This is a genomic window from Pseudomonas fluorescens (genome assembly GCF_001307155.1).
Classification (GTDB): domain Bacteria; phylum Pseudomonadota; class Gammaproteobacteria; order Pseudomonadales; family Pseudomonadaceae; genus Aquipseudomonas; species Aquipseudomonas helvetica.
In genome coordinates this window covers 2266499-2324169 of record NZ_CP012830.1, presented here as the reverse complement: position 1 = coordinate 2324169, position 57671 = coordinate 2266499, and the positions used below count along the sequence as shown (strand labels likewise).

The window sequence follows — 57671 nt, the reverse complement described above, 5'->3', positions numbered from 1 at the left end:
ACAAGCCGTAGAAGCGTTCCGCAAATTGCCGGAAGCCGCTGCACTGGCTGCGGTGAACAAGCGCGTATCGAACCTGCTGAGCAAAATCGAAGGCAGCGTGCCGAGCACCGTCGAAGCCAAGTACTTCGACAACGCCGCCGAATTCTCCCTGTACTCGGCGATCCAGCAAGCGGATCAAGCGGTGCAGCCAATGGCTGCAGCCCGTCAGTACAGCGAATCGCTGGCACGTCTGGCCGCGTTACGCGAGCCGGTCGATGCGTTCTTCGAAGCCGTGATGGTCAACGCGGAAGACGCCAAGGTCCGCGCCAACCGTTATGCGTTGCTGGCACGTTTGCGCGGTTTGTTCCTCGGCGTTGCCGACATCTCGTTGCTGGGCTGAGGAGCTGCTGTTGAAACTGCTGATTATCGATCGGGACGGAGTGATCAATTACGACTCCGACGCTTACATCAAGTCGGTGGAAGAGTGGATTCCGCTCCCGGGCTCGATCGAAGCCATCGCGCAGTTGAGCAAGGCCGGCTGGACGGTAGCTGTCGCTACCAACCAGTCCGGCATTGCTCGCGGCTACTACGATGTCGCCACCCTCGACGCCATGCACGAGCGCTTGCGCACGTTGGTGGAAGAGCAGGGCGGCGAGCTCGGCCTCATCGTCTATTGCCCGCACGGGCCGGACGAAGGCTGCGATTGCCGTAAGCCAAAACCCGGCATGCTTAAAACCATTGCCGCACATTACGACGTGGCGCTGACTGACCTATGGTTCGTCGGCGACAGTCTCGGTGACCTGGAGGCGGCAAAAGCCGTCGACTGTCAGCCAGTTTTGGTAAAAACCGGGAAAGGCGAAAAGACTTTGGGCAAGACCCTACCGGTAGGTACTTTGATTTTTGACGATCTGGCGGCGATTGCCGCAGAACTTATCCACAACTAGGGCGATTCTGACATCCTGATCAAGGATTTTTCGGGAGCGCACTTTTAATAGGCAAATGCCGCTATGTCGATCTTGCAGGCAATCAGAACCTTTCTTTTTTACCTGCTGCTGGGCACCAGCTCGTTGCTCTGGTGCAGCCTGAGCTTTTTTATCGCGCCTTTTTTACCGTTCAAGGCGCGCTACCGTTTCATCAACGTCTACTGGTGCCGCTGCGCGCTGTGGCTGAGCAAGGCGTTCCTGGACATTGACTACGAAGTCAAAGGCGCCGAGAACATCCCCGACCAGCCGTGTGTGATTCTCTCGAACCACCAGAGCACCTGGGAAACATTCTTTCTGTCGGCCTACTTCGAGCCATTGAGCCAGGTGCTCAAGCGCGAACTGCTGTATGTGCCGTTCTTTGGTTGGGCGATGGCCATGCTACGACCAATCGCCATTGACCGCGACAACCCGAAAGCCGCGCTCAAGCATGTGGCGAAGAAGGGCGATGAACTGCTCAAGGACAATGTCTGGGTGCTGATCTTCCCGGAAGGCACCCGCGTTCCGTTCGGCACCGTCGGCAAGTTCTCCCGTGGAGGCACGGCGTTGGCGGTCAATGCGCAGTTGCCTGTGCTGCCAATCGCGCATAACGCCGGCAAGTTCTGGCCGAAAACCGGTTGGCTGAAAACACCCGGCACCATCACCGTTGTCATCGGTGCACCGATGTATGCCGAAGGCACTGGCCCAAGGGCGATTGCCGAGCTCAACGACCGCGCTGCGGCCTGGAACGAGCAGACCCAGCGGGACATGGGTTCGCTACCGCCACTGCCTGCTGCGGCGGATAAAGAGACTGTCTGACGTTCTGTGGATAACCTGTGTACCGTTTTGTTGAAAAGCGTCTTATTTGTTAGCTAAATTTATGATTTATATAGATATTTCTTAAGCTCATAAAACGCAGGAAAACGTGCATAAGTTTTCGCGACGCAAAAAAAACCGGCTATTTGCGCCGGTTTTTTTATGCCTGTTTCAACCCCCGGTTATCACGCGATCCGTAGCAGCTGCCGAGGCTGCGAGGCTGCGTTAGAGGCGGACCGCGTTCGGGCGAAGTCCTCGCAAATCCTGTGTATGCGGTTTGCCTGAAAGAACGCGTTGCCTGATTTTACGACTGCTTCGCAGCCGGACGCAGCCTCGCAGGCTCGACAGCTGCTACGGAGGGAAATGCTTCACTCCTCCAGCAACGGCAGTTGAACGCTGAACGTCGTACCTTGCCCAACCTGGCTTTCACAGAAAATCCGTCCCCCGTGGCGATCCACCACGGCTTTGACCATCGACAACCCCAGGCCCAGCCCCTCACTGCCTTGAGACGAAGCAAAACGCCGGTACTGACTGAACAGTTCCGGTAGTTCTTCGGCTGCAATACCTTTGCCCTGGTCGGCGATCTCGCAGGTCAACCAGCCCTGTGCACAACTGACCCGCACGCTGACTTGCGAACCTGCCGGGCTGTATTTGATGGCGTTTTCCAACAGGTTGAACAGCGCCCGGGTCAGCAACGACTGATCGGCCAGGACCATGCCTTCCGCTTCTTCATCCAGATCATGCAACAGCTCGATCTGCTTGAGTTGCGCGATACTCATCGCCTGATCAAACGCGTCAAGCACCAGCATCGCGAACATGCTCGGTTCGAACTGGTAAGCCTCGGACTCGGCTTTGGCCAACTGCACAAAGGACTCAGTCAGGCTCAAGGCCTTGCGTACCTGCAACTCGATCTGGCTGAACAACTGCGCGTCCCCCGTGCCTTGGTGATACTGGACGTCGAGCAAGGCCAGAATCACTGAATGGGGCGCGCGCAGGTCATGGGAAAGAAACCGCAGCAGCACCGCGCGCTGTTCCTCGGCATCGCGCTCGACGCTCAGGTCCGTCAGGCTAAGCAACCAGCCAATCGCCGTTCCGCCTTCTGCCGGCAGCAATGGCGCCAGGTCCATACGCAAACTTCGCCCTTGGGTATCGCGAAACTCGTTGGTCTCAAGCGTCGACAACACAGGACCTCCCTGCTCGAGTAGCCCCGGATAACCAATCTCCGAGAGCCGTCGCAGCAGGTCTTCGCCGACCAGATCGCTGGCAAACAGCCCCCGCGCATTGCGGTTGGCCAGCAGGATCCGTCCGTTCGGATCGCTGATCAGCGTCGCCACCGGCAGGTATTCCAGACCGTCGGCGATGAAGCGTCGGGTATCGCGCGTCCGGCTCATCGCCTGTTCCAGCGCGACGATCTGCCCCTGCAATACATCGCCGGCCGGTGACGGCGTGCGGCGGCGCTCTGGAAACACTTTCGGTTCGCTATCAAGCCGTGCCAGTTCCCAGCCGAAGTAAGCGAGCACTGCGCTCAAGCGTCGCCAGTTCCAGATCAAATACCCCAGCAGCATCCCCAGCAAACTGGCGCTGGGCGACCACCACCAACCGGCTCGGAGCAACAGCGCCGAGGCGACTAATGCCATCACCATGCAGCCCAGGGTCAACCACAAGGCACGCCGTGGACGGAACAGCAGCAAGGCCAGCAGCAACGCGACGATGGCCGTCGACAACCCGACCGCCCAGCCATCGGCGAGTACCACGATGCTGCGCTGTTGCAGCAGTCCGTTGAGGATGTTGGCTTGAATCTCGATGCCCGGCGTGGTGCCAATGCTCGCTGATTGCGGTGTTACATAGCGGTCGCCCAACCCCGGCGCCGTAGAGCCAATCAGGATCAGGCGATCACGCAGCAGCTCGGGTGGCACTTCACCCCGCAGCACGCTCACGTAAGGAACGCTGGGAAAACCTGCATTTGCGCTGATAAAGGGAATTCGAATGCCGTTGGTTCGTTGCCAGCCTTGAACCGTTAATGCCAACGGCGAGCCGGGCAGGGTATCCGAGCCTTCAGTGGTCGTCTCATAAAGCAGCCAGGCCAGTTGCGCCCTTGGATTACGCTCAGGGCCTTCGCGCAGGTACACGCTGCGTACGATGCCATCAGCGTCCGCCTCGGCGTTGATATGCCCGATACCTTTGGCACAGAGCCTCAACGGCGCCACGGGTTCGATTTCACCCAGCGGCAACCCATAACGGGCAACCCCTTCGCGCAGCAAAGGCACGAACACGTTGCCAGCCTGGCATGCGGCGTGTGCCAGGCGCAGGTCGTTGTCGGGAAGCTTGTCTGGCTCGCTAAAGATCACGTCAAACAGCACACCCTTGACCTTTGCAGCGCTGAGCCGATCCAGCAGGTCGGCGTGCAAGGTTCGCGACCAGGGCCACTGACCGAGTTGCTGCAAGCTGTAATCGTCGATGGTGACGATAAGGATTCGCGGGTCAACCGGAAGCGGACTCAGCCGACGCAGGTTGTCGTACAGCAGATTGCTCAGCGTCAGCCCATGGTTCAAGGACAGCAGCGCCGTCAATGGCAGCAGGATCAGGCTGACCCACAGCCATTCACGGACCATCCGATGAAACAGCCGCTGGGCCTGGGTCGGCTCGCGACCCTCCTTCCTTGGCCAGGGTTTCATCGACAATGGGCCGAGTCGTTATTGGACACGCGTGGTCCTGGGGTAATAGAAGATGTCATATACCCCGGTCTCTCCCTCAAGCCCCTGCTCGTCATACGCAGAGAGTCGAACATGGTAGAAAAACGCCTTCAATCCACTGAAGTTGATCTCTGGCGTGCTGGAAAACTGTTCCTGCTTGATGTTCAGGAAGTCTGTGTCGGTCGCCACTTGCGCCCGGTAGCGCGTGGCCCCGTTCAAGGGTTTCATGATCAACTGCCAGACCGGTGCAGGGCCGGTTTGACCGGTCTGCCCCAACAACTGCGGTGCCGGCAACAGCTCGCTCGGCGTCAGCTTGCCTTCCTTTTGAATGCGTAACCCCTGGCGAGCCATGACCTGCACTTGATCTACCGGTTTTTCGGCTTTTTTCGCGAGTGGTTTGCCTGTGCGTTTTTTCGCTGGCGCATTAAGGTTTTCACCACGATCGACCGCCACCTGGCCATTCAGCACTTCGATCAGCGATTGCCCATTGTCGTTGTTTCGCACTCGAAAGTGGGTGCCTCGGACCCCAAGCACGCCGACCGGCGTCACAATCTGAAAACGATCATAGTCGCTGGCGCGCTTGATCACATACGACTCGACCTGACCTTGCTCAAGAATCACCTGAGGGACAAGGAGTTCTTCGTTTAATCGCAACGTGACCTGCGAACTGGACGGCAGAACGATACGTGATCCATCACCCAGCGACAGGCTGACGAACGCCGAAGGGGAGGTCTTCACGCCTTCCTGCTCGTCAACCGTCATCCCTTCTTCGAGCGCCACCTGATTGCCCTTGCGGTCGAGCTTCCAGGCTTCGCCCGTCAGGTGTTCGACAGTGGCGGGCAGGGGTTGTCCACGGCATTGCTGGTTGTCATCGATATACGGCAAGCGCTTTGAATCGAAGAGCGCTGCAGATGCGCTCTGGGTCAATGGACTGACCAGGCCAATGACCAGTAACAGGCAGGTGCCCAGGTGGCGACAATGCAAAGAAGTCATTTGGCTCATTGGATTCGCTTTTCAGGCTTTTATTAGAATCTGGCCGATCATCTGATTCATCAGCCTTACGCACCTTACCCGACAGGGCTCTGCAGCAGATAGCCCACGTCTATGCATAACGCCCACATCCATTACAAAAGCAGTCGCGGATATCCATAAAGGCAAACAAATCGAAGAGGGGAGGAGGTGACACATCCGTGTGTCGGAACCGAGTCAGTATCAATCCGGTTTTACAATGTGAGACGGCACTCCTTTTTTTCCCCTGAACTGCAGACCGCAAGCGAACCGGCGATCGGCGGTCCCGCCAGGTTGGCGATGACACTCCCTGTGTCGGAGCACTTCCGAATGCTCCTGTGCCACTCAACGCTTGAGAATTTACCGACCCCGACGTTCGATGAGGCAATTCTCCACATTTGTTCAGAATTGCCCGAGTCCGCGTTAGAACACCCAGCGCTGCTGCTCTTCAGGAAGCCGCAGTGGCAACGGTTGCTCGCCGTCCGCAGGAGTGCTCACCGGTGCAAAGCCCCGTGAGTCACTGAACGCCACATTCACCACCGCTGGACTGAAATAGCGCTGTGTCACATGTTCATTCGATGCTTCGCTGCTTGAACTCACAGCTTGCGAAGCAACTCCAACATAAGCCAAAAATGCCAATGACAGGCAGCGTGTCAGCGCCTTGTCCCTGGTCACCTTCACGATCAGTGTACGAACATTCCGACTGTTCCTCATCGCTGCGTCCTCGAGTCTTCGAGCTGATATCTGCCGATTGCCGGCCAATTGATATCAGCCTACCCAGACGCAAGGAACCTGGAGCAATTCACCACAATTGTTCAGATTCAGACAATCAGCCTAAACTCCGCACACAGGATTTTTACCCATCGCACTCTACGAGATGAAGGAACGCCCCGCATGCGTGTCGCAATACTGGATGACGAACCCGCCGAGCTACGCCGGGTGGAACAGACACTGCGACAGATTCCCGGAGCCGGAGAGCAAGCGTGGACCTTGCACAGCTTCGAGCGTGGCGAAGACCTGCTACGCCAGCTTCGACGCGAGACTTTCGACCTGTTGATACTCGACTGGCAGTTGCCTGATCTCAGTGGTCTATCGCTCTTGCGCTGGACCCGTGAACATATGGAGGCACCTCCCGCCGCCATCATGCTCACCAGCCGTGATGCGGAGAGTGACATCGTCCAGGCCTTGAACGCCGGCGCCGATGATTACGTCAGCAAGCCGTTCCGTCCCAATGAGCTCCAGGCCCGTGTCAGTGCCGTACTGCGCCGACACGGCTTGCAGCGCAATGCTGCCAGCGAAGTGCTGAGTTTCAACGATCTGAACTTCGATGACGCCGAACTGACGGTGACCCGCGCTGGAAAACCCATCAGCCTGACCGAGCGGGAATACCGTCTGGCCCGCTGCCTGTTTGCCAACCTGGGCCGGCCGCTGTCGCGGGAATATCTCTACGAGCGTTTCTGGACCCATGAAGAGATGGTGTCTTCACGGCCACTGGATACGCACATCTACCGCCTGCGCAACAAGCTGGGGCTGACGGCGGATCGCGGTTGGCAGTTGCTGACGATCTACGGGTATGGGTATCGACTGGAAAACGTCGTAAGCGGCACGAGCGAATAAAAATCAAAAGATCGCAGTCTACGGCACGCCCACAAAAAACGTGATTCGCACGTGGAGCCGTCGCAGGTTGCGATCTCTAAACGCTTTCTTGCCAGCGTCCGGCCAGAAGATATACAGGTACAAATTCGACTGTTGGTGATTGGAAGAGTGGGTGAAGGAAGTTCACGCGCTGCGCACAGTCTCGGCAGCTAGATAGAAGCTGTAGTGCAGACAGTTCACCGTCCAATATTGATCACCGCCAATAGCTACAAAAAACCTGAAAAGGCAATGTTTGCTTTGACGGTAGCCCTACAGCCTACAAAACCATCCAAATGATCGCTACATCTCCGAGTTTGCTCCGAAGCACAAAGTCGTCTATTCCGAAATCAAGCGCCTGGAAGCCCTCAAACGTCATCCGCTGGCTACGCGCATCGTCGCCATCCCCACTTCTTCCGACTTCGCTCGCTACCGTGACAAGCGCCTGAAAATCCGCAAGGGCAACACGCTCAAGCGCGAGCTGGCGTTGTTTCAAGGCGTGATTGAGGTCGGCCGATATTGGAACACCTCGGCCACTTGGAGACGGGGGAGTCGCGCAAGCGCTCCCAAAAAGGAAGGAGAGTATTAAAGTTGCGCATAAGAACACCGGTTTTTTAGATGTGTTTGCTCGCACTAACATCATCCATCAAACCGGCGTTCTTACTTCTGTGTTTCCCGGGACTCTGTAAAGAACCCTTTTGCCTGGTAGAACCTGGCCCTACACCATGGCGGTTGTTTCGGCGGGTTCGCCGTCGATCACGACGTTGTGGGGGGCCTGTTCACGATCACGCAGGCCGTAGTCACGGATCACCGAGGTCACACGTACACGGTAGTCATCGAAAATCTTGTCGCGACCCGCTTTCTGCGCCGACAGGTGTGCGGTCACATTGCGCCACTGCACCACGGCTTCCTCATCACGCCAGGTAGTGACCGACATGACTTTCTTGGGGTTCAGCGTGCTTTGAAAGCACTCGACGGAAATAAAGCCGTCCATGGGTTCGAGCATCGGCGTCAGCTTGTTTACCAGGTCAACATAGGTCTGGCCTTGACCCGGCAGCGCCTGCAACTCAAACAAAACTACGATCATTTTTGACTCCTCATCCTTGCATCAATAGGTATAAAAACGTACGTCCTGATCCACCAAAACGTGAAAGCCCTGGTTTGAGTGAATAATGAGGAGGCCGTGGTGCGACGTCTAATGACATGCCGCCAGGGCTCCTCCCCACCTTCCTTGTTTCCTCGGGGGGTCATGTCGATTGAGGTGGCTTACAGGTCTGTTTATACGGTGAAAATAATGTGATCAGCTAGTCCAGTTACCAATAGCAAAACAGACCACTTCAGGCCGATGCGTGGTCATCCAGGTTGTTCAGCCAATCGCTGAGTACCGCGCGTGCCGCACGGGTCAGCCGATCGCCGCAGGCGGCAGCAGCGGCACGCAGTGCACAAGGGTCGATTCCGGCCTGCGCCAATTCGCTGGCATGTCCGACCAGCCATTGTTCAAGCTTGCGCACATCGGCTTCCAGGTGAAATTGCAGGCCAAGGACGTTGCGGCCCACCGCAAACGCCTGATGGGCGCCGACAGCGGTACTGGCCAAGTGCACGCCACCTTCGGGAATATCGAACTGGTCGCCGTGCCAGTGCAGCACGGGCGTATCCTCCAGTTTCGCTAGCAGCGAGTCCTGCCCCGCCGGGGTCAGTGTCAGTGGCGAAAAACCGATTTCCTTGACGCCCAGCGGATACACCTTGGCACCCAGAGCCCGAGCGATCAGTTGCGCGCCCAGGCAGATACCCAGCATGGGTTTGCCGGACTGCAAGCGCTGACGCACCAGCGCCAGTTCGTCTTGAAGAAATGGATAGAGCTGTTCGTCATAGGCACCAATCGGGCCTCCGAGCACGATCAGCAGATGAGCTTGCTGCACTTGGGCGCTGTCCAGTGCGTCGAGTGTGGGGTCGAGGTAACGCAGCTCATAACCTTGCTCGGCGATTACGGCATCGAGGGTGCCAACGTCCTCGAAGTGAATGTGGCGCAGTGCAATTGCGGTTTTCATGGAATAACTCACCTGTGAAAGAAGTAGAGGAGTGATGACTCAGATCGACGGGTTCAGATCTACCTTGATCGTCCCGGACTGGGGGAATGTGCAGCACGCCAGCGCATACCCTTCGTCCTTGTCCTGATCACTGAGGCAGAAGTCTGGCTCGAGGATGTATTCACCGTCTGACACCTTGATCCGGCAGTTGCCGCAGATACCGGCCCGACATAGGCTGCGCACCGCAATACCGCTGGATTCGAGCATGTCGAGCAGGCTTTTGCCTGCTGGCACTTCAATCGCCTGATCGCTATCCGCCAGGTGCAATCGCACTGAGGCTGACGCCTGGGCGTCTGTCTGCTCTGTCGCGACAGGTGCCGCCGGGGGCGTGAATGACTCGATCAGCAGCTTGCTGGCGGGAAACATCGCCAGGGTGTGCTCACGCAAGCCTTGGGCAAAGCGGTGGCTGCCGCAAATCACCACGGCCTCTGGCATGCCCAGAAAGCTTAGGTCTTTGGCGCCGGGGCGGCCCGCTGTGAAGTGCACGTTGCTCTTGACCGTCTCGCGGGTGACGAACACCCGCAAAGTGAACCAGGGCGTGGTCAGCTCCAGTTCCAGCAACTCGTGCAGGAAGGGGATCTCGGTAATGGTCGGCACACACAACAGCAGCGCGACCCTGGGCACCGATAACCCGCGACGTGAGCGCTCGAGCAACTCGCGCAGCAAGGCAATCGGCAGGGTGATACCAATGCCGCCGGCGAGCATGCCGACCTGCTGACAGCCGACGATCGACGCCAGGGAAATTTCCCCGGCCACAAATTGCATCGGTACTGTCGAACCCTCCTGCAAGGTGGCATGCAGATGGTCCGACACCCCGCCGCGGCCTTCGCGCTTGACCGCGATTTCGAACAGGTCCGCACCTTGCTTGCGGGTGATCGAATACAGCCGCTGGTGCTCAGTGCCCGCCGTGTCCGGGTAGTGCAGGGCCACATGTTTGCCCGGCTCCAGGCTGTTGAGAAACTCGGCATGGGCGCCTTGCGCACGCAGGGTGAACACCTTCACGCCCGCCGTTTCAGTGGTTACGCGCTCGCAGCGCGCCTGAAGGGTGATGCCGTTCATGCGTGGACCTTTTCGCGTAACGTTTCAAGGGCGTTCTCAGCACTGCCAAGGCCGTTTCCGGTCAGTCCGATGCGGTTGATCAGGGCTTCGACCGAGCCGGTGTAGATGCTGATCTCGTTGCTATCGCCCACGTCATGCAGGATGTCTCTGGCATGGGGAAACGCCAACATGGAAAACACCGTGGACCACGCACCCATTTCATTGTTGGCGAACATCTGCACGGTCTGGAGAATGACCGAGCGCAGGTACTCACGTTCTTTGTGGCTCAGGCCATGAACAATGTCGGAAGCGACGAAGCTGAAAACACTGGAATGGCTCCATTCATCCATGGCATGGGTGCGCGTGACTTCATGGCAGATGGACTGGATGCTGTTGTCTTCAGCCATGGTCTTGAGGTAGTCAGTGATCAAAGTCTCACTGGCGCACGCGACGCCGAAGCGCGTCAGGCGGCGCTCCCACTCGGCATTGCAGTTGGCCAGAAGGCCTTCGCGCCACGTCACTAGGTTGAAGTCGCTGAAGTCCAATGGCGTGAGTGCGCGCATGTCATAGATGTAGTTACAGGCCATGATCGACATGCGCGTGTGCAGCGCCTCGTCCAGCAGCGCCTGGGACATCACGTCCTGCAGCATTGCGCGGTTCTGGCTCGGCGGCGGCGTTTTGATGATGTCCTCGCACGCGGGCACTACCACATCGCATTCGATGTAGATGGTCTTGAGGTTATAGATCCCCCAGGCATAGGAGAGACACTTGGATTGCAGCTCTTCAGGGGCTTCGCGCCATGCCTGGTGATTACGGAAAGGCAGCAGGGAGACACTGAAGTCCTGCTTGGCCGGGTTGAAGACAAGGTTCCAGTAGTCCGGTTGGTCATTGTTGACGGCGGCGCGGGTTTTCCAGAGTCCGGATAACTTTATCAGCATGTTTTGAACCACGTCATCGGTTCCACACTTCAAACGGTCCATGTTTTAGCTCCCATGGGTCAGGCTATTTCTTAAGGTGTTAACGCAGCAGTCATTGCTTAAATCCCACTCACCACCGCAAGCCCCCCCGCCGTAAGGAAGCAGGTGATCTGCATGGTTTTTTTCATTTTCTTTCGTTCCGGGGCGGATGCCGGAAGTAACGGTGGCAGTGCGGGGTGAGACGATGCCGGCAGGTATCCTGCCCTTCAAGTTTGCGGCAAAAATGCCGCAGAGGTTTTGTCCCAAGTCATTTAAAGGCCACAAGCAGTGGCGTTGATTTTCTGGATCTTGCCAGGTACCACTCCTGCATCAGGGTCAGCACGACGGTCAGACTCATGAATGTCACGCTGGCCCAGAAGATGGCCGTGGGGTGCTCTTGGTCCAGCATCCAACCGAAGCCGATGGGCCCGATTGCGCCACCGACGTTGAAACCGGTGGAGACAATGCCGAAGGTTTTCCCTTCAGCCCCTTTGGGCGATGCCGCCCGCACCAGCATATCGCGCGACGGTGCGATCAACCCCGTCAGGAACCCTGCGGCGCCAAGAGCGATGATTAGTGCCGGCTCGCTCAAGCTGGCCGTGGCGACGATGGCCGTTATCGCGGCGGCCAGTGCAAAAGCAGTGGCGGCAACCATCCCATGACGCTGGGTACGATCAGCCAGCGCACCGCCGGCCAGTACGCCAAAGGCGCTGGCAAACAGGAACGCCGTCAGCGCCGAATTGGCCCAGGACAACGTTGCACCCTGTCCTTGCATCAGGGCCGCGACAGAGAATTTTTCAATCGCGCTGGTGCTCAAGTTCAACAACACGAACAGCAAGGTCAGGCTCAGGATCATCGGCGAGAGCAGTGACAGTCGTCGGGTGCTGGCGATATTGAGTGCAGGCTCGAGTGCGCAACGCACCTGGGCAACCCGTGCCAGCCCCGAACCGGGTATCAACAACAGCCCCAGCGCGAAAAAACCCGCCAGCGCAGCGCCAACGAATGCGAGCCCAGGGTCGCTCGCGGTAGCAATCCCCAGCAGAAACACTGGTGCAATGGCGGCGCCCAGAAACCCGGCAAAAGTATGGACAGAGAACGCCTTGCCGATGTGGGCAGGATTGATCTCTTGAGAGAGCAATGCATAGTTGGCCGGGTGATAGACAGCGTTGGCAACCCCGGCCAACACCATGACAACCAGTAAACAGCCGTAGCTCGGGAACAGTGCGATCAGCAAGAAACTGATGCTGCCCAGGGCAACCCCGGCGATCAGCAAACGCCTGGCCCCGTAATGATCGACGACAAAGCCCATGGGGGCCTGCACCAGTGCCGTGACTATATTGAAGATGCTCAGGGCCAGGCCCAGCTCCACATAACCCACGCCAAAAAAATCCGGCAGCACGGGAAACAGAGCCGCCAACACCATGATGTGCAAATGACTGACAAAGTGCGCCGTTGCTACCTGAGGAAGCAGCCCGATATGAACAATCGACATGGCTAAACCTGTTCTATGAGCATCAACGCTCTTGCAAAAAGTTTTCTGCTAAACCGGCTGAGTCTCTGCCTGCTGGCAGTAGAAAAATATAGGGCCGGGTTGGGTCGGCGCCGATCTTAAGCACGTCATGGTCTTGCGTGATAGTCCATTACTGTAGAGGCAACCAGACCACTTTAAAAAGCGCCAGGGCCCAGCGCGTCTTTCACCTCGACGTACAAACGCCCAGGCAGTGCTGCGCCAAAGTGGTCTGTAGAACCCGCACGAAATGGTATATCTCGTCAGTCCGTAGACCGATAGGGTAGTCGCCCGTTGATAAGCCCACAGGCAGGTGCAGCTTGTTATTCAACGTTTACCGACAGGAGTCAACATGCCGCATTTCGCTCATATGGACGGGCACGTACTGCCGGTTGTCAGTGCCATTAATTTGCCCCAGGCGGACCGGGATGTCTGGCGCGCAATCGACACCGAACGCCTGCGCCAGATGCACTCGATCGAACTGATCGCCGCCGAGAATTTCGTCAGCCGCGCGGTGCTCGAGGCGCAGGGATCGGTTTTGACCAACAAGCACGCCGAAGGCTATCCGGGGCGCCGCTACTACGCCGGTTGCCGCAATGTCGATGAGATTGAGAACATCGCCATCGAGCGCGCAAAGCGGTTGTTCAAGTGCGCGTACGCCAACGTGCAACCCCACTCGGGTAGCCAGGCGAACCAGGCGGTATTTCTGGCATTGCTGGCGCCGGGCGACAAGATCCTGGGGCTGGACCTCAAGGCTGGCGGGCACCTGTCCCATGGCGCCACGTTCAACATGTCTGGGCGCTGGTTTCAGGCCCTGAGTTATGGGGTGCATCCTGTCACCCATCGAGTGGACATGGATCAGGTCGAGCGGATAGCCCGGCAAGAGCGGCCCCGGCTGATAATTGTCGGCGCTTCGGCCTACTCGCGCACACTGGACTTCGCCCGGTTTCGGTCCATTGCAGACGAGGTGGATGCATTCCTCATGGCCGATATCGCCCATGTCTCCGGCCTGGTTGCCGGTGGAGCCTATCCCTCACCGGTGCCGTTCGCCCACGTCACCACTACCACCACGCACACCACGTTGCGGGGGCCACGCGGCGGGATGGTTCTGTGCAATGAGCAAGCTATTGCGCAAAAAATCAACGCGGCGGTGTTCCCCGGCCTGCAGTGCGCTCCGCTGATGCACATCATTGCGGCTAAAGCGGTCGCGTTGGGTGAGGCACTGCAGCCCTCTTTCAGCACATATGCTCACGCCGTCGTCGCCAATGCCCAAGCCCTGTGTGGCCGACTTGCCGAAGGTGGATTGTCGATTGTTTCGGGCGGCACCGACTGCCATTTGGGCGTCATTGATCTTCGGCCCTGGGGCCTAGCGGGCGATGTCGCCGAGCACGCCCTGGAACAGATTGGCATCACCGTGAACAAAAATACCGTACCCAACGATGAGGCCAGGCCGGCGGTGACCTCCGGTATTCGCCTGGGCAGTGCGGCGTGCACGTCGCGTGGCATGGGTGCCGATGAATTCCGGGAGATCGGCGATATGATCCTCGCGCTGCTCGGCGGAGTGCGTAGCGGAACCATCGACTGCCGTACGGAGAGGTCCATTCGTGAAGGCGTTGCCGACCTGACAAAGCGTTTCAGGCTTCCTTATTAACCGCCTCCGTTTTTTGCCTGAAAAGGAATTCCAATGCCAGACAGCAACCAAGCCAACCGATATGGTGCACCACAAACCCTGAGGCTTAAGCCGCTCAATACGATTATGGTCGAGCCGTTGCGACCCCGTCTTGAAGTAGACGTTGTCGCCGGCGCCAAAGGTATGAAGCGCGCGCGGATTGCCGTCCAGGCACAACGTCTGTTGATGAACTATGCCCTGGGCCACTAGCTACCAGACATTGCCCTACCGGGTTTTCAGTGCATTGGCCAGGCGCAGCATGGCTGCTTCGATTTCATAAGCGGTCAACGACGAGTAACCCAATAGCCAGCCTTGTTTCTTCTCCTCGCCGGCGTACAACCGGCTCAGGCCGGAAAGCTGTACGCCTGCGCTGGCCGCTTGGCGGATGGTTTTTTCCTCAGACCAGCCATCGTGCAGCAGGCAGGGAATTTGTAGTCCGCCGGGAGGGCGCAAGGCGGTAACGATGCCGTCCAAATGCTTGCCGATTGCGTCAAGCATGACGGAACGGCGCCCGGCATACAGCTTGCGCATGGCCCGGACATGGGCGTTGTAATGGCCGTCCTCCATGAAGCGCGCCAGGGTCAGTTGCAGGATTTGTGGCGTGTGGCCGTCCATCATGCTGCGCGCGTAGGTGAAGGCTTTGATCAACTCATGGGGCAGTACCATATAGCCCATTCGCAACCCAGGGTAGAGGGTCTTGCTGAAGGTGCCGATGTAGAGCGTACGCTGGTACTTGTCCAGGCCCTGTACACAGGCGGTCGGCTGCCCGTCGTAGTGAAACTCGCTGTCGTAGTCATCTTCGATGACCCACTTGCCCTTCTGCGCTGCCCAGTTGATCAACTCAAGACGACGCTCCAGCGGCAAGGTCGCGCCGGTGGGGTATTGATGAGACGGCGTGACATAGACGCAATTGGCGCCGCTGCGGTCGGCGTACAGCAGGTCGGTGCGTATGCCCAGTTCATCGACATCGATGGGTAGAACCTTGGTCTCGGCGGTTTCAAAGGCCTTCTTGGCGCCATAGTAACCCGGGTTTTCCAGCAGGATCGGTTTGCCGACATCCACTAACAACTGCGCACACAGAAAAAGGGCCTGGCGAGTGCTGCTCAACACCATGATCTGGTCAGGGGAGCATTTGGCCCCGCGCTCGAGGTTCAAGTAGGTGGCAATCGCTTTGCGCAGCGGCTCGGCTCCTTGCGGGTCGCCATGCAACAGCACATTGGCGCGATAGTCCTTCATGACCTGGCGTTGCAGGCGCTCCCAGACATCGGTGGGGAAGGTGCGGGTTTCCGGCAGGCCGGTCGCAAATGCCTTGATCACCTGCTGATCGTTTACGCCTCCACTGTCGAAGATCATCCGCCCGCGCTGGCTCAAGCCCGCCCCCGGTACCGCCTGGCTGCTTTTGACCTCTTGCGCCTTGATGCGGCGGCGTGCCGCGCCTCGCAATTCGGTGCCCACCGTTTCGCAGACATAACTGCCGGCCCCCCCGCGCCGCACGATAAAACCGTCCCGGTGCAGTTGCACATAGGCGTTCTCCACGGTGTCACGGGCAATCCCGAGTGACTTGGCCAACACCCGAGTCGCAGGCAGCTTCAAACCGGGGTCAAGAGCGCCATTGAGGATCAGCTCACGCAGTGCGCGCTGAATCCGTTGGTGCAGATCCAGCAATTGAAACTCAGCATCGTTGAGGCGCATTTTCAGCGTTTCCAGCTCGAACGCTTTCGCCATGTGGTCTGCCTTACTTTTATAAATTGGCCTGCAAAGGCAGGCCAGTCTATCCGTAGAATTCACTCCTCACCACTGCCTTTGTGCGTGGTGAGCACGCGTGTTGCGAGCGATTTTGCACAGGGATTACTCAGCTATGGCCAGGTCACACAACTTCAGCGCAGGCCCGACGGCGTTGCCGATGGAAGTACTTACCCAGGCGCACGAGGAGTTTTTTGACTTCGCAGGCACGGGCATGTCAGTGATGGAGATCAGCCATCGCTGCGAAGTATTCATGGAGGTTGCCTACCAGACCGAACGCGACCTGCGGGACATTCTGCAGGTACCCAGCGAGTACAAGGTGCTCTTCCTGCAAGGAGGCGCCTCGCTGCAGTTTGCCCAGGTGCCGATGAACCTGTTGGGCAATAAACGCACGGCCGATTATCTGCATACCGGCCTCTGGTCAGGCAAAGCCATTGAGGCCGCCCGGCGCTACTGTGACGTTCGCATCGTCGCCAGCGGCAAAGAGTCTGGCTTTGATCGCATCCCCGATGTTTCGGACTGGAACCTCAACCCGAACGCCGCCTACCTGCACTACACCGAGAACGAAACCGTACACGGCGTGCAATTTGTCGACGCGCCTGATGGCTTGGCGCCTTTGGTGTGCGATGCCTGTTCAAGTCTGCTTTCCAAGCCGATTGACGTGGCCAAACATGGCCTTGTGTATGCCGCAGCGCAAAAGAACATGGGAGTGGCCGGGCTGACAGTGGTCATCATTGACCCGGCGTTGCTGGATGGCGCGCAGGCGTTCACCCCTGACATCCTCAATTACGCGCGCATCACCGACGCTCAGTCGATGCTCAACACCCCGGCGACCTTTCCTTGGTACCTCACCGGCCTGACGCTCAAATGGATTAAGCGCCGCGGCGGCCTCGAAGCCCTTCACCGGCTTAACCAGACCAAGGCCGAGTTGCTGTATCGCACCATTGACGACAGTGATGGGTTTTACCGCAACAGCGTGCGAGCGCCGTTTCGTTCGATCAATAACGTGCCGTTCGTGCTCGCCGATGCGGCGCTGGAAAAGACTTTTGTGCAACTGGCCGAACAGGCCGGGCTCAACGGGCTAAAGGGCCACGCCTCGGTCGGCGGGATACGAGCCAGCCTCTACAACGCGGTCACGCTAGAGGCAGTCGAGGCATTGACCGACTTCATGAAGGGTTTTGTCCGCGTGCACGGCTGACGCAGGGATCGCTTCAGTCACAGCAGGCGGTCCGGTAAGTGGTCTGGTCCTCCACGAAAAAGTGCAGGGGCAAAACATGCCATTTCAGCGTTATAAATCCCCCCTCACCCGAGGCCAAACACCTCGTTTTGCAAGGAGCAAAGCAATCATGTCTTCTTCAGCATCCCCGACGGCCCTACGTCTAGGCGACCTTATACATCCGATTGTCGCCGGGCTGATTTCAGTCATCGTCAACTATGGCGGCACGTTCATCCTGGTCTTTCAGGCCGCCAAAGTCGCCGGGCTCAGCCCCGAGCTGACGGCATCGTGGGTATGGTCGGTGTCGATTGGCGTGGGTATTACCGGGCTGTTTCTCAGCTGGGTGAGCCGTGAGCCGATTATTACCGCCTGGTCGACACCCGCCGCAGCCTTTCTGGTCGTCGCGCTGTCCACCACGCCCTATGTCGAGGCAGTGGGTGCGTACATCATTTCGGCCGCCGCCTTCGTGCTGCTGGGTTTGTCCGGCTGCTTCGAAAAAGTCATCCGCCTGATTCCGCCGGGCGTGGCTGCGGGCCTGCTGGCCGGTATCCTGCTGCAGTTCGGTATCGGCGCGTTTGGTGGCATGAGTATTGATCCAGTGTTGGTCGGGTTGCTGACTGCCGCTTACGTTGTGTTCAAGCGCTTTACCGCACGCTACGCGGTGGTGGGCATTCTGGTGCTGGGGCTGGCGTTTCTTCTAACGCAGGGCCGTGTGGATCTTTCCGGGCTGGCGCTGCAATTCGCGGCACCGGTATTTACCCGGCCCGAATTCTCGATCAATGCGTTGCTCAGCGTGGCGCTGCCGCTGTTTCTGATCACACTCACCGGCCAGTACATGCCGGGCATGCTGGTGCTGCGCAACGATGGCTTCAGCACCAGCGCCAACCCTATCCTGACTGTCACAGGGCTGGGCTCCTTGCTGATGGCACCCTTCGGTTCTCACGCCTTCAATGTCGCCGCCATCACGGCGGCCATCTGCACCGGCAAGGAAGCCTCGGAGGATCCGTCCAAGCGTTGGATCGCCGGGGTTGCCGCGGGCGTGTTCTACATCCTCGTCGGGATTTTCGGGGTGACCCTCGCCGCAGTGTTCATGGCCCTCCCGGCCACCTTCATTACGACGCTGGCCGGGCTGGCCCTGCTCGGCACTATCGGCGCCAGCCTGGCCAGCGCCATGGCTGACGTCAAATCCCGCGAAGCCTCGCTGATCACCTTTCTGGCGTCCGCCGCGAACATCACCTTGCTGGGAATCGGTGGGGCGTTCTGGGGGTTGCTGATCGGTCTGGCGGCCTACGCCTTACTCAATGGCCGCTTGCCGCGTCGCGAGGCGGTGGTCATTCCGGCGGCCGACGATGTTGTGCCGACCAAAGGAGCCACCCACTGATGTTCGATCAACTGGAAGAAACCGCCACCCTGCACGAGCGCCATGGCCGTTACCCACAGGCCACCAGCGTCGAGGACTTTCGTCGCAACCTGGCAGCCGTGCAGCAGCGTATCGCCAACGCCTGTCAGCGGGTCGGACGTGATCCGGCGAGTGTGCGCCTGCTGCCGGTCAGCAAAACCTTTGACGAAGCTCATCTGCGTCTGGCCTACGCCGCCGGCTGCCGGCTACTGGGTGAGAACAAGGTGCAGGAAGCGCAGCGCAAATGGCAGGCCATGACCGATCTGGCCGACCTGCAATGGTCGGTCATCGGCCACCTGCAAACCAACAAGGCCAAGCAGGTGGCGCGTTTTGCCAGTGAATTTCAGGCGTTGGACAGCCTGCGAGTGGCCGAGGCTCTGGATCGTCGCCTGCAAATCGAGGGGCGTCAACTGGATGTGTTCGTCCAGGTCAATACCTCCGGCGAAGTCAGCAAATACGGCCTGGCGCCCGAAGCCGTCGCGGACTTCTTGTACGCCCTGCCGGCGTTCTCGGCGTTACGGGTGCGCGGGCTGATGACGCTGGCGCTGTTTTCGGCCGACGTGGCTCGTGTCCGCCCTTGCTTTGTACGGTTGCGCGAACTGCGCGAGCGCCTGCGCCAGCACGCCCCGGCGGGCGTCGGGCTAGAGGAACTGTCCATGGGCATGTCCGGCGATTTCGAAGTTGCCATTGAAGAGGGGGCTACCGTGGTGCGTGTCGGTCAGGCCATCTTCGGCGCACGAGCCATGCCTGACGCCTACTACTGGCCGACCGCGGATGTCCGTCCGGGAAGTGATGATTAGTCGCCGCTGACAACACCTAACATCTTGATTCACCTTTTACAGGAAGCCATGCGATGTCCTCTGCACCCTCGTACCTCATGCACAACTATGCCCGTCAGCCGGTCTCCTTCAGTCGAGGCCAAGGGGCATCTCTGTGGGACAAGCACGGGGTCGAATACCTGGATGCAATCGCCGGTGTGGCGGTGACCAGCCTTGGGCATGCCAACCCCGAGATTGCCGCCGCCATTGCCGAGCAAGCGGGCCAGTTGCTGCACACCTCCAACATGTTTCACATTGAATGGCAGGAGCAATTGAGTGAGCGCTTGTGCGCCTTATCGGGCATGCAGCGCGCCTTTTTTTGCAACTCGGGGGCTGAAGCCAACGAAGCGGCGCTCAAGTTGGCCCGACTGCACGCCAACGCCAGACACGTGGCACAGCCACAAGTGCTGGTGATGGAAAACAGCTTTCACGGTCGCACCCTGGCCACTCTCGCGGCTACTGGCAACCCGGCCGTACAGCGCGGATTTGAGCCCTTGATGCCAGGCTTTCTACGGGTGCCTTACGACAACATCGAGGAGATCCGCAAGGTGGCGGCGCAATCACCCGACATCGTCGCGGTACTGGTCGAGCCCGTGCAGGGTGAGGGCGGTGTGCATGCGGCGTCTGCCGGTTATCTACAGGCCCTGCGACAACTGTGCGACGAACACGATTGGCTGATGATGGTCGATGAAGTGCAAACCGGGATGGGCCGCACCGGCGCCTGGTTTGGCTACCAACACGCGGGGATAGTGCCGGATGTCATCACGCTGGCCAAGGCACTGGGCAATGGTTTTCCCATTGGCGCATGCCTGGCACGAGGCAAGGCCGCCGAACTGTTTTCCCCGGGCCATCATGCCTCCACTTTCGGCGGCAACCCCCTGGCCTGCCGAGTGGGATGCACCGTACTCGACATCATGGAGCGCGATCACATCCCGCAGCGTGCAGCCACATCTGGCCGCCGGCTGCTGGCCGCGCTGCAGGAGGCGCTGGGCAATCACAGCGAGGTCGTTTCCATTCGCGGCCTGGGCCTGATGGTCGGCATCGAACTGAACCGTCAGTGTGCCGAACTGGTCGGCCGGGCGCTGGACGAACAACGCCTACTGATAACTGTGACTCGCGGCACCACCCTCCGACTGCTGCCTCCGTTGATCTGCGAGGACTCGCAGATCGACGACATCGCAGCGCGTGTCTCTCGGCTCTTGTCATAAACCGGCTTACTTTCTCAACCAAGGACCCCCTTCATCATGTACGACTCAACGCTGACCCTTAAAGCATTCGACGCCGAGCTGTGTGAGGCGATTCATAACGAAGAACATCGTCAGGAAGACCACGTCGAACTGATCGCTTCCGAAAACTACGCCAGCCCTCTGGTCATGAAAATCCAGAGCACCGTGCTCACCAACAAATACGCCGAAGGCTACCCAGGCAAGCGCTACTACAGCGGCTGCGAGTATGTCGATGTTGCCGAGCGCCTGGCCGTCGAGCGGGTAAAGACCCTGTTCAACTGCGACTACGCCAACGTTCAGCCGCATGCGGGTGCCCAGGCGAACGCCGCGGTATTCCTGGCATTGATCAATCCTGGTGACACAGTGATGGGCATGAACCTGGCCCAAGGTGGCCACCTGACCCACGGCAACCCTTCAAACTTCTCGGGCCGTCATTACAAGATCGTTCCTTATGGCCTTGACCCAAAGACGGGCTTTCTCGACTACGACGAGATGGAACGCATCGCCCTGGAAACTAGACCGAAGATGCTGATCGGTGGTTTTTCTGCCTACTCCCGGTACAAAGACTGGGCGCGCATGCGGGCCATTGCCGACAAGGTCGGGGCTATTTTCTGGGTCGACATGGCCCATGTCGCAGGTCTGGTCGCTGCCGGCGAATACCCGGACCCATTGCCGCACGCCCATGTGGTTACAAGCACCACTCACAAGACCCTGCGGGGCCCACGGGGTGGCTTGATTTTGTCCAAGGGGCAAGACGAAGCGTTCTACAAAAAGCTCGACTCTGCGGTATTCCCGGGTGTCCAGGGCGGGCCACTGATGCACCAGATCGCCGCCAAGGCCATCGCCTTCAAGGAAGCACTGGCACCCGAGTTCAAAACCTATCAGACGCAAGTGGTGATCAACGCCCGGGCCATGGCGGCCGTGCTGCAACGGCGGGGTTACAAGATCGTCTCCGGTGGCACCGATAACCACATGATGCTAATCGACCTGTCCGACAGGCCTTACACCGGCAAGGAAGCTGATGCGGCCCTGAGCAACGCCTACATCACCGCCAACAAAAACTCGGTGCCCAACGACCCGCGCTCACCGTTCGTGACCTCAGGGTTGCGCATCGGTACCCCAGCCATCACCACCCGAGGTTTCGGCGTGTTCGAATGCGAACAACTGGCGGGCTGGTTGTGCGACGTACTGGACGCCCTGGAAAACGGCCACAGCGAGACGGTCGGGCACCACGTGCGCGAACAGGTGGTGGAGCTCTGCCGCCGTCATCCTGTCTATCGTTGATTCTTTTACCCCGAGCTATCGCCGCCAGGCTGATGTCATCGTTGGGTGAAAAACCAGGCGCGCGGCAAGGCGCCTGGACGACCGGCGCTCCCGCTACCAATCTGTTGAGTTACTAGCGGGATGCTGATGGCCGACATTGCAGTGCTTCGGCTACGTGGCTGCGACCGAAAGCGTCTACGTGTTCCCGCCAACTCCTTATTCACAGGCTGTCGATTACTCAAACAAATATATAAGGGCTTCACGACCATCATGAACTATCCAGACTTCCTGCCGTTTGCCAAACCCGCTATCGACGAAGCCACGATCGCAGCCGTCGGCGACATCTTGCGCTCCGGCTGGATTACCAGTGGGCCTAAGGTCCAGTTATTCGAAGCGCAGCTCTCGGACTATTTCGGCGGACGCCCGGTACGGACGTTCAATTCCGGAACCTGCACCATGGAGATCGCCTTGCGCATCGCGGGTATCGGTGCTGGTGACGAAGTCATCACCACTCCGATCTCGTGGGTTGCAACGGCCAATGTGATCATTGAAGTGGGTGCGACCCCTGTGTTTGTCGACGTTGATCCAGTCACTCGCAATATCGATCTAGATCAAGTCGAAGCGGCAATCACACCACGGACCAAGGCGATCATTCCGGTCTATCTATCGGGTCTGCCGCTGGATATGGATCGTTTGTATGCGCTGGCGAAAAAACACAACCTGCGGGTGGTGGAGGATGCTGCCCAAGCGCTGGGCTCGTCCTGGAAAGGCGAACGCATCGGGGCTTTTGGTGATTTTGTGTCCTTCAGCTTCCAAGCCAACAAGAACATCACCTCATCCGAAGGCGGTTGCTTGGTGCTGAATAATCTCGAAGAGGCACGTCTTGCCGAGAAGCACCGGTTGCAGGGTGTCACTCGCAGCGGCTTCGATGGTTTGGATGTGGATGTCCTGGGCGGCAAATACAATATGACCGACATTGCCGCGACCATCGGCCTGGGCCAGTTCGCGCATATCGAGGCGATCACTGCCCATCGTCGAGAGTTGGCTAAATACTATTTCGAGTGCCTTGGCAGTGATTTCGAAGCGAAATATGGTGCTCAACTACCGGTCGCCGATTTCGATAACAGCAACTGGCACATGTTTCAGCTAGTGCTGCCAGAGCGTCAGGACGGTAAGCCGGCCCGGGCCACGTTTATGGAGCAGATGCAAAAGCACGGTGTCGGCATCGGCTGTCACTACCCCTCGATCCACTTATTGAGCTTGTACCGCGCGCGCGGCTTCAAGGAAGGTATGTTCCCGATTGCAGAACGGATTGGCCGTTTGATCGTTTCGCTGCCGATGTTCAATGCCATGACAACAAGGGACGTCGAACGCTCGGTGGAAGCAGTGAAAGCAGTACTGCAACCTTGCTGAGCGGCAGCAAGCCAGTTTTTTGTGTAGACGATGCCAACGCCCACAGAAATGCCGGTGAGATCGGCAAAGGCCTCGTTAGGCGAGGAGGGCACGATGCCGTGCTGGCGGAGTTTGTGTTTGATCTGGAAATACGGCTCACCCATTTTCACAAACGGTTTGGCATCGTAGCTGCGTGCGATGACGCAGCCATCGTTGTTCGAGAGGACGACGAAGGAAGTCTTGGTCAGGTCGGAACACCCGCTCGCAGTTCGCATAAAAGCTGCAGAAAAACCCTCCCACAAAGGAAGGTATCAATATCGCGCATAAGAACGCCGGTTTGTTAGATGTGTTTGCTCGCACGAACATCATCAATCAAATCGGCGTTCTTGTTTCTGTGTTTCCCAGGATTGCGTGAAGTACCAAAAAAAAGGCCAGCACAATGCGCTGGCCTTCTGTCTGCTGCGGCCCACCGTAAAGTGGGCTGACTCATTTACTTGTGAAAATAGACAACTATTTTGTGAACCGACACCGGATCAGAAGTCCAGGTTAGAGACTGCCAAGGCGTTGCTTTCGATGAAGTCACGACGTGGCTCAACCGCATCACCCATCAGGGTGTTGAAGATCTGGTCCGCACCAATGGCGTCTTCGATAGTCACTTTGAGCATCCGGCGCGAGCCTGGGTCCATGGTGGTTTCCCACAGCTGATCCGGGTTCATTTCACCCAGTCCTTTGTATCGCTGGATGGTATGACGCTTGGTGCTTTCGGCCATCAACCATTCAAGGGCTTCCTTGAACTCGGTGACGGCTTTCTTGCGCTCGCCGCGCTGAATATAAGCGCCTTCGTCCAGAAGGGTGCTCAGTTGGGCGCCTAGGGAGACGACGGTCTTGTAGTCGTTGCTGCCGAAGAAGTCGCGGTTGAAAGTGACGTAGTTCGACAGGCCGTGGGAGATCAGTTCGACCTCTGGCAGCCAGACGTTACGTTCACGGTCTTCACGCAGGCTGGCTTTGTAGACCAAGCCGGATTTCTCGACGGTGCGCAGGCGAACTTCGTACTGGGCCAACCAGTTCTGCATCGCTGCGTGATCGGACAGTTGGTCCATGCTCACCGCTGGCAGGTAGATGAAGTGCTCGGTCAGTTCCTGCGGGTACAGGCGCGACAGACGCTTGAGGGTCTTCATTACCAGACGGAAGTCATTCACCAGACGCTCGAGGGCTTCGCCGGAGATACCCGGTGCTTCCTCGTTCAAGTGCAGGCTCGCATCTTCCAGGGCCGACTGCGTCATGTACTCTTCCATGGCGTCGTCGTCTTTGATGTATTGCTCTTGCTTGCCTTTCTTCACTTTGTACAACGGTGGCTGAGCGATATAGATGTAGCCACGCTCGATCAACTCCGGCAACTGACGGAAGAAGAAGGTCAGCAGCAGGGTACGGATGTGCGAACCGTCGACGTCAGCATCGGTCATGATGATGATGTTGTGATAACGCAGCTTGTCGATGTTGTACTCATCACGGCCGATGCCGCAGCCTAGCGCGGTGATCAAGGTGCCGACTTCTTGCGAAGAGATCATCTTGTCGAAACGCGCCTTCTCGACGTTCAGGATCTTGCCCTTGAGGGGCAGAATCGCCTGGGTCTTGCGGTTACGTCCCTGCTTGGCGGAGCCGCCAGCAGAGTCACCTTCCACGAGGTACAGTTCGGACAGGGCAGGGTCTTTTTCCTGGCAGTCCGCCAGTTTGCCCGGCAGGCCGGCGATATCCAGCGCGCCTTTACGACGGGTCATCTCGCGAGCTTTACGCGCTGCTTCACGAGCACGGGCCGCATCGATCATTTTGCCGACAACCAGCTTGGCTTCGTTCGGGTTTTCCAGCAGGAAGTCGGAGAAGTACTTGCCCATTTCCTGTTCGACCGCGGTCTTCACTTCGGAAGAAACCAGCTTGTCTTTGGTCTGGGAGCTGAACTTGGGATCCGGTACCTTGACCGAAATGATCGCGGTCAGGCCTTCACGGGCATCGTCACCGGTGGTGGCGACTTTGTGCTTCTTCGCCAAGCCTTCTGCTTCGATGTAGGTGTTCAGGTTACGCGTCAGTGCCGAACGGAAACCCACCAGGTGAGTGCCGCCATCGCGCTGGGGAATGTTGTTGGTGAAGCACAACAGGTTCTCGTTGAAGCTGTCGTTCCACTGCAAGGCGATTTCCACGCCGATGCCGTCTTCACGCTGGACGTTGAAGTGGAACACCTGGTTGACCGGAGTCTTGTTGGTATTCAGGTATTCAACGAATGCACGCAGGCCGCCTTCGTACTTGAACAGCTCTTCCTTGCCGCTGCGCTCGTCCTTGAGGACGATGCCGACACCGGAGTTGAGGAAGGACAGTTCACGAATCCGCTTGGCCAGAATGTCCCAGCTGAAGTGGATGTTCTTGAAGGTTTCAGCCGAAGGCTTGAAGTGGATCTGCGTACCGGTAGATCCGCTTTCGCCAACGATTTTCATCGGCTCTTGCGGAACACCGTGGACGTAAGTCTGTTCCCAGATTTTGCCGCTGCGGCGAACGGTCAGGATCAACTCTTCGGACAGGGCGTTTACAACCGACACACCTACACCGTGCAGACCGCCGGATACTTTGTAGGAGTTATCATCGAATTTACCGCCGGCGTGCAGCACGGTCATGATGACCTCGGCCGCCGAGACGCCTTCTTCTTTATGCACGTCTACCGGGATGCCACGACCGTTGTCGCGCACGGTGATGGATTCGTCCGGGTGGATGATGATACTGATGTCGTCGCAATGACCAGCCAAAGCTTCGTCGATCGAGTTATCGACCACCTCGAACACCATGTGGTGCAGACCGCTGCCATCGTCGGTGTCACCAATGTACATACCGGGACGTTTGCGTACGGCATCCAGGCCTTTCAGCACTTTAATGCTCGTTGAGTCGTACGTATTTTCTTCGCTCATGCCTTCACTCCCGATGGTCGTGGGTCTGGGTGATACGGCCCTGTTCCACGTGGAACAGGGCGACTGGCGTTTCCGTCTGCCAGCCTTCCCTCAATAATTCATGATCTACACAGGTGATAAAAACCTGGCAGCGTAAGTCTTCCAGCAAACGGCAAAGCGCGCGGCGATGCTGCTCATCCAGCTCGGACGGCAAGTCATCCACCAGATAAATACATTGGCCGCGCCGGGCCTGGCTGACCAAATGCCCTTGGGCAATCCGCAATGCACAAACCACCAACTTCTGCTGACCACGAGACAAGATGTCCGCAGCATTGTGTGCGCCCAATCGAAGGCGCAAATCAGCGCGTTGTGGTCCGGCCTGGGTATGCCCCATTTGCTGATCCCGGTGAACGGACGCGGCGAGCACTGCACTCAGCTCTCGCTCTTTGTCCCAACCCCGGTAATAGCTAAGCGTTAAGCCCTCGAGTTCGACGAGTTCGCTCAAGGTCTGTTCAAAGACTGGTTTCAAGGCTTTGATATAAGCGCGGCGGTATTCATCAATTTCAGCGCTGGCCTGGCACAATTCTCTGTCCCAAACCGCTTGCGAAACGGCGTCAAGTGTACCATGCCGCAGCCAAGAGTTTCTCTGGCGCAGGGCCTTCTGCAAGCGCTGCCAGGTGGACATGAAACGTGGTTCCACGTGGAACACGCCCCAATCGAGAAACTGTCGGCGAATTTTCGGTGCGCCTTCCAACAGGCGGAAGCTGTCGGGGTTGATCAATTGCAGCGGCAGGATTTCTGCCAGTTGCGCAGCACTGCGGGCGTTCTGCCCGTCGATGCGAATCTGGAACTCCCCTTGGCGGTCCCGGGATATCCCCAGCGCGCTGTGTCCACCTTCGGCCAATTCGACCTGGCCAAACACCGTGCACGCTAACTGCTCGTACTGGATGACTGGTAAAAGGCGGCTGCTACGAAACGAACGGGCGAGCCCCAGCAGATGGATGGCTTCCAGAACACTGGTTTTGCCGCTGCCGTTGGCGCCGTACAGGATATTGATGCGGGGGGAGGGGGAGAAGGTCACCGGGTGCAGATTGCGCACCGCGGTGACCGAGACACGACTGAGGGACATCTAGCGTCTGCTGAACATGTTTACAGGCGCATCGGCATGACAACGTAAGCCGAGTCGTCGTTGTCGGACTCTTGCACCAGCGCACTGCTGTTGGAGTCAGACAGGATCAAACGCACTTGCTCAGTAGTCATCACGCCCAGCACGTCGAGCAGATAGCTCACGTTGAAGCCGATTTCCAGCGAGCCCCCGTTGTACTCAACGCCAACTTCTTCTTCCGCCTCTTCCTGTTCCGGGTTGTTCGCCTGGATCTTCAGCTGACCGTTGGCCAGTTGCAGGCGAATGCCGCGGTACTTCTCGTTGGACAGAATCGCGGTACGGCTGAACGCTTCACGCAGTGCCTGACGATCGCCCAATACCAGCTTGTCGCCACCTTTGGGCAGAACGCGCTCGTAATCAGGGAATTTGCCGTCGACCAGTTTCGAGGTAAAGGTGAACTCGCCGGTGGTGGCGCGAATATGGTGCTGGCCCAGAACGATGCTGACATTGCCATCCGGCTCGGTCAGCAAGCGCGCCAGTTCCAGAATACCTTTACGTGGAACGATCACCTGGTGACGATCCGGCTGGCCGATGTCAGCCTGCATCGAGCACATGGCCAGACGGTGACCGTCGGTGGCCACGGCGCGGATGATGCCCGCCGAGACTTCCAGCAACATGCCGTTGAGGTAATAGCGAACGTCCTGCTGAGCCATGGCGAAGCTGGTACGTTCGATCAAACGACGCAGTTTGCTCTGCTCCAGACTGCAGGTCAGCGAGCCCGGGCCTTCTTCCACTGTCGGGAAATCGTTGGCTGGCAACGTCGACAGGGTAAAGCGGCTACGGCCGGCTTTCACGACGAGTTTCTGCTCATCGACCTTGATGTCGATCAGCGCGTCGTTCGGCAGGCTCTTGCAGATGTCCATCAGCTTACGCGCCGGGACAGTGATTTCGCCCGGCTCGGCCGGTTCTTCGAGTTGCACACGACCGACCAGCTCGACTTCCAGGTCGGTACCGGTCAGCGACAACTGCTGGCCTTCGACAACCAGCAGCACGTTGGAAAGCACCGGCAAGGTCTGTCGGCGCTCGACGACGCCTGCGACCAGTTGCAGGGGTTTCAACAGGGCTTCGCGTTGAATGGTGAAATGCATGGTCTAGTCCCTTGCCTTAATTAGCTGCGCTGGTGTTCATCAAGTGGTCAGTGTACGCAGCAGGTTCTTGTAGTCCTCGCGGATGTCCGCGTCGGATTCCTTAAGTTCGTTGATCTTGCGGCATGCGTGCAAAACCGTGGTGTGGTCGCGACCGCCAAATACGTCGCCGATTTCCGGCAAACTGTGGTTGGTCAGTTCCTTGGACAGCGCCATGGCCACTTGCCGTGGACGTGCGACCGAACGCGAACGGCGCTTGGACAGCAAATCCGAAATCTTGATCTTGTAGTACTCAGCGACCGTGCGCTGAATGTTATCCACAGAGACCAGTTTGTCCTGAAGCGCCAACAGGTCCTTCAAGGATTCGCGAATCAACTCGATGGTGATATCGCGGCCCATGAAGTGCGAGTGGGCGATTACGCGTTTGAGCGCGCCTTCGAGTTCACGGACGTTGGAACGAATACGCTGGGCGATAAAGAACGCAGCATCGTGCGGCAGGTCGACTTTGGCCTGGTCGGCTTTCTTCATCAGAATCGCGACGCGGGTTTCCAGCTCCGGCGGCTCGACGGCGACCGTCAGGCCCCAGCCGAAGCGCGACTTCAAGCGCTCTTCAAGGCCTTCGATTTCTTTCGGATAACGGTCACTGGTGAGGATGACCTGTTGGCCACCTTCAAGCAGGGCGTTGAACGTGTGGAAGAACTCTTCCTGGGAACGTTCCTTGCGGGCGAAAAACTGAATGTCATCGATAAGCAGCGCATCGACCGAACGGTAGAAGCGTTTGAACTCGTTGATAGCATTCAGCTGCAACGCCTTGACCATGTCGGCCACGAAGCGCTCGGAATGCAGGTACACGACCTTGGCATTCGGGTTCTTCTTTAATAGGTGGTTACCCACAGCGTGCATCAAGTGGGTTTTACCCAAGCCAACGCCGCCATACAGGAACAGCGGGTTGTAACCGTGCTTGGGATTGTCCGCGACCTGCCAGGCTGCCGCACGGGCCAGTTGGTTGGACTTACCTTCGACAAAGTTCTCGAAGGTAAAGGTGCGGTTCAGGTAACTGGTGTGCTTGAGCGCGCCTTCGACCTGCACGGTGCGTTGTTCTGCACGTACCGGGGCCTGTTGCGAGCTGGCGCCGGCCATTGGGTCGAAGCTGTCGCGAGACGGTTCTTCGCTGACCTCGGCGGTTTTTTGTGTTGCTCGCTTGGTTGACGTGGCAGGTGCAGGAGCACTGACGGGGGCAGGTGCAGCCGCGGCCTGGGCTTGAGACACTGCTGCGGCCAACGGTGCATTCGGCGCCGCACGAGGTGCTGAACTGCGTTTGCTGCCTATTAATAAGGAAAGCGCCGGCGCCATGCCATTGCCGTGCTCATCCAGCAGCTCGAGCACGCGGCTCAGGTACTTTTCGTTGACCCAGTCGAGAACAAAACGATTCGGCGCGTAGACACGCAACTCGTCGCCTTCGGCTTCGACCTGTAGTGGACGGATCCAAGTGTTGAATTGTTGGGCAGGCAGCTCATCGCGCAAAAGCTCCACGCACTGCTGCCAAAGTTCCACTGACACGGATATCCCCTAAGTTGAAAGCCGGTGAGGCAAAAACAAGCGGCCATTGTAGCGACCAGACGCCGACTTATCCACACGTGGGTTGCTCACGGGTGTCGAAGAATCAACGCTTTATACGTAAAAAAGACGACCAATGGTCTGTGCATAAGCCCTGTGGATAAACCTACCTAAGGTCATTGTACAAGTGGGGGGCAAACCCGGTGGATAACCTGCCTGTGGATAACCACCCATTCCACACACAGCTTATCCGACAGCGCAGCACAGGCTGACCACCGTTTTCCACTGTAGTTGTCATTCTCTGTACAGCACGGAATAGAAGGGCTAAAGGTAGTTATCCACAGAAGATGGCAGGCCTAGCTTTTATAAGCTTTACAGAAAAGCTTTAAATAATTCCCTTCTTTATTTTTATATCTAGCTGTCCACCTTTCAAGGACGAACCCTGCGGATATCCATTTAAAGGAAACGTTGGTTGGAAATTGACCTAGAGGCTTGCTTTCTCTAGAATCCCCGGTCTCTTAAAACGGGGGCCATTCCGGCCCGTTGTGGACGAACCAGGTAACACGACATGAAACGTACTTTCCAACCAAGCACTATCAAACGCGCTCGTACCCACGGTTTCCGTGCTCGCATGGCTACCAAGAACGGCCGTGCCGTCCTGTCGCGTCGTCGCGCCAAAGGTCGTGCGCGTCTGGCAGTTTGATAATCCGGTACTGGAGGTGAGTCAGGACTTCAGTCGGGAAAAGCGTTTGCTTACCCCCCGGCATTTCAAGGCAGTCTTTGACTCCCCTACCGGCAAGGTTCCGGGGAAAAATCTCCTGCTCCTTGCACGCACCAACGATCTCGATCACCCCCGCCTAGGGCTGGTTATCGGGAAAAAGAGTGTGAAGCTCTCCGTTGAGCGCAATCGCCTCAAGCGTTTGATGCGCGAATCATTTCGCCTCCACCAGGATTCTCTGGTTGGTTGGGATATCGTTATCGTCGCGCGCAAAGGTTTGGGTGATGTAGAAAACCCCGAATTGATTCAGCATTTCGGCAAACTCTGGAAACGTCTGGCACGCAGCACGCCGGTACCAGCAGTCAAAACCGAAACTGTAGGGGTAGACAGCACTGATGCGTAAACTGGCGCTCGTTCCGATCCAGTTTTATCGCTATGCCATTAGTCCTTTGATGGCCAGCCACTGTCGTTTCTACCCCAGTTGTTCCTGCTACGCGTATGAAGCCATAGAAAATCATGGCCTTCTGCGCGGTGGCTGGCTGACCTTTCGTCGTTTAGGTCGCTGTCATCCGTGGAATCCCGGTGGTTATGACCCGGTTCCATCTATCCCTACCTCCCGTTCTTCTTCGATGGCCGAGTAATCATGGATATTAAACGCACGATCCTGATCGTCGCCCTGGCAATCGTGTCCTACGTTATGGTTCTGAAATGGAACCAGGACTATGGTCAGGCTGCCTTGCCGACTCAGAATGTTGCTTCCAATCAGGCTGCCCCGGCTATTCCGGATACGCCACTTGGTAACAATGCTGCCGCCAGTGCCGATGTACCCAGCGCGAATACCGATATCAGTGCCCCTGCCGCAACGCCGGTAGTCACCAATAAAGATCTCATCCATGTCAAAACGGATGTGCTCGAACTGGCTATCGATCCTCAAGGTGGTGATATCGCCCAGCTGATGCTGCCGCTGTATCCACGTCGTCAGGACCATCCGGAAATTCCGTTCCAGCTGTTTGATAACGGCGGCGAACGTACTTACCTGGCTCAAAGCGGCCTGACCGGTACCAACGGTCCGGATGCTCGTGCTACCGGTCGTCCGGTTTACTCGACCGAACAGAAGACTTATCAACTGGCTGATGGCCAGAACCAGCTCAACGTTGACCTGAAATTCAGCGACGCTGGCGTCAATTACATCAAGCGCTTCAGCTTTACTCGCGGTCTGTACGATCTGAAAGTCACTTATCTGATCGACAACACCAGCGATAAAGCCTGGACGGGCAACCTGTTTGCCCAGCTCAAGCGCGATGCAAGTGCCGATCCTTCTTCGACTACCGCTACCGGTACTGCGACTTACCTGGGCGCTGCCCTGTGGACAAGTGCAGAGCCGTACAAAAAAGTGTCGATGAAAGATATCGACAAAGCGTCGTTGAAAGAAACCGTTAACGGTGGCTGGGTCGCCTGGCTGCAACACTACTTCGTGACTGCCTGGATTCCAGCCAAGAACGACAGCAACGTGGTGCAGACTCGCAAAGACAGCCAAGGCAACTACATCATCGGTTTCACTGGCCCGGTATTGTCCGTTGCGCCAGGTGCCAAGGCTGAAACCAGCGCTACGTTGTACGCAGGTCCGAAAAGCCAGGCGATACTGAAAGAGTTATCCCCAGGTCTGGAACTGACGGTCGACTACGGCATTCTGTGGTTCATCGCCCAGCCGATCTTCTGGCTGTTGCAACATATCCACGCGATCGTTGGTAACTGGGGCTGGTCGATCATCTTCCTGACCATGCTGATCAAGGGGATCTTCTTCCCGCTGTCGGCTGCCAGCTACAAATCCATGGCCCGCATGCGTGCAGTGGCACCGAAACTGGCTGCTCTGAAAGAGCAACATGGCGACGACCGGCAGAAAATGTCGCAAGCCATGATGGAGCTGTACAAGAAAGAGAAGATCAATCCACTGGGTGGTTGCTTGCCAATCCTCGTGCAGATGCCGGTTTTCCTTTCGCTGTACTGGGTACTCCTGGAAAGCGTGGAAATGCGCCAGGCACCGTTCATGCTGTGGATTACTGACCTGTCGATCAAGGATCCGTTCTTCATTCTGCCGATCATCATGGGCGCAACCATGTTCATCCAGCAGCAGCTGAACCCGACTCCTCCGGATCCGATGCAGGCCAAGGTGATGAAGCTGATGCCAATCATCTTCACCTTCTTCTTCCTGTGGTTCCCTGCGGGTCTGGTGCTGTACTGGGTTGTGAACAACTGCCTGTCCATCACCCAACAGTGGTACATCACACGTAAGATTGAAGCGGCTACCAAAAAAGCGGCTGCATAACTTACTCTGTGGATAACCACTCAAAACGCCCCCTAGTGGGGCGTTTTGCTATCCGTCATTTTTATCTGGATATCGAATCATGAGCACTCCTCGTGAAACCATTGCCGCCGTCGCCACTGCTCAAGGCCGTGGCGGTGTCGGTATCGTCCGTATTTCCGGTCCGCTGGCGAGTGTTGCGGCGAAAGCCATCAGCGGTCGCGAACTGAAACCACGGTTCGCCCATTACGGCCCGTTTCTCAGTGAAAACGAGGATGTGCTGGACGAAGGCATCGCCTTGTATTTCCCTGGACCGAATTCATTCACCGGCGAAGATGTGCTGGAACTCCAGGGCCATGGCGGCCCGATCGTTCTGGATATGTTGCTGCAGCGCTGCCTGCAATTGGGTTGCCGTCTGGCCCGGCCGGGTGAATTCAGCGAACGCGCGTTCCTCAACGACAAACTCGACCTGGCCCAGGCCGAAGCCATCGCCGATTTGATCGAAGCGAGTTCTGCACAGGCAGCTCGAAATGCACTGCGTTCGTTGCAAGGCGCATTTTCGCAGCGTGTGCATAACCTCACCGAGCAGTTGATTGCATTGCGGATCTACGTTGAGGCGGCAATCGACTTCCCTGAAGAAGAAATCGACTTCCTTGCCGATGGTCACGTGCTGAAGATGCTCGATGCGGTGCGCGATGAGTTATCCACCGTGTTGCGTGAAGCCGGGCAGGGTGCATTGCTGCGTGACGGCATGACTGTGGTGATTGCCGGTCGTCCTAACGCCGGTAAATCCAGCCTGCTCAATGCATTGGCTGGCCGTGAAGCCGCGATTGTTACCGAGATTGCCGGTACGACCCGGGATATCCTGCGCGAACATATCCACATCGATGGTATGCCTCTGCATGTGGTCGACACGGCTGGCTTGCGCGACACCGAAGACCAGGTCGAGAAAATCGGTGTGGAACGGGCATTGAAAGCCATCAGCGAGGCAGATCGGGTGTTGCTGGTGGTTGATGCCACTGCGCCTGAAGCGCTCGATCCTTTTGCCTTGTGGCCTGAATTCCTCGAGCAACGCCCGGATCCGGCCAAAGTGACCTTGATCCGCAACAAGGCAGACCTGACCGGAGAAGCGATAGCGCTGGAAGTCAGTGAAGATGGCCACGTGACCATCAGCTTGAGCGCCAGGTCTGCTGGCGAAGGCCTGGAACTGCTGCGTGACCATCTCAAGGCCTGCATGGGCTATGAGCAAACCTCGGAAAGCAGCTTCAGCGCCCGCCGGCGTCACCTGGAAGCCCTGCGCCATGCCAGTGCTTCACTCGAACATGGCCGCGCGCAGCTGACCTTGGCCGGTGCCGGAGAGCTGCTGGCTGAAGATTTGCGTCAGGCACAGCAGTCGTTGGGTGAAATTACCGGCGAATTCAGCTCCGACGACCTGTTGGGCAGGATCTTTTCCAGCTTCTGTATCGGTAAATAACCTCACCTCTCCCTCCGTGGGAGCCGAGCTTGCTCGCGAGGCGGCGTGTCTGACACGCCGTGTTGCTTAAATCGCAGGCAAGCCAGCTCCCACGAATCCGTGTATCCCCCAGATTTTTCGCATTGCCGAGCGGCATCGATCGCTTCGGTGGTTTTTCCGTGGGCGGAATTTGCTCCATTCAGCGCTTTTCTGTGGATTAAGCCCTGTGAATAACTGCCACTGAGCACGGTTGATAACAGGGCTTCAAAACTGAGGAAAACCACCTCTGTGGATAACCACCCCATTCATCCACAGGCTTACACCGGTTATCCAAGGGCCTCCTTGGCACATGACCACAGGCTTTCATTCCTCTGTACACATTGAAAATAAAGGTCTACATAGATCTATCCACAGAAAATGTGCTCTATAGAAATAAACATAAAAACAAAGATTTAATAAATTTCTTTCTTTTTAATTTCTATTGTCCGTGACTTACCCACAGCTGGTTAAATTTTGTGCAAAGGGTTCTTTAGGAAGGGCGAAGTCCCTATACTTGTCGACCAGGTCCGAAAACCTGAGCTCAAACTATTCCTGATTACCCAACTGAAGCAGGCACGAGGTGCGTGGTGGATTTCCCTTCCCGTTTTGAAGTGATCGTCATCGGCGGCGGTCATGCCGGTACCGAGGCAGCACTTGCATCAGCACGTATGGGGGCAAAAACCCTGTTGCTGACGCATAACGTGGAAACCCTCGGAGCAATGAGCTGCAACCCCGCGATTGGCGGGATCGGCAAAAGCCATCTGGTCAAGGAAATCGATGCCCTTGGCGGTGCGATGGCCATGGCTACCGATAAAGGTGGTATTCAATTTCGCGTCTTGAACAGCCGCAAAGGCCCAGCCGTGCGCGCTACTCGCGCCCAGGCCGATCGCGTTCTGTACAAGGCCGCTGTACGCGAGATTCTCGAGAACCAGCCGAACCTGTGGATATTTCAACAGGCCGCCGACGACCTGATCGTCGAACAGGATCAAGTGCGTGGTGTTGTCACCCAAATGGGCCTGCGGTTCTTCGCAGATTCCGTGGTGTTGACCACTGGCACCTTCCTCGGTGGACTTATCCACATCGGTTTGCAGAATTTTTCCGGCGGTCGCGCCGGTGATCCACCATCGATCGCACTGGCTCACCGTCTGCGTGAACTGCCATTGCGTGTGGGTCGTTTGAAAACCGGTACTCCGCCGCGTATCGACGGCCGCTCTGTGGATTTCTCGGTGATGACCGAGCAACCGGGCGATACGCCAATCCCGGTGATGTCGTTCATGGGCAACAAGGAACAGCATCCACAGCAGGTCAGTTGCTGGATTACCCATACGAATGCGCGTACCCACGAAATCATTGCCGCAAACCTCGACCGTTCGCCTATGTACTCCGCTGCCGGTGAGATCGAAGGCATCGGCCCGCGTTACTGCCCGTCGATCGAAGACAAGATTCACCGCTTTGCCGACAAGGAAAGCCATCAGGTCTTCATCGAGCCGGAAGGTTTGACCACCCACGAGCTGTACCCGAACGGGATATCCACATCCTTGCCGTTCGACGTGCAATTGCAGATCGTGCAATCGATTCGCGGCATGGAAAACGCCCATATCGTTCGCCCGGGCTACGCCATCGAGTACGACTACTTTGATCCGCGCGACCTGAAGTACAGCCTCGAAACCAAAGTTATTGGTGGTCTGTTCTTCGCCGGACAAATCAACGGCACCACCGGTTACGAAGAAGCCGGGGCCCAAGGTTTGCTGGCCGGGGCCAACGCAGCATTGCGTGCCCAGGGCAAAGACAGCTGGTGCCCGCGTCGCGACGAAGCGTACATCGGCGTATTGGTCGACGACCTGATTACCCTGGGGACCCAGGAACCGTATCGGATGTTCACGTCCCGTGCCGAATACCGTTTGATCCTGCGCGAAGACAACGCCGACCTGCGCTTGACCGAAAAAGGTCGCGAGCTGGGTCTGGTGGACGACGTGCGCTGGGCGGCTTTCTGCAAAAAACGCGAAAGCATCGAAGTGGAAGAGCAACGCCTGAAAAGCACCTGGGTTCGCCCCGGTACGGAGCAGGGCGATGCGATTGCCGAAAAGTTCGGCACGCCGCTGACCCACGAATACAACTTGCTGAACCTGCTGACCCGTCCGGAAATCGACTACGCTGGTCTGATCTCGGTGACCGGCGCCGGTGCAGAAGATCCACAGGTCGCCGAGCAGGTCGAAATCAAGACCAAATACGCCGGTTACATCGACCGTCAGCAGGATGAAATTGCTCGCCTGCGGGCCAGTGAAGACACCAAATTGCCTGTGGATATCGATTACACGAACATCTCCGGTCTCTCCAAAGAGATCCAGAGCAAGCTCGGTGCGACCCGTCCAGAGACCCTGGGCCAGGCTTCGCGGATACCGGGCGTGACTCCGGCAGCGATTTCGCTGTTGATGATTCATTTGAAAAAACGCGGCGCGGGCCGTCAGTTGGAGCAAAGCGCTTGAGTTCGTTGGTCACCTCGCAACATGCCGAAGAGTTATCCACAGGTGCTCGCCAGCTCGGTGTGAACCTGACAGAAACCCAGCACGCGCAGCTGCTGGGTTATCTGGCCCTGTTGATCAAATGGAACAAGGCTTACAACCTGACCGCCGTGCGTGATCCGGACGAAATGGTTTCGCGGCACCTGCTCGACAGCCTGAGCGTGATGTCCTTCATCGAAAACGGTCGCTGGCTGGATGTTGGCAGTGGCGGCGGCATGCCGGGTATTCCACTGGCGATCCTGTTTCCCGAGTCGCAAGTGACGTGCCTGGACAGCAACGGCAAGAAAACCCGCTTCCTGACTCAGGTCAAACTCGAACTCAAACTGAATAACCTGCAAGTTATCCACAGTCGCGTCGAAGCCTTCACGCCTGAACTGCCGTTCAACGGGATTATTTCCCGGGCATTCAGCAGCATGGAGAACTTCAGCAACTGGACTCGCCACTTGGGCGATAGCGACACGCGTTGGCTGGCAATGAAGGGCGTTCATCCCGCCGATGAGCTGGTAGCATTGCCGGCAGACTTCCACCTCGATAGCGAACACGCCCTGGCCGTACCCGGTTGCCAAGGCCAACGCCATCTGCTGATACTGCGCCGCAGGGCATGATTGGGAACACAAGCAAGAATGGCTAAGGTATTCGCGATAGCGAACCAAAAGGGTGGTGTGGGCAAGACCACCACCTGCATCAACCTCGCAGCATCCCTGGTCGCGACCAAGCGTCGGGTGTTGTTGATCGATCTTGATCCACAGGGCAACGCCACCATGGGTAGCGGTGTGGATAAACACGGCCTGGAAAACTCGGTCTACGACCTGTTGATCGGCGAATGCGATCTGGCTCAGGCCATGCACTTCTCCGAACACGGTGGTTACCAGTTGTTGCCGGCCAACCGCGATTTGACCGCGGCTGAAGTCGTTCTGCTGGAAATGCAGATGAAGGAAAGCCGTCTGCGCAGCGCTTTGGCGCCGATCCGTGAGAACTACGATTACATTTTGATCGACTGCCCACCGTCGCTGTCGATGCTCACGCTCAATGCTCTGGTTGCCTCCGACGGGGTAATTATCCCCATGCAGTGCGAGTATTTCGCGCTCGAAGGGTTGAGCGACCTTGTGGATAACATCAAGCGCATCGCTGAGCTGCTGAACCCGAACCTGAAAATCGAAGGCCTGCTGCGGACCATGTATGACCCGCGCCTGAGCCTGATGAACGATGTGTCGGCGCAGCTCAAGGAACACTTCGGCGAGCAACTGTACGACACCGTGATACCGCGCAACATCCGTCTGGCCGAAGCGCCAAGTTATGGCATGCCGGCGTTGGCCTATGACAAACAATCCCGTGGCGCACTGGCCTATCTGGCCCTGGCGGGCGAGATGGTTCGTCGTCAACGCAAAAATTCACGCATTGCCGCTGCTCAGGCAACTTAAGGAATCCCCATGGCCGTCAAGAAACGAGGTCTCGGACGTGGACTGGATGCACTGCTGAGTGGTCCGACTGTCAGTTCGCTTGAAGAGCAAGCGGTGCAGGCCGATCAGCGTGAGCTGCAGCACCTGCCGCTGGACCTGATCCAGCGTGGCAAGTACCAGCCGCGTCGCGACATGGACCCCCAGGCGCTGGAAGAACTGGCGCAGTCGATCAAGGCTCAAGGCGTGATGCAGCCGATCGTGGTTCGCCCGATCGGTGCCGGCCGCTTTGAAATCATCGCCGGCGAACGCCGCTGGCGCGCCAGCCAGCAGGCTGGCCAGGAAACCATCCCGGCGATGGTGCGCGATGTGCCGGATGAAACCGCAATCGCCATGGCGTTGATCGAGAACATCCAGCGCGAAGACCTCAATCCGATCGAGGAAGCGGTCGCCCTGCAGCGTCTGCAGCAGGAATTCCAGCTGACTCAGCAGCAAGTCGCTGAAGCTGTGGGCAAATCCCGCGTGACCGTGGCCAACTTGTTGCGCCTGATTGCATTGCCGGAAGTCATCAAGACCATGCTGTCCCACGGCGACCTGGAAATGGGTCATGCCCGGGCTTTGCTCGGGTTGCCGGAAAATCAACAGGTCGAGGGGGCGCGACATGTTGTCGCACGTGGTCTCACCGTGCGCCAGACCGAGGCCCTGGTTCGCCAGTGGTTGAGTGGTAAACCGGCGCCTGCCGAACCCTCGAAACCGGACCCGGATATCGCTCGTCTCGAACAACGCCTGGCAGAGCGCCTAGGCTCTGCGGTGCAGATCCGCCACGGGAAGAAGGGCAAAGGACAGTTGGTGATTGGCTACAACTCCCTTGACGAGCTTCAAGGCGTCCTCGCACATATCCGCTGAAACATTTCCTCATGTAGCGCGACGTTCGAAATCACTACCTGACAGTTGAATAGGGGCTGAACCGCCCCTATACTCTGCGCGCATTTTGTCGGCACAAATTATGCCAAGTTATTGAATTCTGGCAGCCGGCCTTTGAGGAGCAAAAGTGATGGAAACCCGCACGCCAAACCGCTTGCCGTTCCATCGCTTGGCGGTTTTTCCCGTGTTATTGGCGCAATTTGTCGTTTTGCTGCTTGCAGCGACGGCGCTCTGGCGATGGCATGGAGTCGTAGCCGGATACTCAGGACTCTGCGGAGGTCTGATAGCCTTGCTTCCCAATGTTTATTTCGCTCACAGGGCATTTCGGTTTTCCGGCGCCCGAGCAGCTCAAGCCATTGTCCGGTCTTTTTATGCCGGCGAGGCAGGCAAACTGATTTTGACGGCAGTGCTCTTTGCATTGACGTTCGCAGGTGTGAAGCCACTGGCGCCGCTAGCTGTATTCGGCGTCTTCGTGCTGACCCAACTGGTCAGCTGGTTCGCTCCCCTGCTGATGAGAACAAGACTTTCGAGACCTTAGGGCGTTTGAGGCAACCATGGCAGCAGAATCCGCTTCGGGCTATATCCAGCACCACTTGCAAAACCTGACCTTCGGTCAGCTACCTACCGGCGGCTGGGGTTTTGCCCACACCGCAGCAGAAGCCAAGGCAATGGGCTTCTGGGCTTTCCACGTCGATACCCTCGGCTGGTCGGTCGCGTTGGGGCTGATCTTCGTTCTTCTTTTCCGCATGGCGGCGAAGAAGGCGACTTCCGGCGTACCAGGTGCCTTGCAGAACTTCGTTGAAGTATTGGTCGAATTCGTCGACAGCAGCGTGAAAGACAGCTTCCATGGCCGTAGCCCGGTGGTTGCACCTTTGGCACTGACCATCTTCGTCTGGGTGTTCATGATGAACGCCATCGACCTGGTACCGGTCGACTGGATCCCGCAACTGGCTGCGGCCATTTCCGGCAACCACGAGATTCCGTTCCGCGCCGTATCGACCACCGACCCGAACGCTACGCTGGCCATGGCCTTCTCGGTGTTCGCGCTGATCATTTTCTACAGCATCAAAATCAAGGGCATCGGCGGCTTTATCGGCGAACTGACCCTGCACCCGTTCGGCAGCAAGAACATTTTTGTTCAGGCGCTGCTGATTCCGGTGAACTTCCTGCTGGAATTCGTGACGCTGATTGCCAAGCCAATCTCGCTGGCACTGCGTCTGTTCGGCAACATGTACGCTGGCGAGCTGGTGTTTATCCTGATCGCCGTGATGTTCGGCAGCGGCCTGCTCTGGCTTAGCGGCCTGGGCATTGTGCTGCAGTGGGCGTGGGCTGTGTTCCACATCCTGATCATCACCCTGCAGGCGTTTATCTTCATGATGCTGACCATCGTCTACCTGTCGATGGCGCACGAAGAGAACCATTAAGACCGGCTTCGGCTAGTCTGATGTCCCTCTCGCCTCGGCGAGAGGGGGCCCGTACCGGGCTCGATGAAACGATTTGTTTTACCGCTTTAATCTAAAAAACCTAAACCATACGACGTAAAAGTCGGGAGGAAAGATGGAAACTGTAGTTGGTCTAACCGCTATCGCTGTTGCACTGTTGATCGGCCTGGGCGCACTGGGTACCGCAATTGGTTTCGGCCTGTTGGGTGGCAAGTTCCTGGAAGGCGCAGCGCGTCAGCCAGAAATGGTTCCAATGCTGCAAGTTAAAATGTTCATCGTTGCCGGTCTGCTCGACGCCGTAACCATGATCGGCGTTGGTATCGCTCTGTTCTTCACCTTCGCGAACCCTTTCGTTGGTCAACTCGCTCACTAATCACTCGGATTTTCGAGTTGAGCAAGTCTGATGGACAACGAACGAGCGAGGTGTTGGCGTGAACATTAATGCAACCCTGATTGGCCAGTCCGTTGCGTTCTTCATTTTTGTACTGTTTTGCATGAAGTTCGTGTGGCCTCCGGTCATCGCGGCTTTGCACGAACGTCAGAAGAAGATCGCGGATGGACTGGACGCTGCCGCCCGAGCAGCTCGCGACCTGGAATTGGCCCAAGATAAAGCGGGTCAACAACTGCGCGAAGCTAAAGCTCAGGCAGCCGAAATCATTGAGCAAGCCAAGAAGCGCGGTAATCAGATCGTCGAAGAGGCTGTTGATAAAGCCCGTGTCGACGCTGAACGTGTGAAATTGCAGGCTCAGGCCGAGATCGAACAGGAACTGAACAGTGTCAAAGACGCGCTGCGTGCCCAACTGGGTGCACTGGCCGTTGGCGGCGCCGAGAAGATCCTGGGTGCCACAATCGATCAAAACGCGCACGCGGAGCTGGTAAACAAACTGGCTGCTGAAATTTAAGCGAGGGCGATCATGGCAGAACTGACCACGTTGGCCCGACCTTACGCTAAGGCAGCCTTCGAGCATGCCCAGGCCCACCAGCAACTGGCCTCTTGGTCAGCCATGCTCGGCCTGGCTGCAGCAGTGTCGCAAGACGACACCATGCAGCGCGTGCTCAAGGCCCCGCGACTGACGAGCGCAGACAAGGCCGCCACGTTTATTGACGTGTGCGGCGACAAGTTTGATGCCAAGGCACAGAACTTCATCAACGTCGTTGCCGAAAACGACCGTCTCCCGCTTTTGCCGGAGATATCCGCTCTATTCGACCTGTACAAGGCCGAACAAGAGAAGTCGGTAGACGTTGAAGTGACCAGTGCTTTCGCGTTGAACCAAGAACAGCAAGACAAACTCGCCAAGGTTCTCAGTGCACGACTCAACCGGGAAGTGCGCCTGCAAGTCGAGGAAGACAAATCCCTGATAGGGGGCATTGTCATCCGCGCCGGCGACCTGGTTATCGATGGCTCGGTTCGCGGCAAACTCGCGAACCTTGCCGAAGCATTGAAATCTTGAGTTTGAAGGGGCAGCAGAGCAATGCAGCAACTCAATCCTTCCGAAATAAGTGAAATTATCAAGGGCCGCATCGAAAAGCTCGATGTGACCTCCCAAGCCCGTAACGAAGGCACTGTCGTCAGCGTATCTGACGGCATCGTGCGGATTCACGGTCTGGCCGACGTAATGTACGGCGAGATGATCGAGTTTCCGGGCGGCGTCTACGGTATGGCCCTCAACCTGGAGCAAGACTCTGTAGGTGCCGTTGTATTGGGCTCTTACCAGACTCTGGCTGAAGGCATGAGCGCCAAGTGCACTGGCCGCATCCTTGAAGTTCCTGTTGGTAAGGAACTGCTGGGTCGCGTAGTCGACGCACTGGGTAACCCAGTTGACGGTAAAGGTCCGCTGAACAACACCGAGACCGATGCGGTCGAGAAAGTTGCTCCAGGCGTGATCTGGCGTAAGTCGGTAGACCAGCCTGTACAGACTGGCTACAAGGCTGTTGACGCCATGATCCCTGTCGGCCGTGGCCAGCGTGAGCTGATCATCGGTGACCGTCAGATCGGTAAAACCGCTCTGGCGATCGACGCGATCATCAACCAGAAAGACAGCGGCATCTTCTGCGTCTACGTAGCGATCGGTCAGAAACAATCGACCATCGCCAACGTGGTTCGCAAGCTGGAAGAAAACGGCGCCTTGGCTAACACCATCGTCGTAGCTGCCAGTGCTTCGGAATCGGCTGCACTGCAATTCCTGGCACCGTACTCCGGTTGCACCATGGGCGAATATTTCCGCGACCGCGGTGAAGACGCGCTGATCGTTTATGACGATCTGTCCAAGCAAGCAGTGGCTTACCGCCAGATTTCCCTGCTGCTGCGCCGTCCACCAGGCCGTGAAGCCTACCCAGGCGACGTGTTCTATCTCCACTCCCGTCTGCTGGAGCGCGCATCCCGCGTTTCGGAAGAGTACGTAGAGAAGTTCACTAACGGTGCCGTGACTGGCAAGACCGGTTCCTTGACCGCTCTGCCAATCATTGAAACCCAGGCTGGCGACGTTTCCGCGTTCGTTCCGACCAACGTGATTTCGATCACCGACGGTCAGATCTTCCTGGAATCGGCCATGTTCAACTCCGGGATCCGTCCTGCAGTGAACGCCGGTGTTTCGGTATCCCGTGTGGGTGGTGCCGCTCAGACCAAGATCATCAAGAAGCTTTCCGGTGGTATCCGTACCGCTCTGGCTCAGTACCGTGAACTGGCTGCATTCGCCCAGTTCGCTTCTGACCTGGACGAAGCCACTCGCAAGCAGCTTGAGCACGGTCAGCGCGTTACCGAGCTGATGAAGCAGAAGCAATATGCGCCGATGTCCATTGCCGACATGTCGTTGTCCCTGTATGCCGCTGAACGTGGCTTCCTGGTAGACATCGAGATTCCAAAAATCGGTAGCTTCGAGCAGGCGATGATTGCTTACTTCAACCGCGATCACGCCGAATTGATGGCGAAGATCAACGTGAAGGGTGACTTCAATGACGAAATCGACGCTGGCCTGAAAGCCGGTATCGAGAAGTTCAAGGCCACCCAAACCTGGTAAGCCGCAGCGGGGGCCGAGAGGCTCCCGCTTGCTAACCTGATAGGTGTTACATGGCAGGCGCAAAAGAGATTCGCAGTAAGATTGCGAGCATCAAAAGCACGCAAAAAATTACCAGCGCCATGGAAAAAGTGGCGGTCAGCAAAATGCGCAAGGCACAAATGCGCATGTCGGCTAGCCGTCCTTACGCGGAGCGCATCCGCCAGGTTATTGGTCATCTGGCCAACGCTAACCCGGAATATCGCCACCCGTTCATGATCGAGCGTGCTATCAAGCGCGTTGGTTATGTCGTCGTGAGCAGTGACCGTGGTCTGTGTGGTGGCTTGAACACCAACCTGTTCAAGGCTTTGGTCAAGGACATGGCGGTAAACCGCGAACAAGGCGTCGAGATCGATCTGTGCGTGATTGGTAGCAAAGGTGCGGCTTTCTTCCGCAACTTCGGCGGTAACGTCGTTGCAGCTATCAGCCACCTGGGTGAAGAGCCGTCGATCAATGATCTGATCGGCAGCGTCAAGGTGATGCTGGATGCCTACCTGGACGGCCGTATTGACCGCCTGTGCGTGGTGTCCAACAAGTTCATCAACACCATGACGCAACAGCCTACCGTGGAGCAGTTGATTCCACTGGTGGCGACCCCGGATCAAGAACTCAAGCACCACTGGGACTATCTCTACGAACCGGATGCCAAGGAGCTGCTTGACGGCTTGATGGTCCGCTACGTGGAGTCGCAGGTCTACCAGGCGGTGGTCGAGAACAACGCAGCTGAACAAGCGGCGCGGATGATCGCAATGAAGAACGCTACCGACAACGCCGGTGACTTGATCAGCGATTTGCAGCTGATCTACAACAAGGCGCGTCAGGCTGCGATCACCCAAGAGATCTCGGAAATCGTCGGCGGCGCTGCCGCGGTTTAACGGTTCAAATATTCAGAGGATCCAGCTATGAGTAGCGGACGTATCGTTCAAATCATCGGCGCCGTTATCGACGTGGAATTTCCACGCGACAGCGTACCGAGCATCTACAACGCGCTGGAAGTACAAAGCGCGGCCGGAACTACGCTTGAAGTTCAGCAGCAGCTGGGCGACGGCGTGGTTCGTACCATTGCGATGGGCTCCACCGAGGGCTTGAAGCGTGGTCTGGAAGTCAAGGACTCCGGCGCAGCCATCTCCGTACCGGTCGGTAAAGCGACCCTGGGCCGGATCATGGACGTACTGGGTAACCCGATCGACGAAGCTGGCCCGATTGACACCGAAGAACGTTGGGGCATTCACCGTCCTGCGCCGTCCTTCGCTGAACAAGCTGGCGGCAACGACCTGCTGGAAACCGGCATCAAGGTTATCGACCTGGTTTGCCCGTTCGCCAAGGGCGGTAAAGTTGGTCTGTTCGGTGGTGCCGGTGTAGGCAAAACCGTAAACATGATGGAACTGATCCGTAACATCGCCATCGAGCACAGCGGTTATTCCGTGTTCGCCGGTGTGGGTGAGCGTACTCGTGAGGGTAACGACTTCTACCACGAGATGAAGGACTCCAACGTTCTGGACAAAGTGGCACTGGTTTACGGTCAGATGAACGAGCCGCCGGGAAACCGTCTGCGCGTAGCACTGACCGGCCTGACCATGGCCGAGAAGTTCCGTGACGAAGGTAACGACGTTCTGCTGTTCGTCGACAACATCTATCGTTACACCCTGGCCGGTACTGAAGTATCCGCACTGCTGGGCCGTATGCCTTCTGCAGTAGGTTACCAGCCGACCCTGGCTGAAGAGATGGGCACTCTGCAAGAGCGCATCACTTCCACCAAAAACGGTTCGATCACCTCGATCCAAGCGGTATACGTACCTGCGGATGACTTGACTGACCCGTCGCCAGCGACCACCTTCGCCCACTTGGACGCCACCGTCGTTCTGTCCCGTGACATCGCTTCCCTGGGTATCTACCCAGCGGTAGATCCACTGGATTCGACTTCGCGTCAGCTGGACCCGAACGTGATCGGTCAGGACCACTACGACACCGCTCGCGGCGTTCAGTATGTTCTGCAGCGTTACAAAGAACTGAAGGACATCATTGCGATCCTGGGTATGGACGAGCTGTCGGAAACCGACAAGCAGTTGGTATCCCGCGCTCGTAAGATCCAGCGCTTCTTGTCGCAGCCGTTCTTCGTGGCTGAAGTCTTCACTGGTGCATCGGGTAAATACGTTTCCCTGAAAGACACCATTGCTGGCTTCAAAGGCATCCTCAACGGTGACTACGACCACCTGCCAGAACAAGCGTTCTACATGGTCGGCGGCATCGAAGAAGCGATCGAGAAAGCCAAGAAACTGTAATCCCGGCGCCCGGCGACGGGCGCTAATTTAGGTTGAGGCAAGCAGATGGCTATGACAGTCCATTGCGACATCGTCAGTGCGGAAGGGGAAATCTTCTCTGGTCTGGTCGAGATGGTGATTGCGCACGGTGAGCTGGGTGATCTTGGTATCGCTCTGGGTCACGCTCCGCTGATCACTAATCTGAAACCAGGTCCGATCCGCTTGATCAAGCAGGGCGGGGAAGCCGAGGTGTTTTACATCTCCGGTGGTTTCCTCGAGGTTCAGCCGAACATGGTCAAGGTGCTTGCCGACACTGTGCAACGTGCTGCCGACCTGGACGAAGCCTCCGCTCAGCTAGCCGTTCAGGCTGCTGAGAAGGCCTTGCATGAAAGAGGCGCCGAGTTCGACTACGGTTCCGCTGCCGCTCGTCTGGCCGAGGCGACAGCTCAGCTGCGCACCGTCCAGCAGATCCGCAAGAAGTTCGGCGGCTGATAAGCCTCCCGCTTGTTGTGTGATTGATTAAAAAGGGTAGCCTCGGCTACCCTTTTTCTTTTTCTGCAAATTACCTCTTGGTCGCAGCCGCTGACCTCCCAGGATTGGTTGCCAGTCATGTCTCTAGAAATCGTTATTCTCGCTGCCGGTCAAGGCACTCGCATGCGTTCGGCGCTGCCAAAGGTGCTTCACCCGGTTGCGGGAAATTCCATGCTTGGTCATGTTATCCACAGCGCCCGCCAACTTGATCCACAGCGCATTCACGTGGTGATCGGTCATGGTGCCGACGTGGTACGCGAGCGTCTGGCAGCAGATGACTTGAACTTCGTGTTGCAGGACCAGCAACTTGGCACAGGTCACGCCGTGGCCCAGGCCGTGCCGTTCATTACCGCCGATACCGTATTGATCCTTTATGGTGACGTGCCGCTGATCGAAGTCCCGACCCTGCAACGCCTGCTCAAGCTTGTGGCGCCACTGCAGATGGGGCTGTTGACCGTCGAACTCGATGACCCGACGGGTTATGGCCGTATCGTGCGCAACGCTGATGGGCGCGTGACCGCTATCGTCGAGCACAAGGATGCCAGTGAAGCCGAGCGTATGATCACTGAAGGCAACACCGGCATTATGTCGGTGCCGGCCAGTCATCTGGGGGACTGGATGAGCCGGCTCTCCAACAACAATGTGCAGGGCGAGTATTACCTGACCGACGTGATTGCCATGGCAGTCAGCGACGGTCTGGTGGTGGACACCGAGCAGCCTCACGACGCGATGGAAGTGCAGGGCGCCAACGACCGTAAACAGCTCGCAGAGCTGGAGCGTCATTATCAGTTGCGCGAAGGCCGTCGTCTGATGGCTCAGGGCGTGACGTTGCGCGATCCGGCGCGTTTTGATGTGCGCGGTGAAGTGACAGTCGGCCGTGATGTGCTGATCGACATCAACGTGATTCTCGAAGGTCGTGTGGTCATCGAAGACGACGTGGTCATTGGCCCGAACTGCGTGATCAAGGACAGCACCCTGCGCAAGGGCGTGGTCATCAAGGCCAACAGCCACATCGAAGGCGCGGTTTTGGGCGAGGGTAGCGATGCCGGTCCGTTCGCGCGCTTGCGTCCGGGCACGGTGCTGGAAGCCCGCGCCCATGTGGGTAACTTCGTCGAACTGAAGAATGCCCATCTGGGTGAAGGCGCCAAGGCCGGCCACTTGACCTACCTCGGTGATGCCGAAGTCGGCGCGCGCACCAACATTGGCGCTGGCACCATCACCTGCAACTATGATGGCGTCAACAAGTGGAAGACCGTCCTGGGTGAAGACGTATTCATTGGCTCCAACAACTCGTTGGTAGCGCCTGTGGATATCCTGGACGGCGCGACCACTGCGGCGGGTTCAACGATTACCTCGACTGTGGATAAGTCCCAGCTGGCCGTTGGTCGGGCTCGACAGAAGAATATCGATGGCTGGAAGCGTCCGGTGAAAGTCCAGAAGAGCTGAGTTATCCACAGATCGTTCGGGACGTGTATCTGTGGCGCTGGTGAGATAGCCATCGCGGGCAAGCCTTGCTCCTACAGACGGTGAGATCCGTAGGAGCAAGGCTTGCCCGCGATGCTTTTATCCACAGATCTTTTTTCGTGTGCCGGCTTGACGAGGTTTCGCCGATAGGTTTTGATTGCTTTCGTTATCTTTCGAATCGAAACTTACCAGCTCATGTCAAAGCGCAATACACCACAACGTCGCCATAATATCCTTGCCTTGCTGACTGAGCAGGGCGAAGTCAGTGTGGATGAATTGGCCAAGCGTTTTGAAACCTCGGAAGTTACAATTCGCAAAGATCTGGCGGCGCTTGAAAGCAATGGCTTGTTGTTACGCCGATACGGCGGCGCGATCACCATGCCCCAAGAGTTGGTCAATGACCCGAGCCAATCCGTTTCCCTGTACAAACAAGCCATTGCCCAAGCCGCGGTGACGCGGATTCGTGAGCATGCGCGGATCATTATCGACAGTGGCAGCACCACGGCGGCAATGATTCCACAACTTGGCCAACAGCCGGGCCTGGTGGTCATGACCAATTCGTTGTACGTCGCCAATGCGTTGGGTGAACTTGAACATGAACCGGTGCTGTTGATGACCGGTGGAACCTGGGACCCGCATTCCGAGTCATTCCAGGGGCAGGTCGCCGAGCAGGTCCTGCGCTCGTACGATTTTGATCAGTTGTTCATCGGTGCCGATGGCATTGATCTGCTACGAGGTACCACGACCTTTAATGAATTGCTCGGTCTAAGCCGAGTGATGGCCGACGTGGCTCGTGAAGTGATCGTGATGGTCGAATCCGACAAGATCGGCCGCAAGATTCCAAACCTGGAGCTGCCATGGAGCAGCATCCATACCCTTATTACCGATGATCGCCTGCCGCAAGAGGCTCGCGACCAGATTCAGGCCCGCGGCATTAACGTGATATGCGCGGCAGTCAGCCAGGAGAAATAGCATGTGTGGAATTGTCGGCGCAGTCGCGGAACGTAATATCACTGCCATTTTGCTCGAAGGTCTGAAGCGCCTCGAATACCGCGGCTACGACAGCGCCGGCGTGGCGGTTTACACCAACGCTGAAAAACTTGAGCGCATGCGTCGCCCGGGTAAGGTCAGCGAACTTGAACAGGCCCTGGCGCAAGAACCGCTGGTTGGCCGTCTCGGTATCGCCCACACCCGTTGGGCCACTCACGGTGCGCCGTGCGAGCGTAACGCTCACCCGCATTTCTCCGGCGATCTGGCGGTGGTGCACAACGGCATTATCGAAAACCATGAAGCCCTGCGTGAACAGCTCAAGTCACTGGGCTACGTGTTCACCTCGGACACCGATACTGAAGTCATTGCCCACCTGCTGAACCACAAACTCAAAGACCTCCCTGACCTGACCGTTGCCCTCAAGGCCTCCGTCAAGGAGTTGCACGGCGCTTACGGCCTGGCCGTTATCAGCGCGCAGCAACCGGATCGTCTGGTCGCCGCTCGCAGTGGTAGCCCGTTGGTGATCGGCCTGGGTCTGGGCGAGAACTTTCTCGCCTCCGACCAACTGGCACTGCGTCAGGTCACTGACCGTTTCATGTACCTGGAAGAAGGCGACATCGCCGAGATCCGCCGTGACAGTGTGCAGATCTGGGATATCGACGGCAATGTTGTCGAGCGAGAAGCGGTGCAGTACCGCGATAACACCGAATCTGCCGAGAAGGGCGAGTTCCGTCACTACATGCTCAAGGAGATCCACGAGCAACCGTCGGTAGTGCAACGCACTCTTGAAGGCCGTCTTGGCCCGAATCAGGTGTTGGTCCAAGCGTTCGGCCCACAAGCCGCCGAGCTGTTTGCCAAGGTCCGCAATGTGCAGATCGTCGCCTGCGGCACCAGCTATCACGCCGGTATGGTCGCGCGTTACTGGCTGGAAGAACTGGCCGGGATTCCGTGCCAGGTCGAAGTCGCCAGCGAATTCCGTTATCGCAAAGTGGTCGTGCAGCCAGATTCGTTGTTCGTGACCATCTCCCAGTCGGGTGAAACCGCTGACACCCTGGCGGCACTGCGCAATGCCAAAGAGTTGGGTTTCCTTGCCAGCCTGGCGATCTGCAACGTCGGCATCAGTTCCCTGGTGCGTGAGTCCGACCTGACGCTGCTGACCCAGGCCGGTCGCGAAATCGGTGTGGCGTCAACCAAAGCCTTCACCACTCAGTTGGTGGGCCTGTTGCTGTTGACCCTGTCGCTGGGTCAGGTGCGTGGCACCTTGGCTGAAGGCGTGGAAGCGACACTGGTCGAAGAGCTTCGCCGTTTGCCTGCGCGCCTGGGTGAAGCGTTGGCCATGGACAGCACTGTGGAGAAAGTCGCCGAGCTGTTTGCCGACAAGAAACACACGCTGTTCCTGGGTCGTGGCGCACAGTACCCGGTGGCGATGGAAGGCTCGCTGAAGCTCAAGGAAATCTCCTACATCCACGCTGAAGCCTACCCGGCCGGCGAGCTCAAGCATGGCCCGTTGGCGCTGGTCGACGACGACATGCCTGTAGTGACAGTGGCACCGAACAACGAACTGTTGGAGAAGTTGAAATCCAACCTGCAGGAAGTTCGTGCCCGTGGCGGCCAGCTGATTGTGTTTGCTGACGAAAAAGCCGGCATGAGCAATGGCGAAGGCACGCATGTGGTCAACATGCCGCACATCCACGACATCCTGTCGCCGATCCTCTACACCATTCCGCTGCAACTGCTCTCGTACTACGTCGCTGTGCTTAAAGGTACTGACGTCGACCAACCGCGTAACCTGGCAAAATCGGTGACGGTGGAGTAAGTCATTGCGGCGATCAGGAGCTCGTGGTTTTCAATAAATCACACTGACATAGAATAATTAACGTCTGACACAGTAGTCATTAAGTACGACACAATGAAAACCCTTTAAATAAAAAGGGTTTTCATTTTTTTGGTCTCGCCGCTCATCAGGTTTCCGTCGCGCTGAGTACGATGTAATACTTTTCCGAAAACGTCATAGACATTCGAGAACAGTTCCCACACTTTTCCGTGTCTGCACTTGAGGTAATCGTCTCTCCTTGGCTGACTAAGCTCCTTCGTTTTTATAAATACCCGCTGTCTCCTCAACAACTAACAAGCGCTCACACCATGGATGGAATCGATATGCTGGCTGGGGTCTTTTTCGTGGGTTCTAGTGGTCTGTGCGCTGCGCGCCGAGTGGGTTATCCACCGCGGTGCCCTGAGCAATACCTCGCCGAATGCCGGTTTTTCCTCCCTGCGCAGTAACAACTTCGGTGCCGATGTCTGTCGGCCTTCCGTCCTTCATTGCTGAATTCAAGGTCGAATATTTAATGAAGTCACCGTTTTCATCGCCCGCATTGCTTCCCCTCAAGATCATCGCCACCGGCGTGGCGCTACCGCCCAATCGCGTCGATTCGGTCGACCTTGATCGGTTGTTGAACAAGCCTGCGGGCTATGTCGAGAAGCGTTCGGGCATTATCTATCGCTATCATGCCTCGGATGATGCCTGCCAGGCAGAGCTGGCGGCAGCCGCTCTTCACGACGCCCTGGACCGCCAGGGTATCGACGCCGCATCAATCGACTTGCTGATCTCGGCTTCGGCGATTTCCGTGCAGGCATTGCCGTGCACGGCGGTGCACATCCTAAAGGTCTCCCAGCTGGCGCCCGGCACCCCTGGTTTCGACATCAATAGCAGCTGTGTGAGCTTTATCTCGGCGCTACAGGTCGCCGCAGGGCTGTTAAATGCCGGCACCTACCGACGCATTGCGATCGTGTCGGCCGACCTGGCGTCACGCGGGATCGACTGGGACGATGAAGAATCCTCACTGATTTTCGGCGACGGTGCAGCGTGCGCCATCGTTGAACGGGGCGATGGCACCAGTGGGATCCTCGCCAGCCTGGTTGAAACCCACCCCCAAGGCAGCGGACTCTGTGAGATACGGGCGGGCGGCACACGACGCAATCCGCGCGCAGGTATGACCGATAGCGACTTCCTGTTCCAGATGCGCGGCAAGCAATTGTTCAGGCAAGCCTCGGCGTTGATCGAGGACTACCTGGCTCGTCTGTTGGGGGCGAGCGGGTTGACCCTGGAACAAATCGCCACGGTGGTGCCGCATCAGGCCAGCCATCTGTCGCTGGAGCATATGCGTCGACGCCTGAATGTCTCTTCCAGCGTGTTGGTGGATATCTACCGCTATCACGGCAACCAGGTGGCCGCATCGATCCCCACGGCATTGCACGCGGCGGTCACCAGCGGACGGTTTAATCGCGCCGAGCCGGCTATGCTCATCGGCACAGCGGCTGGTTTATCCTTGGCCGGCATGGTCCTGCTGCCATGAAGGTACTGCTGACCGGCGCCACCAGCGGGCTTGGGCGAAACGCAGCACAGTGGCTGCTCGACGCCGGTCATGCGGTGCATGCCACCGGTCGCGACACCCAGGTTGGTAACGCCCTGCGTGAGCTGGGCGCCGACTTTACGGCGTTGGATTTAACCCATGCAAGCCTTGAGCAATGCCAGCCATTGATGAGCGGGTGTGATGCGGTCTGGCACTGCGCCGCGAAGTCTTCGCCGTGGGGTCGCCGGGAAGATTTCTACCAGGCGAACGTGGTTGCCACGCAAAAACTGGCTGAGTCAGCAGGGCGTGCCGGTGTTCGGCGTTTTGTTCATATCTCCACGCCCTCGATCTACTTTGATTTCCAGCATCATCATGGAATCGTCGAGAGCTACCGCGCCCCACGGTTTGCCAACCATTATGCCGCCAGCAAGTACGCGGCGGAGCAGGGCATCCAGGCGCTGGTGCCGCGCTATCCGGACACCACCTACGTAATCTTGCGGCCCCGTGGCCTGTTCGGCCCACATGATCGGGTGATCCTGCCCAGGGTGCTGAGCCGGCTTGAGCACGATCGCGGCGTGTTGCGCCTTCCCGGCGGCGGCAAAGCGCTGTTGGACCTGACCTTTGTGCTCAACGTGGTGCACGCCATGGACCTGGCGAGCCGAAGCAACCCTTTGCCTTCCGGGGCGGCCTACAACATCACCAACCACCAGCCGATGCGCTTGGCTGACATGCTGCATCTTTTGCTCCATGGACAGTTGGGCCTGCGCTATCAGTTGCAGGCGATTCCCTACCCACTCTTGCACGCACTGGCCGGCGGGCTGGAGCTACTGAGCTGCGCTACGGGCAAAGAGCCGCAACTGACGCGCTACAGCGTCGCCGCGTTGAATTTCGATATGACGCTCAGCCAGGTGCGCGCCACTGAGGAACTGGGATACTCGCCACGCTACACGATGGAGCAGGGGATCGAGCAAACAGGTGCCTGGTTCAGGCAACAGGGGGCGGCGGCTCATGGCTAAAGTCACCCAATTCGAGGTGGGCTACTGCACCCATATCGCCTGCATGGCACAACGCGGGGCCGGTCTGCGCGTGTGTAAGTTCCCGGCCCGGGCGTATCTGCTGGAGGTCGGCAGTCGTCGCTGGCTATGGGATACCGGCTACTCGACGCATTTCCAGGAGCAGACGCAGTCCGGCCTCTTTCGTGTGTACCGTCAGGTCACTCCGGTGTACTTCGACCCACGCGAGTCATTGCTCGAGCAACTGCGCAGCGCAGGCTTGGCGGGCAATGACATCGAGGGGCTGATCCTTTCGCATTTTCATGCCGACCATATTGCCGGGCTGCGCGATTTCAGCCAGCCCAATTTCATCTGCTCGGGCCAGGGTTGGCAACAAACCCGGACACTGCGTGGGTTTGCGGCGCTGAAGCAGGCCTTCATTCCCGGCTTGATCCCGGAGAGTTTTGAAGCACGACTGCAGTTTATGGAGAGTTTTGCACGGGTGGGCTTGTCTGAGCAGTTGGCGCCTTTCGATCACGGCTTTGAACTGCCGGGAAGTGAGGGGCAGATCTTCCTGGTGCCTTTGCCAGGCCATGCGGCGGGGCATATCGGCGCATTCATTCTCACCGACGAAGGCTGGACGTTGTTGGCCAGTGACGCCGGATGGTCTGCCCAGAGCTATCAAACCTTGCGCGGACCCTCGGTATTGGCCAATTTGCTGATGGATGATTCCCGCGTCTATTACGACACGCTCCGCCGACTGAACCAGCTGTGGGCGGCCGGTCATGTCGACATCCGTCTGTGTCATGAGGGCGACCTATGATTCCGGTGAAGACCCTCTGGCACTACTTTCGTACCCAGCGTTTGAGCTTCACCGATCGTGCGGTGCTGCAAGCCTATCAGGCAAAACAGCTGAAGCGCTTCGCTCGACGGGTCCTTGCACAGAGTCCCTATTTTCGCCCTTACAGCACGCTGTCGGTGACCGAGTGGCCGCTGATGGATAAGGCGCTGATGATGGCGCAGTTCGACCAGATGAACACCGCCCAATTGCAGCGCGATCAGTTACTGGCGTGTGCCCGACGCAGCGAAACCGAACGCGACTTCACCCCCACGGTCGGCGCCTACAGTGTTGGGTTGTCGTCTGGCACGTCGGGGCAGCGCGGTGTGTTTGTCGTCAGTGAGCGGGAGCAACAGGTCTGGGCCGGTGGCATGCTGGCAAAGATGCTGCCCGAAGGTATTTTTGCCGGTGAACGCGTCGCGCTGTTTTTACGTGCGGACAACAACCTCTACCACAGCGTGAACAACCGCTGGCTGAGCCTGGAGTTCTACGATCTGTTTGCGCCTTTCCCGGCGCAACTGCCGCGCTTGCAGCAGCAGGCACCGACGATCATTGTCGCGCCGGCCCAGGTGTTGAGGGCGCTTGCGCTCGCGGTCCTCGATCAGCAACTGGCCCTCAACGTCAAGAAAGTGATCTCGGTAGCCGAAGTCCTGGACATGCATGATCGACGGATACTGGAGCAGGTGTTTCCTGACATCGGTGAGGTGTATCAGGCCACCGAGGGGTTTCTGGCAGCTTCATGTTCCCATGGCACGCTGCATTTGAATGAAGAGTTTCTCTACATCGAGCCACAGTGGATCGATGAGCATCGCTTTACGCCGTTGATCACCGATTTCACCCGTAGCACACAACCCATCGTGCGCTACCGGCTCGATGATGTACTGGTCAGGAAGGCCACCCCATGCCCATGCGGGCAAGCGACCATGGCCATTGAACGGATAGAAGGTCGATGCGATGACCAGTTGTTGTTGCTCAATCGCCAGGGGACGCCGCAGGTGATATTTGCCGATCTGTGCACGCGGGCCATTGCCAACGCGTTGCCGCTGACCAGTGATTACCGGTTGATTCAACAGGCCGAACATCGTTTACAGCTCGTTGCCGACTGTTCACAACAGGAGTTGGCACAGTGTCACGCGCAACTCGTGGCAGTGCTCGAGCAACAGGGGATCGCCACCGAACCACTGGAGTGGCAACTGACGGTACAGGCCGTGATGCCAGCGTTCGATCAGAAAAGACGACGAATCATTCGGCAGATGAATCCATGATCAAGGCAATCTTTCCAAGGTTGTGGCACATGCTGCTGGGTTGGGGATCTGTGGGGGTTGTTTACAACCTCTCTGACCGTCTTCAAGACGCGGGGACTGTCATCTCGCCCTCATTGATTGATCGCCTGATCCCATTCAGCCCGCACGCGATTTGGTTGTACCTGTCGTTCTTCATCATGATTGCGTTGGCTTACCTGCTTGCCCCGCTTGATCGGGTTAAATGGTTGGCCAGGGCCATGCAACTGACTGCGATAGGGGCGGGGGTCGTTTATGTGTTGTGGCCGACGACCATGGTCTATCCGCTCGATCACGGCACCACCCTCAGCTCTGAAGTGTTGAGTGCATTAACACAGTTCGACTCAAAGCAAAATTGCTTACCGTCATTGCACATGGCACTGACGGTGCTGGCCGTATGGGCAGTTGGCGATGAAAGGCACAAAGTGAGAACGGTGTTGTTCATCCTATGGGCTGTGGCGATTGCCTTTTCGATCCTGCAGTTACGCCGACACCTGTTGATTGACCTGGTCAGCGGTACGTTGTTGGCACTGGTGGCTGGATGGCTGGTGCGGTGTGTTGGTTTGATTCGCTATCGTGCGGTCAGAGGAGTGGCGTGATGATTGATCTGGCGTTCCCCATCCTGTTCATGTTGCTGGTGGTGATTGGCGAGATGCTGGTCGTGCAGTGGCGCCAGCGTGACGTGGTCAACTGGCATGACGTGATGTTCAACCTGAACTCCGGCCATCTCATGCTGTGGTTGTTCCGTGGGCTGGAAATCACCTGTTACGGCTATGTCGCCAGCCACTTCAGCCTCTCGCTGTTTGAGTCATGGCCACCGGTGCTGACTTGGGTATTTGCACTGTTTGCCTGGGACTTCGGTTTTTATTGGTTGCACCGGGCGCATCACTACTTGCGTGTGCTGTGGGCGGTGCACGTGGTTCATCATCAGGGCGAGCATTTCAATCTGTCATTGGGGGTACGCAACTCTTGGTACTCGTCACTGACCTCCATTCCATTCTTTATGCTGTTGGCTGTGCTGGGCGTACCGTTGTCGGTGTTTGTCACGGTGTCCATCCTGCATTACACAATTCAACTGTTTAATCACAGTGCATTGACGCCCAAGTTGGGAGTCCTGGAGTCGGTGTTCGTCACGCCTGCCCACCATCGGGTACATCACGTCAAAGACATGGCCTACTCGAACAAGAACTTTGGCGGCAGTTTCATCTTCTGGGACAAACTGTTCGGCACGTTTTGTCCCAGCCTGCCGCAAGCGCCGTTCGACTATGGCGTGGATGGCGCCAAACCGTCTGCAAACCCATTCTGGGCGAGCAATCTGCCGTTGTTGCGCTACATGCACATGCCGGTGAGCGTGTCCGATGAAGGCGGACGCTGGCGTTGCTCGAACCTGACCGTTTTCAGTGGTGCGCTGCTGGTGTTTGTCGGGGTGATTGCCTATGTCTATGAATATGGCTACGGCTACACCAACGTTCATTGGCCGCAAGTCGCGCTGTTCACCTTGTTGGCGCTGGGACCGGTGGCGCTGGCGGGCATGGTGCAAGGGCGCGCCTGGAGCGTAATGGGGTGGCTGGCAATTTCATTGGGGCTGCCAATGCTGTTTCTCGGGCTGCTGAGGTGGTCACAGGGGTATTGGCAGGTCGTGCTTGTCTCGCTTGGGGTGCACGGAGTAGCGGTGCTGTGGTCTTGCACCCGGCGGCGATCCGACGCTGCACCTGCGGTGGAGAAATCTCATGGCTGAGTCGCTCAGGCCCCTGGTCTTTCCCGCCGATGGCGAGCAGGCCTTTCATCAAGCACTCAAGCGCGCGGCTCACGCCTATCTGGCAGATGACCACCGTTATGCCGATGGTTGGCTGCTCGCCAGGGCCTTGCTGTTGCTGGTGTTGTGCGCGGGGTTCTACGCCGTGAGCCTGATGCAGCACAACGCGTGGGCGTTTGTCGGTTGCTACTTCCTGTTTGTGATGATGGGAATGCTGTTAA

The 57671-nt window shown here is 57.7% G+C and carries 53 protein-coding genes and 1 pseudogene (2 of these 54 running past the window's edge); 40 read left to right on the top strand and 14 right to left on the bottom strand.

The features are described 5' to 3' along the window. From glyS to AO353_RS10585, 3 genes are all read left to right on the top strand, one after another. Positions 1-379: the final stretch of a glycine--tRNA ligase subunit beta gene (gene glyS / locus AO353_RS10595; RefSeq protein WP_054594886.1), read on the top strand. It extends 1676 nt beyond the left edge of the window; only the last 379 of its 2055 coding nucleotides appear in the window; the start codon falls outside the window, past its left edge; it ends in the stop codon at positions 377-379. 4 nt (positions 380-383) lie between these two features. Beyond that, positions 384-923, top strand: a complete 540-nt coding sequence (gene gmhB, locus AO353_RS10590) for a D-glycero-beta-D-manno-heptose 1,7-bisphosphate 7-phosphatase (RefSeq protein ID WP_173859956.1) — start codon at positions 384-386, stop codon at positions 921-923. Between the two features lie 63 nt (positions 924-986). Next, complete coding sequence (locus tag AO353_RS10585) at positions 987-1757, top strand: lysophospholipid acyltransferase family protein (protein WP_054594884.1); 771 nt, start codon at positions 987-989, stop codon at positions 1755-1757. A gap of 365 nt (positions 1758-2122) precedes the next feature. Here AO353_RS10585 and AO353_RS10580 read toward each other — a convergent pair whose 3' ends face one another. From AO353_RS10580 to AO353_RS31190, 3 genes are all read right to left on the bottom strand, one after another. Continuing rightward, complete coding sequence (locus AO353_RS10580) at positions 2123-4429, bottom strand: CHASE2 domain-containing protein (protein ID WP_054594883.1); 2307 nt, start codon at positions 4427-4429, stop codon at positions 2123-2125. An 18-nt stretch (positions 4430-4447) separates the two neighbouring features. After that, positions 4448-5449 (bottom strand): FecR family protein, encoded by a 1002-nt coding sequence (locus tag AO353_RS10575; protein ID WP_371917609.1) that lies wholly within the window; start codon positions 5447-5449, stop codon positions 4448-4450. Positions 5450-5878: 429 nt separating this feature from the next. Then, positions 5879-6022, bottom strand: coding sequence for a hypothetical protein (locus AO353_RS31190; protein WP_158246515.1), 144 nt, complete (start codon positions 6020-6022; stop codon positions 5879-5881). Positions 6023-6349: 327 nt separating this feature from the next. Between AO353_RS31190 and AO353_RS10565 the strand changes: the two genes are divergently transcribed. Beyond that, complete coding sequence (locus tag AO353_RS10565) at positions 6350-7072, top strand: response regulator transcription factor (RefSeq protein WP_054594880.1); 723 nt, start codon at positions 6350-6352, stop codon at positions 7070-7072. 733 nt (positions 7073-7805) lie between these two features. On the opposite strand, the gene AO353_RS10555 is transcribed toward AO353_RS10565, so the two are convergent. The 5 genes from AO353_RS10555 to AO353_RS10535 form a co-directional block, all read right to left on the bottom strand. Further along, a complete protein-coding gene (locus AO353_RS10555) occupies positions 7806-8174 on the bottom strand; it encodes an antibiotic biosynthesis monooxygenase family protein (RefSeq protein ID WP_054594878.1) in 369 nt (122 codons plus the stop codon). A 250-nt stretch (positions 8175-8424) separates the two neighbouring features. Beyond that, positions 8425-9135 (bottom strand): glutamine amidotransferase, encoded by a 711-nt coding sequence (locus tag AO353_RS10550; protein ID WP_054594877.1) that lies wholly within the window; start codon positions 9133-9135, stop codon positions 8425-8427. Between the two features lie 39 nt (positions 9136-9174). Beyond that, a complete protein-coding gene (locus AO353_RS10545) occupies positions 9175-10233 on the bottom strand; it encodes a 2Fe-2S iron-sulfur cluster-binding protein (RefSeq protein WP_054594876.1) in 1059 nt (352 codons plus the stop codon). After that, on the bottom strand, positions 10230-11192 hold the full coding sequence (locus AO353_RS10540; protein ID WP_054594875.1) for an AurF N-oxygenase family protein: 963 nt from the start codon (positions 11190-11192) through the stop codon (positions 10230-10232). The genes AO353_RS10545 and AO353_RS10540 overlap by 4 nt, the downstream gene beginning before the upstream one ends. Positions 11193-11436: 244 nt before the next feature. Continuing rightward, complete coding sequence (locus tag AO353_RS10535; RefSeq protein WP_054598208.1) at positions 11437-12654, bottom strand: MFS transporter; 1218 nt, start codon at positions 12652-12654, stop codon at positions 11437-11439. A gap of 391 nt (positions 12655-13045) precedes the next feature. On the opposite strand from AO353_RS10535, the gene AO353_RS10530 reads away from it, so the two are divergent. Together AO353_RS10530 and AO353_RS10525 are read left to right on the top strand one after the other, a co-directional pair. Further along, complete coding sequence (locus tag AO353_RS10530) at positions 13046-14326, top strand: serine hydroxymethyltransferase (RefSeq protein ID WP_102667232.1); 1281 nt, start codon at positions 13046-13048, stop codon at positions 14324-14326. A gap of 33 nt (positions 14327-14359) precedes the next feature. Beyond that, positions 14360-14554 (top strand): hypothetical protein, encoded by a 195-nt coding sequence (locus AO353_RS10525; protein WP_054594873.1) that lies wholly within the window; start codon positions 14360-14362, stop codon positions 14552-14554. A 15-nt stretch (positions 14555-14569) separates the two neighbouring features. Here the strand turns inward: AO353_RS10525 and AO353_RS10520 are convergent, their stop codons facing one another. Next, the gene (locus AO353_RS10520) at positions 14570-16069 is read right to left on the bottom strand and encodes a PLP-dependent aminotransferase family protein (protein ID WP_054594872.1); all 1500 of its coding nucleotides are present in this window, start codon (positions 16067-16069) and stop codon (positions 14570-14572) included. A gap of 133 nt (positions 16070-16202) precedes the next feature. Between AO353_RS10520 and serC the strand changes: the two genes are divergently transcribed. From serC to AO353_RS10490, 6 genes are all read left to right on the top strand, one after another. Continuing rightward, complete coding sequence (serC, locus tag AO353_RS10515; RefSeq protein WP_054594871.1) at positions 16203-17285, top strand: 3-phosphoserine/phosphohydroxythreonine transaminase; 1083 nt, start codon at positions 16203-16205, stop codon at positions 17283-17285. A 148-nt stretch (positions 17286-17433) separates the two neighbouring features. After that, positions 17434-18684: a benzoate/H(+) symporter BenE family transporter gene (locus AO353_RS10510; protein ID WP_054594870.1), complete on the top strand. Its 1251-nt coding sequence runs from the start codon at positions 17434-17436 to the stop codon at positions 18682-18684. Beyond that, positions 18684-19502 carry a YggS family pyridoxal phosphate-dependent enzyme gene (locus AO353_RS10505; protein ID WP_054594869.1) on the top strand — a complete coding sequence of 273 codons (819 nt, stop codon included), beginning with the start codon at positions 18684-18686 and terminating at the stop codon, positions 19500-19502. The genes AO353_RS10510 and AO353_RS10505 overlap by 1 nt, the downstream gene beginning before the upstream one ends. 53 nt (positions 19503-19555) lie before the next feature. Then, positions 19556-20728, top strand: a complete 1173-nt coding sequence (locus AO353_RS10500) for an aspartate aminotransferase family protein (RefSeq protein ID WP_054594868.1) — start codon at positions 19556-19558, stop codon at positions 20726-20728. A 36-nt stretch (positions 20729-20764) separates the two neighbouring features. Continuing rightward, positions 20765-22030, top strand: coding sequence for a serine hydroxymethyltransferase (gene glyA / locus AO353_RS10495; RefSeq protein ID WP_054594867.1), 1266 nt, complete (start codon positions 20765-20767; stop codon positions 22028-22030). 249 nt (positions 22031-22279) lie between these two features. Then, positions 22280-23422 carry a DegT/DnrJ/EryC1/StrS family aminotransferase gene (locus AO353_RS10490; protein ID WP_054594866.1) on the top strand — a complete coding sequence of 381 codons (1143 nt, stop codon included), beginning with the start codon at positions 22280-22282 and terminating at the stop codon, positions 23420-23422. Between the two features lie 17 nt (positions 23423-23439). On the opposite strand, the pseudogene AO353_RS31530 reads toward AO353_RS10490, so the two are convergent. From AO353_RS31530 to dnaA, 5 genes and pseudogenes are all read right to left on the bottom strand, one after another. Beyond that, positions 23440-23719 (bottom strand): annotated as a pseudogene (locus AO353_RS31530) (DNA polymerase V subunit UmuC); the annotation flags it as partial. Between the two features lie 215 nt (positions 23720-23934). Then, positions 23935-26352, bottom strand: a complete 2418-nt coding sequence (gene gyrB, locus AO353_RS10485; RefSeq protein ID WP_019694408.1) for a DNA topoisomerase (ATP-hydrolyzing) subunit B — start codon at positions 26350-26352, stop codon at positions 23935-23937. Positions 26353-26356: 4 nt separating this feature from the next. Then, positions 26357-27460: a DNA replication/repair protein RecF gene (gene recF / locus AO353_RS10480; RefSeq protein WP_054594865.1), complete on the bottom strand. Its 1104-nt coding sequence runs from the start codon at positions 27458-27460 to the stop codon at positions 26357-26359. A 20-nt stretch (positions 27461-27480) separates the two neighbouring features. Further along, positions 27481-28584, bottom strand: coding sequence for a DNA polymerase III subunit beta (dnaN, locus tag AO353_RS10475; RefSeq protein WP_044460382.1), 1104 nt, complete (start codon positions 28582-28584; stop codon positions 27481-27483). Positions 28585-28623: 39 nt separating this feature from the next. Beyond that, positions 28624-30141: a chromosomal replication initiator protein DnaA gene (dnaA, locus tag AO353_RS10470; RefSeq protein WP_054594864.1), complete on the bottom strand. Its 1518-nt coding sequence runs from the start codon at positions 30139-30141 to the stop codon at positions 28624-28626. Positions 30142-30706: 565 nt separating this feature from the next. On the opposite strand from dnaA, the gene rpmH reads away from it, so the two are divergent. The 28 genes from rpmH to AO353_RS10335 all read left to right on the top strand — a co-directional run. Continuing rightward, positions 30707-30841, top strand: coding sequence for a 50S ribosomal protein L34 (gene rpmH / locus AO353_RS29675; protein ID WP_003213577.1), 135 nt, complete (start codon positions 30707-30709; stop codon positions 30839-30841). 16 nt (positions 30842-30857) lie between these two features. Next, positions 30858-31259 (top strand): ribonuclease P protein component, encoded by a 402-nt coding sequence (rnpA, locus tag AO353_RS10465; RefSeq protein WP_031319651.1) that lies wholly within the window; start codon positions 30858-30860, stop codon positions 31257-31259. Further along, a complete protein-coding gene (yidD, locus tag AO353_RS29670; RefSeq protein WP_052966011.1) occupies positions 31252-31497 on the top strand; it encodes a membrane protein insertion efficiency factor YidD in 246 nt (81 codons plus the stop codon). Before rnpA ends, yidD begins: the two co-directional genes overlap by 8 nt. A 2-nt stretch (positions 31498-31499) precedes the next feature. Further along, a complete protein-coding gene (yidC, locus tag AO353_RS10460; RefSeq protein ID WP_054594863.1) occupies positions 31500-33182 on the top strand; it encodes a membrane protein insertase YidC in 1683 nt (560 codons plus the stop codon). A 79-nt stretch (positions 33183-33261) separates the two neighbouring features. After that, on the top strand, positions 33262-34632 hold the full coding sequence (gene mnmE / locus AO353_RS10455) for a tRNA uridine-5-carboxymethylaminomethyl(34) synthesis GTPase MnmE (RefSeq protein ID WP_054594862.1): 1371 nt from the start codon (positions 33262-33264) through the stop codon (positions 34630-34632). Positions 34633-35237: 605 nt separating this feature from the next. After that, complete coding sequence (mnmG, locus tag AO353_RS10445) at positions 35238-37136, top strand: tRNA uridine-5-carboxymethylaminomethyl(34) synthesis enzyme MnmG (RefSeq protein WP_054594860.1); 1899 nt, start codon at positions 35238-35240, stop codon at positions 37134-37136. Beyond that, positions 37133-37777: a 16S rRNA (guanine(527)-N(7))-methyltransferase RsmG gene (gene rsmG, locus AO353_RS10440; RefSeq protein ID WP_054594859.1), complete on the top strand. Its 645-nt coding sequence runs from the start codon at positions 37133-37135 to the stop codon at positions 37775-37777. The genes mnmG and rsmG overlap by 4 nt, the downstream gene beginning before the upstream one ends. Before the next feature lie 18 nt (positions 37778-37795). After that, a complete protein-coding gene (locus tag AO353_RS10435; RefSeq protein ID WP_019694399.1) occupies positions 37796-38593 on the top strand; it encodes a ParA family protein in 798 nt (265 codons plus the stop codon). 9 nt (positions 38594-38602) lie between these two features. Continuing rightward, positions 38603-39475 carry a ParB/RepB/Spo0J family partition protein gene (locus AO353_RS10430; RefSeq protein ID WP_054594858.1) on the top strand — a complete coding sequence of 291 codons (873 nt, stop codon included), beginning with the start codon at positions 38603-38605 and terminating at the stop codon, positions 39473-39475. Between the two features lie 148 nt (positions 39476-39623). Then, entirely contained in the window at positions 39624-40031 is a 408-nt protein-coding gene (locus tag AO353_RS10425; protein WP_054594857.1) for a F0F1 ATP synthase subunit I, read from the top strand. A gap of 16 nt (positions 40032-40047) precedes the next feature. Further along, positions 40048-40917, top strand: coding sequence for a F0F1 ATP synthase subunit A (gene atpB / locus AO353_RS10420; protein WP_054594856.1), 870 nt, complete (start codon positions 40048-40050; stop codon positions 40915-40917). Positions 40918-41050: 133 nt separating this feature from the next. Next, the gene (gene atpE / locus AO353_RS10415; RefSeq protein WP_019694395.1) at positions 41051-41308 is read left to right on the top strand and encodes a F0F1 ATP synthase subunit C; all 258 of its coding nucleotides are present in this window, start codon (positions 41051-41053) and stop codon (positions 41306-41308) included. Between the two features lie 58 nt (positions 41309-41366). Beyond that, complete coding sequence (locus AO353_RS10410; RefSeq protein ID WP_054594855.1) at positions 41367-41837, top strand: F0F1 ATP synthase subunit B; 471 nt, start codon at positions 41367-41369, stop codon at positions 41835-41837. 12 nt (positions 41838-41849) lie between these two features. Then, positions 41850-42386 carry a F0F1 ATP synthase subunit delta gene (locus AO353_RS10405; RefSeq protein WP_054594854.1) on the top strand — a complete coding sequence of 179 codons (537 nt, stop codon included), beginning with the start codon at positions 41850-41852 and terminating at the stop codon, positions 42384-42386. A gap of 21 nt (positions 42387-42407) precedes the next feature. Next, a complete protein-coding gene (gene atpA, locus AO353_RS10400) occupies positions 42408-43952 on the top strand; it encodes a F0F1 ATP synthase subunit alpha (RefSeq protein ID WP_054594853.1) in 1545 nt (514 codons plus the stop codon). Positions 43953-44002: 50 nt separating this feature from the next. Continuing rightward, a complete protein-coding gene (atpG, locus tag AO353_RS10395) occupies positions 44003-44863 on the top strand; it encodes a F0F1 ATP synthase subunit gamma (protein ID WP_054594852.1) in 861 nt (286 codons plus the stop codon). A 27-nt stretch (positions 44864-44890) separates the two neighbouring features. Continuing rightward, positions 44891-46270 carry a F0F1 ATP synthase subunit beta gene (gene atpD, locus AO353_RS10390; protein ID WP_019694391.1) on the top strand — a complete coding sequence of 460 codons (1380 nt, stop codon included), beginning with the start codon at positions 44891-44893 and terminating at the stop codon, positions 46268-46270. 45 nt (positions 46271-46315) lie between these two features. After that, complete coding sequence (locus tag AO353_RS10385; RefSeq protein ID WP_054594851.1) at positions 46316-46741, top strand: F0F1 ATP synthase subunit epsilon; 426 nt, start codon at positions 46316-46318, stop codon at positions 46739-46741. A 117-nt stretch (positions 46742-46858) separates the two neighbouring features. Then, positions 46859-48226: a bifunctional UDP-N-acetylglucosamine diphosphorylase/glucosamine-1-phosphate N-acetyltransferase GlmU gene (gene glmU, locus AO353_RS10380; protein ID WP_081013720.1), complete on the top strand. Its 1368-nt coding sequence runs from the start codon at positions 46859-46861 to the stop codon at positions 48224-48226. Between the two features lie 213 nt (positions 48227-48439). Continuing rightward, entirely contained in the window at positions 48440-49216 is a 777-nt protein-coding gene (locus AO353_RS10375) for a DeoR/GlpR family DNA-binding transcription regulator (protein ID WP_054594849.1), read from the top strand. A gap of 1 nt (position 49217) precedes the next feature. Then, the gene (gene glmS / locus AO353_RS10370; protein WP_054594848.1) at positions 49218-51050 is read left to right on the top strand and encodes a glutamine--fructose-6-phosphate transaminase (isomerizing); all 1833 of its coding nucleotides are present in this window, start codon (positions 49218-49220) and stop codon (positions 51048-51050) included. Between the two features lie 529 nt (positions 51051-51579). Then, the gene (locus AO353_RS10365) at positions 51580-52587 is read left to right on the top strand and encodes a 3-oxoacyl-[acyl-carrier-protein] synthase III C-terminal domain-containing protein (RefSeq protein WP_054594847.1); all 1008 of its coding nucleotides are present in this window, start codon (positions 51580-51582) and stop codon (positions 52585-52587) included. Beyond that, on the top strand, positions 52584-53600 hold the full coding sequence (locus tag AO353_RS10360; protein ID WP_054594846.1) for an NAD-dependent epimerase/dehydratase family protein: 1017 nt from the start codon (positions 52584-52586) through the stop codon (positions 53598-53600). Before AO353_RS10365 ends, AO353_RS10360 begins: the two co-directional genes overlap by 4 nt. Beyond that, on the top strand, positions 53593-54399 hold the full coding sequence (locus tag AO353_RS10355) for an MBL fold metallo-hydrolase (protein ID WP_054594845.1): 807 nt from the start codon (positions 53593-53595) through the stop codon (positions 54397-54399). Before AO353_RS10360 ends, AO353_RS10355 begins: the two co-directional genes overlap by 8 nt. Further along, entirely contained in the window at positions 54396-55679 is a 1284-nt protein-coding gene (locus AO353_RS10350; RefSeq protein ID WP_054594844.1) for a F390 synthetase-related protein, read from the top strand. Before AO353_RS10355 ends, AO353_RS10350 begins: the two co-directional genes overlap by 4 nt. Then, positions 55676-56293 carry a phosphatase PAP2 family protein gene (locus AO353_RS10345; RefSeq protein WP_054594843.1) on the top strand — a complete coding sequence of 206 codons (618 nt, stop codon included), beginning with the start codon at positions 55676-55678 and terminating at the stop codon, positions 56291-56293. The genes AO353_RS10350 and AO353_RS10345 overlap by 4 nt, the downstream gene beginning before the upstream one ends. Continuing rightward, positions 56293-57432: a sterol desaturase family protein gene (locus AO353_RS10340; protein WP_054594842.1), complete on the top strand. Its 1140-nt coding sequence runs from the start codon at positions 56293-56295 to the stop codon at positions 57430-57432. The genes AO353_RS10345 and AO353_RS10340 overlap by 1 nt, the downstream gene beginning before the upstream one ends. Continuing rightward, positions 57425-57671, top strand: partial view of an acyl-CoA desaturase gene (locus AO353_RS10335; protein ID WP_054594841.1) — the start only. The gene runs 860 nt beyond the window's last position; only the first 247 of its 1107 coding nucleotides appear in the window; its start codon is at positions 57425-57427; its stop codon lies off the right edge, out of view. Before AO353_RS10340 ends, AO353_RS10335 begins: the two co-directional genes overlap by 8 nt.

Coding starts and splice junctions, on each gene's coding strand:
- AO353_RS10585 (WP_054594884.1), top strand. CDS start 987: ATGTCGATCTTGCAGGCAATCAGAACCTTTCTTTTTTACCTGCTGCTG.
- AO353_RS10580 (WP_054594883.1), bottom strand. CDS start 4,429: ATGAAACCCTGGCCAAGGAAGGAGGGTCGCGAGCCGACCCAGGCCCAG.
- AO353_RS10575 (WP_371917609.1), bottom strand. CDS start 5,449: ATGAGCCAAATGACTTCTTTGCATTGTCGCCACCTGGGCACCTGCCTG.
- AO353_RS10565 (WP_054594880.1), top strand. CDS start 6,350: ATGCGTGTCGCAATACTGGATGACGAACCCGCCGAGCTACGCCGGGTG.
- AO353_RS10555 (WP_054594878.1), bottom strand. CDS start 8,174: ATGATCGTAGTTTTGTTTGAGTTGCAGGCGCTGCCGGGTCAAGGCCAG.
- AO353_RS10550 (WP_054594877.1), bottom strand. CDS start 9,135: ATGAAAACCGCAATTGCACTGCGCCACATTCACTTCGAGGACGTTGGC.
- AO353_RS10545 (WP_054594876.1), bottom strand. CDS start 10,233: ATGAACGGCATCACCCTTCAGGCGCGCTGCGAGCGCGTAACCACTGAA.
- AO353_RS10540 (WP_054594875.1), bottom strand. CDS start 11,192: ATGGACCGTTTGAAGTGTGGAACCGATGACGTGGTTCAAAACATGCTG.
- AO353_RS10530 (WP_102667232.1), top strand. CDS start 13,046: ATGGACGGGCACGTACTGCCGGTTGTCAGTGCCATTAATTTGCCCCAG.
- AO353_RS10525 (WP_054594873.1), top strand. CDS start 14,360: ATGCCAGACAGCAACCAAGCCAACCGATATGGTGCACCACAAACCCTG.
- AO353_RS10520 (WP_054594872.1), bottom strand. CDS start 16,069: ATGGCGAAAGCGTTCGAGCTGGAAACGCTGAAAATGCGCCTCAACGAT.
- serC (WP_054594871.1), top strand. CDS start 16,203: ATGGCCAGGTCACACAACTTCAGCGCAGGCCCGACGGCGTTGCCGATG.
- AO353_RS10510 (WP_054594870.1), top strand. CDS start 17,434: ATGTCTTCTTCAGCATCCCCGACGGCCCTACGTCTAGGCGACCTTATA.
- AO353_RS10505 (WP_054594869.1), top strand. CDS start 18,684: ATGTTCGATCAACTGGAAGAAACCGCCACCCTGCACGAGCGCCATGGC.
- AO353_RS10500 (WP_054594868.1), top strand. CDS start 19,556: ATGTCCTCTGCACCCTCGTACCTCATGCACAACTATGCCCGTCAGCCG.
- glyA (WP_054594867.1), top strand. CDS start 20,765: ATGTACGACTCAACGCTGACCCTTAAAGCATTCGACGCCGAGCTGTGT.
- AO353_RS10490 (WP_054594866.1), top strand. CDS start 22,280: ATGAACTATCCAGACTTCCTGCCGTTTGCCAAACCCGCTATCGACGAA.
- gyrB (WP_019694408.1), bottom strand. CDS start 26,352: ATGAGCGAAGAAAATACGTACGACTCAACGAGCATTAAAGTGCTGAAA.
- recF (WP_054594865.1), bottom strand. CDS start 27,460: ATGTCCCTCAGTCGTGTCTCGGTCACCGCGGTGCGCAATCTGCACCCG.
- dnaN (WP_044460382.1), bottom strand. CDS start 28,584: ATGCATTTCACCATTCAACGCGAAGCCCTGTTGAAACCCCTGCAACTG.
- rpmH (WP_003213577.1), top strand. CDS start 30,707: ATGAAACGTACTTTCCAACCAAGCACTATCAAACGCGCTCGTACCCAC.
- yidD (WP_052966011.1), top strand. CDS start 31,252: ATGCGTAAACTGGCGCTCGTTCCGATCCAGTTTTATCGCTATGCCATT.
- yidC (WP_054594863.1), top strand. CDS start 31,500: ATGGATATTAAACGCACGATCCTGATCGTCGCCCTGGCAATCGTGTCC.
- mnmE (WP_054594862.1), top strand. CDS start 33,262: ATGAGCACTCCTCGTGAAACCATTGCCGCCGTCGCCACTGCTCAAGGC.
- AO353_RS10435 (WP_019694399.1), top strand. CDS start 37,796: ATGGCTAAGGTATTCGCGATAGCGAACCAAAAGGGTGGTGTGGGCAAG.
- AO353_RS10430 (WP_054594858.1), top strand. CDS start 38,603: ATGGCCGTCAAGAAACGAGGTCTCGGACGTGGACTGGATGCACTGCTG.
- AO353_RS10425 (WP_054594857.1), top strand. CDS start 39,624: ATGGAAACCCGCACGCCAAACCGCTTGCCGTTCCATCGCTTGGCGGTT.
- atpB (WP_054594856.1), top strand. CDS start 40,048: ATGGCAGCAGAATCCGCTTCGGGCTATATCCAGCACCACTTGCAAAAC.
- atpE (WP_019694395.1), top strand. CDS start 41,051: ATGGAAACTGTAGTTGGTCTAACCGCTATCGCTGTTGCACTGTTGATC.
- AO353_RS10405 (WP_054594854.1), top strand. CDS start 41,850: ATGGCAGAACTGACCACGTTGGCCCGACCTTACGCTAAGGCAGCCTTC.
- atpA (WP_054594853.1), top strand. CDS start 42,408: ATGCAGCAACTCAATCCTTCCGAAATAAGTGAAATTATCAAGGGCCGC.
- atpG (WP_054594852.1), top strand. CDS start 44,003: ATGGCAGGCGCAAAAGAGATTCGCAGTAAGATTGCGAGCATCAAAAGC.
- atpD (WP_019694391.1), top strand. CDS start 44,891: ATGAGTAGCGGACGTATCGTTCAAATCATCGGCGCCGTTATCGACGTG.
- AO353_RS10385 (WP_054594851.1), top strand. CDS start 46,316: ATGGCTATGACAGTCCATTGCGACATCGTCAGTGCGGAAGGGGAAATC.
- glmU (WP_081013720.1), top strand. CDS start 46,859: ATGTCTCTAGAAATCGTTATTCTCGCTGCCGGTCAAGGCACTCGCATG.
- AO353_RS10375 (WP_054594849.1), top strand. CDS start 48,440: ATGTCAAAGCGCAATACACCACAACGTCGCCATAATATCCTTGCCTTG.
- glmS (WP_054594848.1), top strand. CDS start 49,218: ATGTGTGGAATTGTCGGCGCAGTCGCGGAACGTAATATCACTGCCATT.
- AO353_RS10365 (WP_054594847.1), top strand. CDS start 51,580: ATGAAGTCACCGTTTTCATCGCCCGCATTGCTTCCCCTCAAGATCATC.
- AO353_RS10360 (WP_054594846.1), top strand. CDS start 52,584: ATGAAGGTACTGCTGACCGGCGCCACCAGCGGGCTTGGGCGAAACGCA.
- AO353_RS10355 (WP_054594845.1), top strand. CDS start 53,593: ATGGCTAAAGTCACCCAATTCGAGGTGGGCTACTGCACCCATATCGCC.
- AO353_RS10350 (WP_054594844.1), top strand. CDS start 54,396: ATGATTCCGGTGAAGACCCTCTGGCACTACTTTCGTACCCAGCGTTTG.
- AO353_RS10345 (WP_054594843.1), top strand. CDS start 55,676: ATGATCAAGGCAATCTTTCCAAGGTTGTGGCACATGCTGCTGGGTTGG.
- AO353_RS10340 (WP_054594842.1), top strand. CDS start 56,293: ATGATTGATCTGGCGTTCCCCATCCTGTTCATGTTGCTGGTGGTGATT.